The 54027-nt window shown below is 64.6% G+C and carries 64 protein-coding genes and 2 pseudogenes (1 of these 66 only partly in view); 37 read left to right on the top strand and 29 right to left on the bottom strand.

The window, feature by feature from the left end; translation table 11 throughout:
• Both KBY77_RS14705 and KBY77_RS14700 read right to left on the bottom strand, forming a co-directional pair.
• A protein-coding gene (locus KBY77_RS14705; RefSeq protein ID WP_255106034.1) for an MTH1187 family thiamine-binding protein crosses the window boundary here: on the bottom strand, positions 1-71 show its start. The gene continues 226 nt to the left of window position 1, outside the view; only the first 71 of its 297 coding nucleotides appear in the window; its start codon is at positions 69-71; its stop codon lies beyond the left edge, outside the window.
• Positions 68-289, bottom strand: coding sequence for a hypothetical protein (locus tag KBY77_RS14700; RefSeq protein ID WP_255106032.1), 222 nt, complete (start codon positions 287-289; stop codon positions 68-70). Before KBY77_RS14700 ends, KBY77_RS14705 begins: the two co-directional genes overlap by 4 nt.
• Positions 290-440: 151 nt before the next feature.
• Between KBY77_RS14700 and KBY77_RS14695 the strand changes: the two genes are divergently transcribed.
• A complete protein-coding gene (locus KBY77_RS14695) occupies positions 441-1181 on the top strand; it encodes a DUF6781 family protein (protein WP_255106028.1) in 741 nt (246 codons plus the stop codon).
• Between the two features lie 397 nt (positions 1182-1578).
• On the top strand, positions 1579-5853 hold the full coding sequence (locus tag KBY77_RS14690) for a cation-transporting P-type ATPase (RefSeq protein WP_255106026.1): 4275 nt from the start codon (positions 1579-1581) through the stop codon (positions 5851-5853).
• Here the strand turns inward: KBY77_RS14690 and KBY77_RS14685 are convergent.
• From KBY77_RS14685 to KBY77_RS14675, 3 genes are all read right to left on the bottom strand, one after another.
• The gene (locus KBY77_RS14685; RefSeq protein ID WP_255106023.1) at positions 5792-6313 is read right to left on the bottom strand and encodes a magnesium transporter; all 522 of its coding nucleotides are present in this window, start codon (positions 6311-6313) and stop codon (positions 5792-5794) included. The two genes, KBY77_RS14690 and KBY77_RS14685, sit on opposite strands and share 62 nt — an antisense overlap.
• 83 nt (positions 6314-6396) lie before the next feature.
• Positions 6397-6777 carry a CBS domain-containing protein gene (locus KBY77_RS14680; RefSeq protein WP_255106021.1) on the bottom strand — a complete coding sequence of 127 codons (381 nt, stop codon included), beginning with the start codon at positions 6775-6777 and terminating at the stop codon, positions 6397-6399.
• A gap of 5 nt (positions 6778-6782) precedes the next feature.
• Positions 6783-7511: an HD domain-containing protein gene (locus KBY77_RS14675; RefSeq protein WP_255106020.1), complete on the bottom strand. Its 729-nt coding sequence runs from the start codon at positions 7509-7511 to the stop codon at positions 6783-6785.
• A gap of 174 nt (positions 7512-7685) precedes the next feature.
• Here KBY77_RS14675 and KBY77_RS14670 point away from each other — a divergent pair, with 174 nt between their 5' ends.
• Positions 7686-7856, top strand: coding sequence for a hypothetical protein (locus tag KBY77_RS14670; protein ID WP_255106018.1), 171 nt, complete (start codon positions 7686-7688; stop codon positions 7854-7856).
• A 139-nt stretch (positions 7857-7995) separates the two neighbouring features.
• On the top strand, positions 7996-8553 hold the full coding sequence (locus tag KBY77_RS14665; protein ID WP_255106015.1) for a hypothetical protein: 558 nt from the start codon (positions 7996-7998) through the stop codon (positions 8551-8553).
• 214 nt (positions 8554-8767) lie between these two features.
• On the opposite strand, the gene KBY77_RS14660 is transcribed toward KBY77_RS14665, so the two are convergent.
• Positions 8768-8995, bottom strand: a complete 228-nt coding sequence (locus KBY77_RS14660) for a hypothetical protein (protein WP_255106013.1) — start codon at positions 8993-8995, stop codon at positions 8768-8770.
• Positions 8996-9586: 591 nt separating this feature from the next.
• Between KBY77_RS14660 and KBY77_RS14655 the strand changes: the two genes are divergently transcribed.
• From KBY77_RS14655 to KBY77_RS14640, 4 genes are all read left to right on the top strand, one after another.
• Complete coding sequence (locus KBY77_RS14655) at positions 9587-9763, top strand: hypothetical protein (protein WP_255106011.1); 177 nt, start codon at positions 9587-9589, stop codon at positions 9761-9763.
• 125 nt (positions 9764-9888) lie between these two features.
• Positions 9889-12144, top strand: a complete 2256-nt coding sequence (locus KBY77_RS14650) for a glycosyltransferase (RefSeq protein WP_255106009.1) — start codon at positions 9889-9891, stop codon at positions 12142-12144.
• Positions 12145-12240: 96 nt separating this feature from the next.
• A complete protein-coding gene (locus tag KBY77_RS14645; protein ID WP_255106007.1) occupies positions 12241-13641 on the top strand; it encodes an NAD(P)/FAD-dependent oxidoreductase in 1401 nt (466 codons plus the stop codon).
• Between the two features lie 9 nt (positions 13642-13650).
• The gene (locus tag KBY77_RS14640) at positions 13651-13851 is read left to right on the top strand and encodes a hypothetical protein (protein WP_255106006.1); all 201 of its coding nucleotides are present in this window, start codon (positions 13651-13653) and stop codon (positions 13849-13851) included.
• Between the two features lie 94 nt (positions 13852-13945).
• On the opposite strand, the gene KBY77_RS14635 is transcribed toward KBY77_RS14640, so the two are convergent.
• The 6 genes and pseudogenes from KBY77_RS14635 to KBY77_RS14610 form a co-directional block, all read right to left on the bottom strand.
• Positions 13946-14617, bottom strand: coding sequence for an isoprenylcysteine carboxylmethyltransferase family protein (locus KBY77_RS14635; protein WP_255106004.1), 672 nt, complete (start codon positions 14615-14617; stop codon positions 13946-13948).
• A 447-nt stretch (positions 14618-15064) separates the two neighbouring features.
• The gene (locus tag KBY77_RS14630) at positions 15065-16594 is read right to left on the bottom strand and encodes an IS5 family transposase (RefSeq protein WP_255106001.1); all 1530 of its coding nucleotides are present in this window, start codon (positions 16592-16594) and stop codon (positions 15065-15067) included.
• Between the two features lie 1641 nt (positions 16595-18235).
• Positions 18236-19174 (bottom strand): carbon-nitrogen hydrolase family protein, encoded by a 939-nt coding sequence (locus KBY77_RS14625; protein ID WP_255105999.1) that lies wholly within the window; start codon positions 19172-19174, stop codon positions 18236-18238.
• Between the two features lie 1007 nt (positions 19175-20181).
• A pseudogene (locus KBY77_RS16830) lies at positions 20182-20555 on the bottom strand (divalent metal cation transporter).
• Positions 20556-20596: 41 nt separating this feature from the next.
• The gene (locus KBY77_RS16825; RefSeq protein WP_399212978.1) at positions 20597-20704 is read right to left on the bottom strand and encodes a hypothetical protein; all 108 of its coding nucleotides are present in this window, start codon (positions 20702-20704) and stop codon (positions 20597-20599) included.
• Positions 20704-21146: pseudogene (locus tag KBY77_RS14610) on the bottom strand (divalent metal cation transporter). Before KBY77_RS14610 ends, KBY77_RS16825 begins: the two are co-directional and overlap by 1 nt.
• 349 nt (positions 21147-21495) lie before the next feature.
• Here KBY77_RS14610 and cadR point away from each other — a divergent pair.
• A complete protein-coding gene (gene cadR / locus KBY77_RS14605; RefSeq protein ID WP_255105993.1) occupies positions 21496-21912 on the top strand; it encodes a Cd(II)/Pb(II)-responsive transcriptional regulator in 417 nt (138 codons plus the stop codon).
• 16 nt (positions 21913-21928) lie between these two features.
• Here cadR and KBY77_RS14600 read toward each other — a convergent pair whose 3' ends face one another.
• Both KBY77_RS14600 and KBY77_RS14595 read right to left on the bottom strand, forming a co-directional pair.
• The gene (locus KBY77_RS14600) at positions 21929-24142 is read right to left on the bottom strand and encodes a cation-translocating P-type ATPase (protein ID WP_255105991.1); all 2214 of its coding nucleotides are present in this window, start codon (positions 24140-24142) and stop codon (positions 21929-21931) included.
• 86 nt (positions 24143-24228) lie between these two features.
• Positions 24229-24585 (bottom strand): hypothetical protein, encoded by a 357-nt coding sequence (locus tag KBY77_RS14595; RefSeq protein ID WP_255105989.1) that lies wholly within the window; start codon positions 24583-24585, stop codon positions 24229-24231.
• Positions 24586-24725: 140 nt separating this feature from the next.
• Here KBY77_RS14595 and KBY77_RS14590 point away from each other — a divergent pair, with 140 nt between their 5' ends.
• The 3 genes from KBY77_RS14590 to KBY77_RS14580 are packed head-to-tail and all read left to right on the top strand — an operon-like array spanning position 24726 to position 26163.
• Positions 24726-25535, top strand: coding sequence for a DUF305 domain-containing protein (locus tag KBY77_RS14590; protein WP_255105987.1), 810 nt, complete (start codon positions 24726-24728; stop codon positions 25533-25535).
• Positions 25536-25543: 8 nt separating this feature from the next.
• Positions 25544-25930: a DUF302 domain-containing protein gene (locus KBY77_RS14585; protein ID WP_255105985.1), complete on the top strand. Its 387-nt coding sequence runs from the start codon at positions 25544-25546 to the stop codon at positions 25928-25930.
• 53 nt (positions 25931-25983) lie between these two features.
• Positions 25984-26163 (top strand): hypothetical protein, encoded by a 180-nt coding sequence (locus tag KBY77_RS14580; RefSeq protein ID WP_255105983.1) that lies wholly within the window; start codon positions 25984-25986, stop codon positions 26161-26163.
• Positions 26164-26218: 55 nt separating this feature from the next.
• Here KBY77_RS14580 and KBY77_RS14575 read toward each other — a convergent pair whose 3' ends face one another.
• Positions 26219-26875, bottom strand: coding sequence for an SOS response-associated peptidase (locus KBY77_RS14575; protein WP_255105980.1), 657 nt, complete (start codon positions 26873-26875; stop codon positions 26219-26221).
• 346 nt (positions 26876-27221) lie between these two features.
• Between KBY77_RS14575 and KBY77_RS14570 the strand changes: the two genes are divergently transcribed.
• From KBY77_RS14570 to KBY77_RS14550, 5 genes are all read left to right on the top strand, one after another.
• Positions 27222-27509 carry a nucleotidyltransferase domain-containing protein gene (locus tag KBY77_RS14570; protein ID WP_255105978.1) on the top strand — a complete coding sequence of 96 codons (288 nt, stop codon included), beginning with the start codon at positions 27222-27224 and terminating at the stop codon, positions 27507-27509.
• Complete coding sequence (locus tag KBY77_RS14565; protein WP_255105966.1) at positions 27509-27652, top strand: hypothetical protein; 144 nt, start codon at positions 27509-27511, stop codon at positions 27650-27652. The genes KBY77_RS14570 and KBY77_RS14565 overlap by 1 nt, the downstream gene beginning before the upstream one ends.
• 15 nt (positions 27653-27667) lie before the next feature.
• Positions 27668-27841, top strand: a complete 174-nt coding sequence (locus KBY77_RS14560) for a DUF86 domain-containing protein (RefSeq protein WP_255106046.1) — start codon at positions 27668-27670, stop codon at positions 27839-27841.
• Positions 27842-27906: 65 nt separating this feature from the next.
• Positions 27907-28314 carry a thermonuclease family protein gene (locus tag KBY77_RS14555; RefSeq protein WP_255105963.1) on the top strand — a complete coding sequence of 136 codons (408 nt, stop codon included), beginning with the start codon at positions 27907-27909 and terminating at the stop codon, positions 28312-28314.
• A gap of 294 nt (positions 28315-28608) precedes the next feature.
• A complete protein-coding gene (locus tag KBY77_RS14550) occupies positions 28609-28857 on the top strand; it encodes a hypothetical protein (RefSeq protein WP_255105960.1) in 249 nt (82 codons plus the stop codon).
• Positions 28858-28906: 49 nt separating this feature from the next.
• On the opposite strand, the gene KBY77_RS14545 is transcribed toward KBY77_RS14550, so the two are convergent.
• The 3 genes from KBY77_RS14545 to KBY77_RS14535 all read right to left on the bottom strand — a co-directional run bounded on the left by KBY77_RS14545 (position 28907) and on the right by KBY77_RS14535 (position 30539).
• Complete coding sequence (locus KBY77_RS14545; RefSeq protein ID WP_255105957.1) at positions 28907-29146, bottom strand: zincin-like metallopeptidase domain-containing protein; 240 nt, start codon at positions 29144-29146, stop codon at positions 28907-28909.
• A 21-nt stretch (positions 29147-29167) separates the two neighbouring features.
• On the bottom strand, positions 29168-29608 hold the full coding sequence (locus KBY77_RS14540; RefSeq protein WP_255105954.1) for an ArdC family protein: 441 nt from the start codon (positions 29606-29608) through the stop codon (positions 29168-29170).
• 397 nt (positions 29609-30005) lie between these two features.
• On the bottom strand, positions 30006-30539 hold the full coding sequence (locus KBY77_RS14535) for a cupin domain-containing protein (RefSeq protein WP_255105951.1): 534 nt from the start codon (positions 30537-30539) through the stop codon (positions 30006-30008).
• 147 nt (positions 30540-30686) lie between these two features.
• Here KBY77_RS14535 and KBY77_RS14530 point away from each other — a divergent pair, with 147 nt between their 5' ends.
• The gene (locus KBY77_RS14530; protein ID WP_255105948.1) at positions 30687-30875 is read left to right on the top strand and encodes a hypothetical protein; all 189 of its coding nucleotides are present in this window, start codon (positions 30687-30689) and stop codon (positions 30873-30875) included.
• A gap of 61 nt (positions 30876-30936) precedes the next feature.
• Here KBY77_RS14530 and KBY77_RS14525 read toward each other — a convergent pair whose 3' ends face one another.
• On the bottom strand, positions 30937-31248 hold the full coding sequence (locus tag KBY77_RS14525; protein ID WP_255105946.1) for a hypothetical protein: 312 nt from the start codon (positions 31246-31248) through the stop codon (positions 30937-30939).
• Positions 31249-31683: 435 nt separating this feature from the next.
• On the bottom strand, positions 31684-32244 hold the full coding sequence (locus tag KBY77_RS14520; RefSeq protein WP_255105944.1) for a sigma-70 family RNA polymerase sigma factor: 561 nt from the start codon (positions 32242-32244) through the stop codon (positions 31684-31686).
• A gap of 311 nt (positions 32245-32555) precedes the next feature.
• Here KBY77_RS14520 and KBY77_RS14515 point away from each other — a divergent pair, with 311 nt between their 5' ends.
• Together KBY77_RS14515 and KBY77_RS14510 are read left to right on the top strand one after the other, a co-directional pair.
• Positions 32556-32939 carry a hypothetical protein gene (locus tag KBY77_RS14515; RefSeq protein ID WP_255105942.1) on the top strand — a complete coding sequence of 128 codons (384 nt, stop codon included), beginning with the start codon at positions 32556-32558 and terminating at the stop codon, positions 32937-32939.
• Positions 32939-33298 carry a hypothetical protein gene (locus KBY77_RS14510; RefSeq protein ID WP_255105940.1) on the top strand — a complete coding sequence of 120 codons (360 nt, stop codon included), beginning with the start codon at positions 32939-32941 and terminating at the stop codon, positions 33296-33298. The genes KBY77_RS14515 and KBY77_RS14510 overlap by 1 nt, the downstream gene beginning before the upstream one ends.
• A 150-nt stretch (positions 33299-33448) precedes the next feature.
• On the opposite strand, the gene KBY77_RS14505 is transcribed toward KBY77_RS14510, so the two are convergent.
• From KBY77_RS14505 to KBY77_RS14480, 6 genes are all read right to left on the bottom strand, one after another.
• Positions 33449-33733: a hypothetical protein gene (locus KBY77_RS14505; protein ID WP_255105937.1), complete on the bottom strand. Its 285-nt coding sequence runs from the start codon at positions 33731-33733 to the stop codon at positions 33449-33451.
• Positions 33734-33829: 96 nt separating this feature from the next.
• The gene (locus KBY77_RS14500) at positions 33830-34561 is read right to left on the bottom strand and encodes a L,D-transpeptidase (RefSeq protein ID WP_255105935.1); all 732 of its coding nucleotides are present in this window, start codon (positions 34559-34561) and stop codon (positions 33830-33832) included.
• Positions 34562-34663: 102 nt separating this feature from the next.
• Positions 34664-34867, bottom strand: coding sequence for a hypothetical protein (locus KBY77_RS14495; RefSeq protein WP_255105932.1), 204 nt, complete (start codon positions 34865-34867; stop codon positions 34664-34666).
• A 286-nt stretch (positions 34868-35153) separates the two neighbouring features.
• The gene (locus KBY77_RS14490) at positions 35154-35681 is read right to left on the bottom strand and encodes a hypothetical protein (RefSeq protein ID WP_255105930.1); all 528 of its coding nucleotides are present in this window, start codon (positions 35679-35681) and stop codon (positions 35154-35156) included.
• Positions 35682-36138: 457 nt separating this feature from the next.
• Positions 36139-36864 carry a hypothetical protein gene (locus tag KBY77_RS14485; protein ID WP_255105927.1) on the bottom strand — a complete coding sequence of 242 codons (726 nt, stop codon included), beginning with the start codon at positions 36862-36864 and terminating at the stop codon, positions 36139-36141.
• Between the two features lie 869 nt (positions 36865-37733).
• The gene (locus KBY77_RS14480; RefSeq protein ID WP_255105925.1) at positions 37734-38492 is read right to left on the bottom strand and encodes a thermonuclease family protein; all 759 of its coding nucleotides are present in this window, start codon (positions 38490-38492) and stop codon (positions 37734-37736) included.
• A 227-nt stretch (positions 38493-38719) separates the two neighbouring features.
• Here KBY77_RS14480 and KBY77_RS14475 point away from each other — a divergent pair, with 227 nt between their 5' ends.
• From KBY77_RS14475 to KBY77_RS14400, 16 genes are all read left to right on the top strand, one after another.
• The gene (locus KBY77_RS14475; protein WP_255105922.1) at positions 38720-39076 is read left to right on the top strand and encodes a hypothetical protein; all 357 of its coding nucleotides are present in this window, start codon (positions 38720-38722) and stop codon (positions 39074-39076) included.
• Positions 39073-39528, top strand: a complete 456-nt coding sequence (locus tag KBY77_RS14470) for a type II toxin-antitoxin system YhaV family toxin (protein WP_255105919.1) — start codon at positions 39073-39075, stop codon at positions 39526-39528. Before KBY77_RS14475 ends, KBY77_RS14470 begins: the two co-directional genes overlap by 4 nt.
• A 65-nt stretch (positions 39529-39593) precedes the next feature.
• Complete coding sequence (locus tag KBY77_RS14465; protein ID WP_255105916.1) at positions 39594-40493, top strand: major capsid protein; 900 nt, start codon at positions 39594-39596, stop codon at positions 40491-40493.
• 36 nt (positions 40494-40529) lie between these two features.
• Positions 40530-40952, top strand: coding sequence for a hypothetical protein (locus KBY77_RS14460; RefSeq protein ID WP_255105914.1), 423 nt, complete (start codon positions 40530-40532; stop codon positions 40950-40952).
• Between the two features lie 8 nt (positions 40953-40960).
• Positions 40961-41776 (top strand): hypothetical protein, encoded by an 816-nt coding sequence (locus tag KBY77_RS14455; protein ID WP_255105912.1) that lies wholly within the window; start codon positions 40961-40963, stop codon positions 41774-41776.
• Positions 41777-41841: 65 nt separating this feature from the next.
• Positions 41842-42603 carry a hypothetical protein gene (locus tag KBY77_RS14450; RefSeq protein WP_255105910.1) on the top strand — a complete coding sequence of 254 codons (762 nt, stop codon included), beginning with the start codon at positions 41842-41844 and terminating at the stop codon, positions 42601-42603.
• A 4-nt stretch (positions 42604-42607) separates the two neighbouring features.
• Positions 42608-42946: a hypothetical protein gene (locus tag KBY77_RS14445; protein WP_255106049.1), complete on the top strand. Its 339-nt coding sequence runs from the start codon at positions 42608-42610 to the stop codon at positions 42944-42946.
• The gene (locus tag KBY77_RS14440) at positions 42946-43758 is read left to right on the top strand and encodes a hypothetical protein (RefSeq protein ID WP_255105908.1); all 813 of its coding nucleotides are present in this window, start codon (positions 42946-42948) and stop codon (positions 43756-43758) included. Before KBY77_RS14445 ends, KBY77_RS14440 begins: the two co-directional genes overlap by 1 nt.
• Positions 43759-43760: 2 nt before the next feature.
• Entirely contained in the window at positions 43761-44036 is a 276-nt protein-coding gene (locus tag KBY77_RS14435; RefSeq protein WP_255105905.1) for a hypothetical protein, read from the top strand.
• A gap of 323 nt (positions 44037-44359) precedes the next feature.
• Positions 44360-45388, top strand: a complete 1029-nt coding sequence (locus KBY77_RS14430) for a hypothetical protein (protein WP_255105902.1) — start codon at positions 44360-44362, stop codon at positions 45386-45388.
• Entirely contained in the window at positions 45388-45828 is a 441-nt protein-coding gene (locus KBY77_RS14425; RefSeq protein WP_255105900.1) for a hypothetical protein, read from the top strand. The genes KBY77_RS14430 and KBY77_RS14425 overlap by 1 nt, the downstream gene beginning before the upstream one ends.
• Entirely contained in the window at positions 45828-46706 is an 879-nt protein-coding gene (locus KBY77_RS14420; protein WP_255105897.1) for a hypothetical protein, read from the top strand. The genes KBY77_RS14425 and KBY77_RS14420 overlap by 1 nt, the downstream gene beginning before the upstream one ends.
• Positions 46703-47908: a hypothetical protein gene (locus KBY77_RS14415; RefSeq protein ID WP_255105894.1), complete on the top strand. Its 1206-nt coding sequence runs from the start codon at positions 46703-46705 to the stop codon at positions 47906-47908. The genes KBY77_RS14420 and KBY77_RS14415 overlap by 4 nt, the downstream gene beginning before the upstream one ends.
• On the top strand, positions 47905-48216 hold the full coding sequence (locus tag KBY77_RS14410) for a hypothetical protein (RefSeq protein ID WP_255105892.1): 312 nt from the start codon (positions 47905-47907) through the stop codon (positions 48214-48216). The genes KBY77_RS14415 and KBY77_RS14410 overlap by 4 nt, the downstream gene beginning before the upstream one ends.
• The gene (locus KBY77_RS14405) at positions 48216-48416 is read left to right on the top strand and encodes a hypothetical protein (RefSeq protein ID WP_255105889.1); all 201 of its coding nucleotides are present in this window, start codon (positions 48216-48218) and stop codon (positions 48414-48416) included. The genes KBY77_RS14410 and KBY77_RS14405 overlap by 1 nt, the downstream gene beginning before the upstream one ends.
• A 57-nt stretch (positions 48417-48473) precedes the next feature.
• Positions 48474-48761: a hypothetical protein gene (locus tag KBY77_RS14400; protein ID WP_255105887.1), complete on the top strand. Its 288-nt coding sequence runs from the start codon at positions 48474-48476 to the stop codon at positions 48759-48761.
• A gap of 39 nt (positions 48762-48800) precedes the next feature.
• On the opposite strand, the gene KBY77_RS14395 is transcribed toward KBY77_RS14400, so the two are convergent.
• Complete coding sequence (locus KBY77_RS14395) at positions 48801-49760, bottom strand: ArdC family protein (RefSeq protein WP_255105884.1); 960 nt, start codon at positions 49758-49760, stop codon at positions 48801-48803.
• 505 nt (positions 49761-50265) lie between these two features.
• On the opposite strand from KBY77_RS14395, the gene KBY77_RS14390 reads away from it, so the two are divergent.
• On the top strand, positions 50266-51435 hold the full coding sequence (locus KBY77_RS14390; RefSeq protein ID WP_255105882.1) for a hypothetical protein: 1170 nt from the start codon (positions 50266-50268) through the stop codon (positions 51433-51435).
• A gap of 258 nt (positions 51436-51693) precedes the next feature.
• Here the strand turns inward: KBY77_RS14390 and KBY77_RS14385 are convergent, their stop codons facing one another.
• Entirely contained in the window at positions 51694-52971 is a 1278-nt protein-coding gene (locus KBY77_RS14385) for a putative sensor domain DACNV-containing protein (RefSeq protein ID WP_255105881.1), read from the bottom strand.
• Between the two features lie 89 nt (positions 52972-53060).
• Positions 53061-53627 carry a hypothetical protein gene (locus KBY77_RS14380; RefSeq protein WP_255105879.1) on the bottom strand — a complete coding sequence of 189 codons (567 nt, stop codon included), beginning with the start codon at positions 53625-53627 and terminating at the stop codon, positions 53061-53063.
• Positions 53628-54027 lie beyond the last annotated feature (400 nt).

Genomic DNA, 54027 nt, shown 5'->3' with positions numbered 1-54027 from the left:
GCTGCGATGTAGGGCGCCAGGTTGACGCCAACCCCAATCGGAACAACGCAGAGATCGACGATCACCTTCATTGTTTGAGCAGCTCGAGCAACCGCTCCACCCGGCCTGCCGCCACTTGACTGAGGCGTTCGTAGGCCGCCCGTTCCTGCTCCTCGATCTGGACCTGGCTGAGCAGTGAGCGATGGGCTTCCAACTCAGGCCATTGCGCCAGGACCGCTTCAATGCCGCGGGCCTTGAGGACCTTGCGCACCGAGGCGGTGTTCAGCGGCAGGGAGAAGGTGAATCGCATGGGGTGGTCACTGATGAACCAAGCAAAAAACCGCTGGCGGCGAACACCATGGCACGATCAGTAAGCCGCTGTGTGACGCAAGTAGCGCGTCCCATCCCGCCCGGGTAAAGCCTTGACCACAGTGGAAGGCAGAGCCTCCGTGCAAGCGGCCATGACCATCCCGGAACAGACCCCGACCCAGGAGCAACCGCTCGGACAGGAGGAAACCCTCGAGCGGGAAGTCCGCGCCGTGCTGAGCGACAACCCGGCCGCCATCAGCAAGGAGGTCCGCAGCCTCACCCTCCGCGCCCTGACCGAAGGAAAACTGGATCAAGGCGCTGTCCAGAAGGTGGTTCGCGCGGTGGTTGCCGGCGCCACCGGCGGCGCTGATGGAGCCAGTGACGGGCAACTGGCTCTCAGGGAGGCCCTGCAAGGACTCGATGAGGCCCTGGCTGCCGCAGCCCAGGCGACCCGCCTGACCCTGGAAGAGGCCGTCGGAAATGCCGGCGCCTTCTCCCGGCAGACACTTCGGCGGCGTCTGGATGATCTCTCCACCCTGGAATCCCTCTTCATCGAGACCGTCAGCCAGACGGCATCCAGCGCGGCTGGTTTCACCCGCACGACCCTTGTGGATGTGGCGGACCATGCGCGAGCGTCGGGATCGGCAGTCGGCTCAGCCGTGAAGGAGGGGGTGACGAGCCTGGGCCGGGCCCTCGCCGAAACCGTGAGCGATCAGGTGGAAGTCACCACGTCCGTGTTGCAGAAGGAAGCGGCCCTGCTGGCGGGCCTCACCAGCGGTGTGCTGCGGGGGATCGCCGATCGTCTGAGCGGCTCGCAGCCGCCGGTGGCGGCTGAGGAGGAGGGAGAGGGGCAGGGCGGTGCTGGAGCCCAGGAACCTCAGCTGCGCAGCTGAGCCGTGCTTCGCGGCGACACAGATGTGCGATGAGTCCTTCATCGTCGGCAGGGTGTGCATGAGTCCTGAAGCCGTGCACCACGAGGTCAGGACTTCCAACAGTTCCTCTATCAGGTCCCCGTCAAGCTCTCCGATGCCATCGGACGCGGCGATCACGCCCACTCTCCCTAGACAGTCAGCCATCAAGCCGATGCCCCGTAGCAGTCGATCGATGAGCTGGAGCGGCCCGCTGCAGGGCAGGCACCGGATCGGCATCAGCAGCCAGTTGGGCGCCAACAAGGAGAGGATCGGTCCTGGTATCAATCGGAGCGCCTCAGAACGGGGTTCCCGGCTTGTGCAGGACAGCACGGGAATGGACTCTGGACGGCCCACGGACCGGCGCTTCTAGCCTGCGGTGATGGCAGAGCCCCACGGGCCGGAGACCTACCGGCAGGCCACCGCCGAGGGTCTGCTGATGGATTGGTTCGCCTTCCTTCGGCAGCGCAATCGCCACGTCTGGGCCGGGCCGGAGCGTGCCCACGTCCAGGTCCGCTCTCCGGACCCTGGCAGTGACGTTGAGGAGCTTTTTGCCGAGGCGGTGCGCTCCCTGTTCGAGCGGCAGGAGGACGTGAACTGGGCCCGCTACAACGCCGAGGCCCGGCGCGTCGTCATCGACGGCCCCGCCGCGGCAAGCGATCCCCAGAGGCTGGTCCGGCGTCTGGAGGAACTGGAAGCACGGCTCGGTCTGCTGGATCAGGAACTCGGGGTGCCCGGTGGCCCCTGCGGCGAGCACCCGGCCGACCTGGAGCCCATCCTGCGCGGCCTCGTCGACCTGGCGGCGCAGCTTGTCGGCGGCGGTGTCGGAGTCGCCCTGCGCGGCACCGGAGTGGGCGAGCGGCTGGGCATCGACCTGGCGGCTGTGCTCCGCTCGGTGGAATCGGTGCCCGGGTTGCGGGAGGCCATCGAGCGGGTGCTGGGCAGCGGCGTGGCCGATCTGATCCTCTCCCTGGCCGATGGGGTGGACCATGCCCTGCTGCGGGGCCTGGCCGGGCCTTTGGTGGCCCTGCTCGAGCACTCCCTGCAGTTGCGGGCGCGGTTGCGGCAACGACGCCAGTGGGAGGAGATCGAAGCACAGCTGAGCGCCGAGCCAGGCGATCACCCCGAATGCAGTCCGGAGATCGGAGAGCGCCCTTGCCCTCTACGGGAGGGTGCGATCGAGATCTACGCCGAGAAGGCGGGGATGCTTGCGCTGGGCGCATTCGGCTTCGGGTTGGCGTCCAGCGGGGACCTGGAGGGCTCGGCGGGGGCGGTGCTGGCGTCGCTACCACGACCAGCCGTGCTGGGACGCAGCGCCTTCACCCTCGAGCTATCCCACCGCCTGGCGGAGAGCGGCGCATTGCTGCTCGACCCGGAAGCCCTCGAGCGGCTCGATCGGATTGACTGCCTGGTGATCGAGAGCGCCCTCCTCGATGCGGTCTGGGGGCAGGCACTGCTGACAGCGGCCCGGGAGGCGGGCCTGATGCGGGTGGTGGTGGCGGAAGCGGAGGAGCGGCTTCCGGGCGATGCCGATCGGCGCTGCCCCCCCGGTGAGGCCGCCACGGCGGCGGTGCGCGCCCTGCAGGCCGAAGGCCGCGGGGTGATGGTGTTCGCTGGGCCGCACCTGCAAGCTCTGGCCGCAGCGGATCTGGGGGTGGGTTTCCGGCAGGAGCAGGGCCCTCCCCCCTGGGGCGCGCATGTGATCGCAGGGCCCGACCTCACCGCCGCCTGGCTGCTGCTGCCTGCCTGCCGAACGGCACGTCGCTGTGCCAGGCAGAGCGTGCAGGCCTCCCTGATCGAGGTGGTGGTGGGGCTGGCCCTCTGCCTGGACGGGGTTGACCGCCGCACCACCCTGGGGGTGAACCAGGCCACCCATCTGCTGGCGGTGATCGCCATCGCCAACGGCGTCCGCCTGGCCCGCAGCATTGAGGCCCATCCACCGGAGCCGGCGGCCGACACCACCCCCTGGCACGCGATGGAGGTGGAGGAGGTGCTGGAGCGCCTGGGCGTCGACCATCGAGGCCGCGACGGAACGGTGGAGGAGTCGGAAGGGGATTCGGCGCAGGAACGGCGGGGCCCGCCGGGGAGCGATCTGATGCGGCTTGTCCTGGAGGAACTGGACAGCCCACTGGTGCCGGTGCTCACCGCTGGTGCGGCCCTCTCGGCTCTCGTGGCCTCGCCGGTGGATGCGGGCCTGATCCTCGCGGTCCTTGCCGGCAACGCGCTGATGGGAGCCTTCCAGCGACAGCGGGTGGAGCGGGCGGTCGCGGCCCTCCAGTGCCGCCATGCCGCGCCCGTCTGGGTGCGGCATGGCGGCGAACTGCGCCGCATCGATGCCGCTGGCCTGCGGGTCGGGGACGTGATCGGCCTGGAGGCCGGCGAGGTGGTGCCGGCCGACTGCCGCATCCTTTCGTCGACGGGCCTGCAGGTGGATGAGGCCGTCCTCACCGGCGAGTCGTTCCCCGTCGCCAAGGACCCGCATGCCACCGCTGCTCTGGCGCTGGCGGAGCGGCGATCGATGCTCTACGCGGGCACCACGGTCGTGGCCGGTGAGGTGGAGGCGGTCGTGATCGCCGTGGGTGACGCCACGGAAGCCCGGCGGGGGCTGGCGGCCGTGAGGGATGCCGCCCTCGCTGGTGGCGTGGAGGGGCGGCTGGAATCGCTCACCGAGATCACCACGCCGATCGCGACAATGAGCGGTCTTGCGGTGCTGCTCTCCGCGCTGGCCCGCGGCCGGGATCCGCGCGGAGCGCTAGGCGAGGGCGTGGCGCTGGCGGTGGCGGCAGTGCCGGAGGGGCTGCCGGTGCTCGCCAGCCTGGCTCAGTTCGCCGCAGCCGAACGGCTCTCGGGCGAGAAGGTGCTGGTGCGCAATCCTCGCGCCATCGAGTCCCTCGGTCGCGTCGACGTGATCTGCCTCGACAAGACCGGCACGCTCACCTCCGGTCACATCCGGCTGGTGGAGGTGTCCGATGGCATCCGTTCCATGGCCCCCGAGCAGCTGGATGCGGCGGGAACGCTGGTGCTGCGTCTGGCGCTATGGGCCACACCGGTGCCCGAACCCGGCAAGCGGCTGGCCCATCCCACCGATCGCGGCCTGCTGGAGGGCGCGGAGAAGGCTGGTTTGATCCGGGCGGAGTGTCCAGCGGAGGCCTCGCTGCCGTTTGAGCCTTCTCGCGGTTACCACGCCAGCCTCTGCCGCCAGGACGGTCGGCGGCTCCTCTGCGTGAAGGGTTCACCGGAGATCGTGCTTGCCGCCAGCGTGCAGGAGCGCACCGCCATCGGGCCGGTGCTGATGGACGGTGCGGCCCGGGAACGTCTGATGGGGGTGGCCAGGGATCTGGCCAAGAGGGGGCTGCGGGTGCTGGCGGTGGCTTCCCGGAGTCCCGACGAGGCCGGGGCGCTGTCCGACTCCTGCTGCGGCCAACTCGCCGATGTCGACGTGAGGGATCTGGAGTTCGTTGGCTTCGTGGCGCTGGAGGACCCCATCCGCGAGACGGCGCGGGAGGCGCTGGCCGATCTGCGCCGGGCGGGAGTGGCCGCGAAGATCATCACCGGCGACCATCCGGCCACCGCCGCCGCCATCGCGCGGGAGCTGGATCTGCCCACCGACGGGAGCGTGCTCACCGGTCCGATGCTCGAGGACATGAACGACGCCGAACTGCAGGAAGCGGTGCTGTCGGCGTCGGTCTTCGCGCGGATCACCTCGATGCAGAAGATGCAGATCGTCAGGACCCTGCGGCAGGCCGGGCGGGTGGTGGCCATGACCGGCGACGGGGCGAACGACGCAGCCGCGATCCGCCTGGCGGATGTGGGCATCGCCCTGGGCTCCCGGGCCACAGAAGCCGCCCGTTCCGCCGCCGACATCGTGGTGACCGACGGCCGGATCGAGACGATCGTGCGGGCGGTGCTGGAGGGCCGGGCGCTGTGGCGGTCGGTGCGGGACGCGGTGGGACTGCTGGTTGGGGGCAACCTCGGTGAGATCGGCTTCACCCTGTTCACCGGACTGGGGGAGGGGCGGCCGGCGCTGACCACGCGCCAGCTGCTGCTGCTGAACCTGCTCACCGACGTTGCCCCGGCGCTCGCGATCGCCTTGCGGCCCCCTGCGGATCTGAAGCCCGAGGACCTGCTTGAGGAAGGCCCCGAGGCGAGTCTGGGGAAGGCATTGGATCAGGACATCCTGCGGACGGCCACGATCACGGCCCTCAGCGCCGGCATCGCCCGCTCGGTGGCAGGGATGGCCGGCGATCGGCAGGCCGCCAACACCGTCGGCCTGCTGGCGCTGGTGGGCACCCAGCTGGGTCAGGCGATGGCCACGCGCCGCACGGACGGTCTGAACCTGCTTACCGGCATGGGCTCCTTCGGCGCGCTGCTCGCCACGGTCCAGACTCCCGTGCTCAGCCAGGCCTTCGGCTGCCGGCCCCTGGGGCCTCTGGGACTGCTGCAGGCGGGCACAGCCACGGCGGTCGGCACCGGGGTGGGTGTGGTGCTTCCCTGGCTGCAGAGTTGGCTGACCCCGCCGCGGGCAGTTCCTGGCTCCACGCCACGGTCTGCAAGGGGCGGCAGCTCTCCCTCGGCGAGAACCGCGGCAGAGGCAGTCACACCCCCAGAAACTGCACCATCAGGAAGTAGATCACCAGGCTCAGAACGTCCTGGATGATGGTGGCCACGGGCCCGGAGCCGAAGGCTGGGTCCCGTCCGAGCCGCTCCAGCCCCCAGGGAAGCAGGATGCCGATGCTGGTGGCCATCCCGCCGGCGGCGAAGATCGAGAGCGCCACCGCCAGGGCCAGGCGCTGGCTGCCGAATCCGATCACCACGAGGGGAACGCTGAGCAGGCCAAGGACTGAGCCGATCAGAAAGCCGGTCTGGATCTCCCCCACGATCGAACGGCGCAGTGGCACGTGGTTCATCGAGAAGCCGCGCACCGCGATCGCTTCCGACTGGGTGCCGATGGCATCGGCCAGATAGACGATGGCTGGCATGAAGAACGCCACCATCACATTCCGGCTCAGGGTCTCCTCGTAGCGGGAGACCACCCAGGTGGCCAGGAAGCTGCCCGCCAGGCCCACCAGCAGCCACGGCAGCCGCTCCCTGGCTCTCTGGACCGGTGCTTCGGTCATCGCTCGGAGGGAGCGCAGGTGATCGTGCTGCAGACCGGCCAGGAGGTTCAGATCCTCGATGTGCTCCCGGCGCAGGATCGTGATCAGCGCCGTAGGGGGGGGACCACCCCGAGGAAGCGGCCCTCGCGGTCCGCCACCGGAACGGCGGCCAGCTGGTGCTCCACTGCCAGCCCGGCCACCTGCTCCTGGTCGTCGAGGGGATGGACGCACACCCGTACGGGCCGGAACAGCTCAAGCATCGAGGTCTCCGCAGGCGCCGCCAGCAGATCCACCAGCGCGACGAGCCCCTGCAGCCTCCCGGCTTCGTCGAGCACGTACAGCGACTCGACCACTTTGAAATCCCCGCGCGCCAGACGGGTGCGCACATCGTCTGCTTGCTCGGTCGCCAGCGCACGTGGAACCAGCTCCGTGAGATGGGCGCCGGCCGTCTTGGAGCGGATGGGAAAGGGCGGGGAGAGGGCCACGCGAATCAGCCGCTCCGGGAAGGCGTTTCCCTGGAGGGTCCGCCTTCACCTTCCCGGGCGTGGGGCCGAGAATCGCCTTGAATGGTCGCCAGTCGCCGTTCGTAGGCCAGGGCCCACTCCATGGGATCACCGCCGCGAGGAACCACGCGGAGGAATTCCGGCAACGCGAGAATCCCTTCCACCGCCCCGCCCAGTCGTTCAACCGACCGGCTATCCGGCAGCCGTCTCTTCAGCTCCTGTTCCAACCGCTGGAAGTACCAGGCCGAGGCTTCCAGACCCGCCCTGGCCCGCTGCCAGCAGGTGGGATCGCGGTGGCTGTCGAGCAGGTGATCCCAGGCGTTGTGCGCTTTGTCCGCCGCGGTCACCAGCAGGGAAGCCTCTGGTTTTCGGGCCAGGCTGTCGAGATAGAGGCGTTTCCAGTGGAACCAGGCGGCGGCATTGCCGTCGGCGTCATGCTTGCCGGGGTCGGTGCAATCCTGCACGATGTCCGCTATTGGGCTGCCGAAGCGATGGGCGATCGAACTGTGGCTCTGGCCGGCATCCTCGATCGCATCATGCAGGAGGCCGGCGATGGCCTGGTCCTCATTGCCTCCGTCTTCCCAAACCAGGGAGCTTACGGCGATGACGTGCGACAGGTAGGGAACCTCCTTGCCGTCACGCCGCTGTTCGCGATGCAGATCCGCCGCCCACTGCAGGGCCTCGCTGTAGCGGGGGGTGATGAGAACCGAAGCCAACCCCTGGGGCACTCGATGGAATCGTTTTCCCATGATGCCCGAACTGCCTCTTGGCGCCGCCTCCGGCACTCCCCTGGACTTTCAATCCCCCGGGCTTCCGGTTGAAGTGCCCATGAGGCGGCGGGGAAGACGGGGCTGGCTGGGCTAACCAGGATGATCCCGTCAGGCTTGCCTGTGAAGTTCGACACCACCTCAAGCAAGCTGCTGCTGCGGGAGGCCATCGATCGAGTCTGTCAGGCGGCGGATGATCCTCAGCTGCCGCTGGATGATCTGGCGCAGGGTGTGGTTGCCCTTCTGACCCCAACGCCGTCCCCTGAGCTGTTCAGCGATGCGGCCAAGGGCTGATGCCTGGTCGACCATCCCGCCAGGACTCCTGCATCTCGATTCCTACCGTTGCAGGTCAGCCTGCTGCAGCCCCAAGCGGGCCATCGCTTTCCTGGAAACCAAGGCCCGCTTGCTGTTTGCTGCGCTTGAGGCTCTCGATATGAGCGTCGATGTGGACGGTACGGCGGTGACCGCGATCACGGCCCACTTCGAATCGAAGTTGATCAGCTATACCCGCCAGCGCGAGCTGGTGAGCGATAGTCAGTTCGCTCCCAATGACGAGGATGAGCGCTACTGCTGTGCCGCCTATGCCCTGTACCGCCGCACGGGAGCGGCGCTGACCATCCGGGACCGGCTCAATACCCTGCTCGCCGTGAACAGCGGCGAACCGGATCCTGCGCAAGGACTGGGCCCCGAGCAGGCCGTGGTGTTCTGCGACGATCTGAATGATCAGCTTGATGCCGCCATCCACCTCAGCCCTCGCCATTCAGCCGCAGGCAGCCCAGCCCAAGGGCGTTGCGGTTTTGCTCGTCCTTTTCAAGGAGGCTTAGGGGTTCCTTGTCGCCGCCTTCCACGCATTGCTGCCCTCCATCATCGGCAGCAGGGTCAGCGAACGGAAAGGCTGCCAGACCTTGGCGACATCACGCTCATGGCGGAATCCATCCAGCAAATCCATCAGGACCATATCGCCGATCGCCATTGGCTACTCCCCGAGTAGCCCATCCAGACTATCCACCTCAGACATGCTGAGCCCATTGAAGAAGTCGATCCAGACCGAGGAATCAACGATGATCACGCCGGAGCATCGGGCTCATCAAGCCGCTGGACCTCCAGCTCACCGTCCCACTGGAGCCGGCCACGGAACGAACGGATCTCACTCTGCCGGTGCAACTGCACCAGGGTGCGGACTTCTTTGCTGACAGTGGGGGGCTTCAGTGGATGCCAGGCGTCGAGCCGTCACTCTTGTTGAGCTGAATGCCCAGGTAGGTGGCTTCGTGGTTGAGGGCCTTTTTTGTTTCGATGTTGCCAGCTGCTGCTGCTGCGGCGAAGCGCACGAGCAGCGAGTCCCGAAGGGCTTGTTCGCGGGCAGGGTTGCTGGAGGCGTTGGACATTGGGCTGGACTGGGAGAAGCGGAAAAAACAGATCCGCAGTTCAACCATAAGCCTCTTCGAGCAGGAGGAGACGCTGCTTTGTCTGTGGCTAACTACACCAAACTGTGTTTTGAGTCACCGTCCTGGCCCTTGGCATGGGAAAGGCGCTCTCCTGCTGCCTCAGCAGGGTGAGCTCTGGTGATGGAGCCCTGCTCAGAGCCGTTCAGGCCTCCAGTCGGTTTTCCACAGGTCTGCAACCGCTGGGTGATCGGGAGCATCACTCGGGGGGGCGAGCAGACGGCTCGTGTCCTGCCAACACGGGTCTTCATCAAAAGCCTTTTGCGATCCTTGAAAATCAGACACCTGGCCCTGGTTCTCGTGCGTCCCCATGCGTCAGCACTTTGCTCCGCCATCGTTCCGGTGACCCTCCTGCAGCGCTGGCAGATTCCGAGGCCCTGAAGGCTGTTCTCTGGACGTCTCTGGACTGGTTTGCCGTGCTGGCTCTGACGGCTGGTGGTTTCCTGGGCGTGCTGACCGAGCAGGGCCCCTAGCTCGAGCTTGTGGTAAAGCGCCTGCCAGCACAGGCTGCCAATCGCTGATGAACACCCAGCCCCATGTCCATAGCCCGCTCTACATCGATGCCCTGATCGCCGTGATGACGTGATCCTCGTCTGTGAAGCGACTGGTGTGGAAGACGTCAGGGATCCCTGGACCCTTCGCAAGAAGCTCTGCGGAGCCTCGCTTGTGCACAAGCCGCCCGATCCGGTGGAGCTCCGCGTCACGCCTGAGCGGCAGGAGCCGACCTTGGGGACGCGCTCCACCGGATCGTTGATCTAACGTCAGATTTGAACTTGACCATGTGGTGACAGCGGTTCAGACGTTGACGCCCTACGCAGGCCATGCAGTCACACCATCCGTTTGGTGTGTTCGCCGGTACACGATCCAATAGCCCACTCCCCCTCGTGATCGTCCGTTCCGCCTCCCCGACGGCCTGCACCAGTTCGCCGACCCAGATCGCCCTCTCGGCCAGCCTGCCGCTGCTGGCCGCCGCTCTGGTGGGCCCAACCGCCATGCTCCCCAGCTGGACCGTGCCGCTGCCGGCCATGCTTGTCGCGCTGTGGGCCAGCTGGCTGGCGAGCCGACCAGAGCAGACCCTGCCCCTGGCCGCTCGGCGCTCGGCCGTGCTGGTGATCACCTTGTTGGGGGGGCGTTACCTGTTCTGGCGGATCGGGGAGACCCTCAACCTGGCCACGCCCATCAGCACCGTCCTGAGCCTGCTGATGCTGGTGGCGGAGCTCACCCTGCTGGCCAATGGCCTGCTGCAGCTCTGGCTCACCTGGGCACGGCAGCCGCCGGTACCCCAGGAGGCCGCGGTCGCAGAGCGGACCCTCCAGCAGCGAATCGCCAGGGAACCCTGGCACGTACCGGCTGTTGACGTGCTGGTGCCCAGCTGTGGTGAACCGGCCGACCTGATCGAGCGCTGCCTGCGCGGCTGCCTGGCGATGGACTACCCGCGCCACCAGGTCTGGTTGCTTGATGACAGCGCTCGCCCGGAGCTGAGCCAGCTCTGCCGTCGCCTTGGCTGCCACTACCTGAGCCGCGACAGCAACACCCATGCCAAGGCGGGCAACCTCAACCACGCCCTGCCCCATCTGAAGGGCGAGCTGCTGGCGGTCTTCGATGCCGATGTGGTGCCGCGAGCGGCCTTTCTGGCCCGAAGCGTGGGCCTGTTCACAGATCCGCGGGTGGGGTTCGTGCAGACTCCCCAGACCTATATGAACGCCGATCCGGTGATGCGCAACCTGCGGCTGGAGCGCTGGCTCATGCCCGATGAGGAGAGCTTCTACCGCTGGATCGAGCCCACCCGCCAGGCGGTCGGAGCGGTGGTCTGTGCCGGCACTTCGTTCGTGATGCGTCGTTCGGCCCTGGAGCGGGTGGGTGGCTTCGAGACTGGTACCCCCTCCGAAGACCTGGCCACCGGCATCCGGTTGGCGGCGGCGGGCTACCGCAACCTCTACCTCAACGCGAAGCTGAGCGCCGGTCTGGCGCCATTCACGATCGGTGCCATGGCACGCCAGCGCAGCCGCTGGGCCAGTGGCACCCTGCAGACCCTGCGCACGGGCGCCAATCCGTTCACTATCGCCGGGCTCACCCCTCTGCAGCGGATCGCCTATCTGGAGGGGATCCTGCACTGGTTCAACGTGGTGCCCCAGCTGGTTCTGCTGCTGATGCCGCTCTCCCTGGGGCTGCTGGGTGTGGCCCCGATCCTGGTGCAGGGACAGGGCCTGGTGACCATGGCCTTGCCGTTTTATCTCTCTCAATTGCTGCTGGTGAGCTGGTTCAGCCGCGGCTCCCGCAACGCCCTGCTGCCGGAGCTGTACCGCTGGATCTTTCTGCTGCCGCTCGTGGGGGCCGTGCTCAGCACAGTGGCGGGCCGGCCCCAGCGCTTCCGGGTCACCCCCAAGGCGGTCGCCGACAGGGCCCGGCCCGGCCCAGAGCAGCGCCTGCTGGTGCCGTTGCTGGGTCTGTTGGGGCTGCAGCTGCTCAATCTCACCCTGCTGATCGTCGGCCGCGGCATGAATGGAGCGATCGGGGCGGCAGCCTCCAGCCTCGTTCCGGCCAACCAGGCGCTTGGTCTCACCTGGTCGCTGCTGGGCTGCACAAGTCTGTTGCTGGCGCTGCGCACCTGCTGGGACCGACCTCAGGACAGCCCGGTGCCGTGGCTGCGGATCGACGGGCTGACGCTGCAGATGCGTACAGCCCTTGGGTTCCGGCCCGCCCGGATCCTGGCCATCAGCGAGCAGGGCGTGGAACTCGCCCTGGCCCATGCCGATCCCGCTGGCCAACTGCCTGGCGCCGGACTAGATGGCGATGCTGGCAGCTGGAGCCTGGCCTGGCCCGGCGGCATTGTGGACGCCCTGCCCCTGCGGGTGGAGCAGCGTCGCTCCGAGCTAGGTGTGCTGAGGATCGGTTGCCGCTGGGGGCCTCTCAGCGATTCCCAGACCGAAGCTCTGCAGGCTCTGCTCTACCGGGGACCCGGTGAGTGGCCCAGCCATCAGGCCCCCTTTGAGGCCCTGGCCCTGCTGGCGGTGCTGGCTCTGCTGCTCCAGCCGGTGCCGCCCCAGGGTTGGTTCGATCGCAGCGTGCTCTCAGCCGCCGGTCCTCAGGTAGGGGATCGGAGCCGTGATGCGCAGGCGCGGCTCATCGAAGCACGCTGAAATGAGACGGCCCTGTCGAGGTCGGCAGCCGTTGCGACAACGATCAGTGCTGCTTGCTGCATAGGGTCAGGTTGTTCTGTGTGTCACGCCTCCCAGATGGCACCGGAGCGCTTCTTCCTCGAACTCGATCCGCCCGAAACCCAGTGGCAGGACCTCCCCCATGTGGTGATCGTGGGCGGTGGCTTCGCCGGTCTCAAGGTTTGCCACGCCCTGGCCCGCAAGCCTGTGCGCGTCACCCTGATCGACAAGCGCAACTTCAACCTCTTCCAGCCGCTCCTGTATCAGGTGGCATCCGGTCTGGTTTCGGAAGCCGACGTGGCCTCGCCCCTGCGCCAGATGGTGGGCCAGGCCCCCAACATCCAGATCCTGCTGGGTGAGGTGGTGGACATCGACCCCAAAGCAAAGGAGGTGGTGTTCAACGACCACCGCTACGGCTACGACCATCTGATCCTGGCCAGCGGATCTGGCAGCACCTACTTCGGCCATGAGGAATGGCGTCCCCTGGCGCCGCCGATGAAGATCCTCGAGCACGCCGATGAGATCCGCCGTCGCCTGCTGATGGCCCTGGAGGAAGCGGAGCAGACGAAAGATCCCGAGCGCCTCCGCTTCCTGCAGACCGCCGTGGTGGTGGGCGCCGGACCAGCTGGCTGCGAACTTGCAGGCTCCCTGATCGAGCTGATGCACCGCGCCATCCGGTACGACTTCAAGCAGCTCGATCAAGACCGCTGCCGAGTGATCCTGGTGGATGTGGTGGAGAGGGTGTTGCCCGCCATGCACCCCAGCCTGTCGGAGGCGGCCGGCACTTATCTGGGCCGGGCGGGAGTGGAGCTCAAACTGGGAGCGAAGGTGGAGTCGATCGCTCCTGGACGGGTCAGCCTCGTCACCACCGGCGAAGCCGGGGACCCCGAGCAGCTGGAAGCGGCCACCATCTGCTGGACCGCCGGCGTGCGCGCCTCCCGCCTCGGCAAGCTGCTGGCCGACCGCACCGGTTGCGAGGTCGACCGGGGTGGGCGTCTGCTTGTGGAGCCCGATTTCTCCATCCCCGGCCATCCCGAGATCCGGGCTGTGGGGGATCTCTGTTGCTACAGCCACACGGGTGATGGCAAGCCCCTGCCCGGGATGGCGGGCCCGGCGGTGCAGATGGGAGGCTGGGTGGCCCGCGACATCCTGGCCAGTCTGGAGGAGCGCCGCCTGCCTCCCTTCCGCTGGACGGATCTCGGCAGCATGGCCGTGATCGGCCCCTTCCATGCCGTGGCCGACCTGCGCGGCCTGCATGTGACCGGCCTGCCGGGCTGGGTGCTCTGGGCCCTGGCCCACCTGGCCTTCATCCCCGACACGGAGAACCGCATCGCCCTGTTCAGCAAGTGGATGTGGCAGATCGCCACCCGCCAGCGCACCGCCCTGCTGATCACCGGCCGCCCCGACCAGCACCTGGGTGTGGATGTGGGCCTGCAACGTGCCGTCCGGCAAGACCAGGCTTCACGCGCGTCCGCCTGAGCAGCAGCCGTGACGAATGCCCTGCTGCACTGCAGTCGACTACCGCAGATCCCATTGTTTGCCGCCGAATACGAGAAGGCTCTCGGCGCCATGCTCGCCCTGGGCGATGAGCTGACTGCCTGCGGCACTGGAGGTATCGGCATTGACAGCGGGAAGTACCTGCTTGAGCAAACCCAATGCCAGCACGCCCTTTATGGACGCATTGGATAGCCCCGGCTACCGGGTTACGGGGGAATCCTCATCACCCGCACCCGCACCCCGGCGAGTACAAAGGTCGTGACTGCTGAGTGCGGCTGCGTGGGCCTCACCAGAGGCCTGGCAGGAGCCGCGCGCTGCGCTGCTGCCAGGTGCTGAACTCCGGGTACTTCGCCGCCATCTGCACTTCCTTCTGGCCAATGCGCTGGAGGTAGATCAGCAGCACCAGAGCCGGCACCAGGTAGGCCCAGCCGTTGCCGGCCACCACCGCAAAGCTCAGGTAGCGCAGCAGATCGCCGAGGTAGTTCACATGGCGCACGCGCCGCCAGATGCCGTCGCTCACCAGGCCGGCACCCATTGCCTTGGCGGTGGTTTTCTGTGCATCGGCGCTGGCGTTGATCAGGCTGCCGAAGCTGAACAGCCCCAGCGCCACGGCCACGGCGGCCTGGGAGATCGGCATGGGATTGAGAAAGGCCAGCAGCCCCGGCAGGCTGTAGAGCACCCCGATGAACAGCAGGGCGAAGCCAAACCCCACCACTCCCACACGCTCGCTGAACAGCTGGCGAGCCCGCTCGGGAAACAGCCACTGCTCCAGCAGCCACCAGAGGCAGTAGCTGATGTGCAGGCTGAGATAGACCACCTGGCGCATGTCCTTCACACCGACCACGGCCGCGAGCACCAGCAGCAGCACGATCGTGAGCATTTTGGCGGTGTTGATCGCCGTGAGTTGGCTCCAGCCCGCCGGCGGGGCCTGGCCCTCGTCCCGTGCTGATTCAGCCATCCGCGCACCCTCGCTGACGGCACCCTATCGACCCTGGCGGGCGTTGCGATCGTGCACAACATTCATCTGATCCCCCTGGGCCGGGGTGGGGCCTGTGGATCGACCATGTTGAGCAGTACCAGCCAAGCCGCCACCGCCACGATGCCGCCGTGTTGAAGAGTGCGGGGTAGGGGGTCGACCATGGCGTCGCCTCAGGATTACCCGCTCAATGGATAGCTCACAATTGGCTTGCTCTTTGAGCCCCAATCCCTGTGATTGCTGAGGGAAGCGGGAGTTGATGGGCTTGAAGGGCGCTCAGATGTAGATGGCTCCTGTGACTGCGCAAAGGCTCCGTAGCCAACTTGCATCCAATCCTCGGCGCGGAAGGTTGCGTAGGGCCTCCTGAGAAAGTGAGATCCAGCCCCATTCCAACAAAGTGGAGCCGCCAGGCTGATCTCTGAGTGATCTTCAGGCTGCAGCCGGTTGATTGCTGAGGAGCCGCTCTTCGACTTCTCCATTGGCTTCATTGCCGATCAGCATCTGTAACAAGAAAGCAAAAAGGACAAAAAGAAGCTCCAGCAGCTTCTCGAGGTTCATTACCAGGACACTCAACGCAATGGCCGATCCTTGGGTGACAGCCAGCTTCTCACGAATCAGGCCCATTCCGAACCGCCGCTTCCCCTGTCCGATTTTTCCCTCGACAGCATTTCGTTGGCGTTGATCAGCAAGAAACTGCTGCTTCTCTGCAGCCACCAACTCCGGATCATTCTTGGGTCGACCAAGACGAGGTCCACTCAGCCGGATACCATGACGCTGGCAGAATGCGCGGTTTGCTCGAGTCCGATAAATCTGATCGGCACAGATCACCTCTGGATAATGACCGTGGCGACGCCAGTAGGCTCGTGCTTGGACCTTCAGGTCTTCTCCTTCGTTGTAGGGATTGAAGTTCAGCCGGTCCAGATAGGTGAAGCCATCACCCGTGACCGCAATGGAGATCTTGGCTCCGAATTCGACATTGCACCTGGCCTTGCCGCGAACAATCGGCCTGATGTGAGCCTGGAAGAGGCTCACGATTCGATCGGGGATGCTTCTGCTGTCTGAGTGGTAAAGAATTCTCTGCTGGCGCACCAGTTCGCTGACCACCAGGATCTTGTGGTACCAGTGCTTTCCAGCGGCCAGAAGGCTTCCACCACAAGCGATCAGGGCATCAATGCTGACAAGATTCCGCTGTAGATGACCGAGCTGGTGCTTGATCGCCTTTCGAATCCTGCTGATGCTAGGGCGCTTCTGTTTGGCCACTGCAAGAAACTGCTGCCGGGCTTTCTTGCGATGCGTGCGTGGCTTCTGGCCAAAAGCATCTCTGATTGGGGGATGCATAGCGTCAATCAGCATCTCGGTGACTTCTCTGGCTTCGTTGAGCAGGGATAGATCAGTCGGGTAACGGATATCTACGGGTGCGCAGGTGGCGTCAATCAAGAGTGTGCCCTGGTTGACCGATGGGCTAAGCCCCTGCTCATTGCTGCCATGCCCTGTGGCGGAACCACCATCCTTGCCGGCATCCTGATCATCGTCGGAACCTTCGGACTGGATCACGTTCAGACCATGGCGAACGATCCGTTCGTTGCAGTCGTTGATCACCGACTCCGGCAGGCGCTTCCGGAAATAGACCATCATCGATGGATCGAATGCTGCGGATAATTGGAACGCTTCCAATCCAATGAAGTACTGAAGATATGGATTTTCCTTGATTTGCTCTACCAGCTCCTCGTCTGTGATTGCCAGGCGGGCCTTGATGATCAGGGCACCCAGTGCCATTCGAAATGACTTGGCAGGTGCCCCAAAGCCTTTGCAGAACTGCGACGCGTAGTCGTCCTCCAGCTCGTCCCAGGGAATGAGCTCCGCAAGCTTGATCCACCGATTATTGCCAGAGAGCTTGCCACCAAACGGCAGGAAGAAATCCTCAAACGAGAGCTGATGGCGATGCTCGCGTCGATACATGTGGAAAACTCTGGACTGCTTCTCGGCAATATCGAGCCGAAATGCGTACATTCTACAGCTATAAACTGCTCAAGTCCATTGCGGCACAGCTGGTCTGGCCTTTCTCAGGAAGCCCTGCGTAGGGAGAGGAAACAGATCTCATGGCAGCAGGGCGAGTACAACCGTACTAGCCGCTCTGGCTGCTGGTGTCAACAGGTATGAGGCGGGAGGTCAGGGAGGCGGGTTATCTGGATCAGGCCTATGGAGAATCTCCTTGGTAGGTTCATCCCACCAGATCTGGTGTTTTAGGCGATACCCAAGGGCAGAAGCCACCATCCGGAGTACATGGCTCATTTAGCATTCCCCCTGCCCAGATCACAACGAGGTGTCTGCAATCACATCGGGGAGTCGACATGACGAACGGTGGAAGCATTGAGCTAACGGACAGAAGAACAGACCAAGTCTCGGAAGTGCATAAGCATTTGTGCTTACCGGGTTGAGACCGTCTCGTTCGTTACTCCCCTTCGCAGGGCTGGGTTTCTAGAAATAAAGATGTTGGTCTGTCGGGAGCATCCTTGCCGCTGGAGGGGCAAGGCAAACGCAACTGTTCCAAGTCGGGAGATCTCTTCCGCGGTTAGGGAGTCTCCATAAGCTCAGATGGAAGTGATGATGAACTATTCATCTTTGCTATCAATCTCGCTTCTGGATCTAGGGAGACTCTGGAAAACTGAGCCCCATCGCGGGATAATGGACACATGGCCTTTGGCCAGGACTGGGTTAATGGGTGGCAAGCAGCTCGGCTACCGCTTCGCGGAGGGCTTCGCCTAGGGTGATTACGAGCAGACTTCTTTCCTGACGCAGGGGGGAACAACCACATCTTAAAAAAGGGGGGGGGTAATACCACCGAAAATGAGAATCGCGCGGGGACCGCTTCGGAAATGTCGCAAAACCTGGAAATAAAAAATCCTCTCCACAGACGGAGCATGTCGGGGCCTCCACGAGCCGCGGAGCGAAGCCCGAGCAGGCGCGAGCGGGTGGAGCGGTGGGCTTCCTCATCATGGCGATGGCGCCAGCATCGTTGATCCTTGTTCCCTAGCTGATATGCCCCGGCTCGAACATCTCCCGGTTTTAGGACCCGCGCAGTCGGCCAGGTCTGGCGGTGATAAGTCGCCGGGTGATGTAGGTCCCGAAGCCTCGGCGGGGTGCAATGAACGTGATCAGCCGTCGGCCCCTCCAGTATCCAATAGCTGAAAGAGCAGAAGACCCGCCACTGATCACGCTCCTTGGCCGCGGTGAACCGTTCCAGACGTCGCTGTTCACTTTCGAGGACCTCCGACAAGATGGATTCCACCAGCTGAGATCCCTTGGCCGTGAGTCGCACATAGATGCTGCTTCAATTCGCGGACTCACGGTGACGCTCCACCAGACCTTGGCTCTCGAGACGATTGATGCGGTTGGTCATGGTCCCTGACGATGGCATCAGTACCCCGTAGAGCTCGGTAGAGGTGAGCTGGTAAGGGGGGCCTGGCGAAGAAGAGCGACACCGGGTGTATCAGGCTGCTCAGCGAGGGCCGTGATGTCATCAGCGAGTCCCAGACTGTACGGGCAGAGCTGGGAGCGCTGGTCGGGCCTCAGCGAGCCGAGCATCATGCCGTGCTCGGATCAATCCAAGAACTCCACTGGCTGGAGCGGCTTGCGGTTCACACAAAGCGAGAAGATATCTGGTCGTGAGTAATGGCCACAGACGTCCAATGACCGACGCGCTCTCCTTGCGTCTTCAATATCGATTTCGGCATAGAGAATACCTTTCTCCCGGTGCAATGGCCCGGCGGTGACTTTTCCGGCTGGATTGACCACAACAGCATCACCGTCGTTGATCCATTCGTCCGGCTTGTACAGTCTGTCACGCTCCGGAAAGTCATCGGATAAGTCACAGCCCTGCAGCGCTGTGGCGGTTCCTATCACCCAGCAGCCAGCTTCTCTGGCAATGTGGCGCAAGGTCACTAGACAAGTTTCGCCATTATCCCAGGTTGGATTAACCAGGATTTCCAGATCCTGCGCGTAGAGGGCATACCGTGCGAGCGGCATGTAGCTTTCCCAGCAAATGAGTGCACCCAGCCGACCGGCGGGTGTATCGACTACTCGCAGTCCACTGGCATCTCCCACTCCCCAGACCATTCGCTCTGGGTTAGTTGGCATCAATTTGCGATGCCGGTTGAGAAGCGTCCCATCTGAACCGATAACGACAACGGTATTAAACAGCGTTGTTCCTGAATAGCAGCTATCGATCTCGTTCATTCCCATGACAACGGTCACCGCATGCTTGCTTGCCGCATCCTGCAGCGGGCGCAGGTCTTGTCGATTCAGGTCAACAGCGCTCTGGCGCAGCCTGGCATGAAGCTCGCTCGACAGCGCAATGTCACCCCCTGGCTTCAGCCGCCAGATCCAGGCCGGGTAGCCTGAGATATGGGCTTCTGGAAACACCAGCAGGGTTGCACCAGCGCCGGCGGCCTCATTGATCGATTCAACCACCCGAGCAATCGTCCTCTCCCGGTCGAGCACTACCGGGGGCTTTTGTATGACAGCAACTTTCGTGGACATGGAAAGCCTCTTGTCAATCAACCATTTCTAATTGGCTGCCCATGACGCAAGCTTCGTTCGGCCCTAGATCGAGACCTATCTGAACATCCAGGCGAAACCGGACCCGCTCAATCCTTGGCACTGAGCCTGTGTTGGCATCAGCTGAGAGAAGGTGCACCCAACTTTTCATTCCAGGCCCTGGCCCATGGCATCCCGATCTGAGCAGCGCATGGTGTCCTGACCGAACGCTTCTACCTCACCCAGATGTGGGAGCGCGCCACCGAATTCGTGGACAAACTGCTCAATGGTCGTCTGCCCCGACAGCCCTGTCTGGTTGTGGTGGCTGACGCAGCACGCCTGCTAGCCAGAGATCATGGCTTTCGCTGTATGCCTGAACTCAAGCAGTGGTGGCGCCGAAGCATCGAAGCGAGAAGCCTGCTCTCCCCTTCCAGGCCAAGAAGGCTGAGGAAGTGTGACTAAGCGGCAACGAAGACTGGGCAGAAGTCTCTGCTGTGTACGCTTCGGTCTTGTGAGGGCTCGTTCGGAATCTGTGCCTTATCGGATAGCTTGAAAGCGAAGCATTGGAGTCGCGGCAAATATCAAGATAAAAGGCGATACAAACCGATCCTTGTCTCTACTTCTGATAAACTCTGAAACGGACTATTATCATTGGATTGTGGCAGGGCTAAGTTCTGCGTCAACTGAAAGAACAAGTGCCTAGGACGCCGCCATGTTCGGCAGTTCGGGGACTTCTTTCTCCTCCGCACTTATCCAATGTGTGGAACGAGAAATGCGACTCGGAACATGCCCAGGTGAAATTCTGCACCCAATATGGACTGTAAAATAGAAGAATGGACAGCCTGCTGCAATGGACCGCCTTCGCAGCTGGAGGATCAGTGGCCAATGGGCTCCATATACGAATCAGAGGCCACGACCAAGGATTCTCTCGGGTGACAGAGAGCGCCGTAAGGAGCCTCCGCTCCATGGATGGAAGCTTCGTTGGCTGGTTCAAGCAGGCTGTCCATGGCTCAGGCGCCCCGCAGGACAGCACGCAGTAGCGACAGGTTGATCAGGACGATCACGCTGGCGCTGAGCCAGCCCGCGGCCTGCAGAGCGAGCGGCGCTCTGAGCTCGCCCATCAGACCGCGCCGCCCGCAGAACCACACCAGCGGGATCACCGCGAACGGCAACTGCAGCGACTGCACCACCTGGCTCAGCACCAGCAGATTCGTGGTGGCCCGCTCCCCGAACAGGATCACCGTGGCCATCGCCGGAATCAGGGCCAGGGCGATGGTGCCGGCCTGACGGTGGTGCCCAGCATCGGCGTCAGCAGCCGGTAGGCCTCGCTCAGGTCCGTGACCGGCTGCGGCAGTCGTCCGTAGAAGCTGCCGGCGGCCAGCACCAGGATCGAGACATTGATCAGAAAGGCCAGGCTGAGGGCGATCAGGGTGTCCCAGTGCTGCAGGCCAGGGCCCTGGCCTGGGCCCGCACCCCGCCCATCCAACAGCGGGATTGCACCAGCGAGGATTGGAGATTGAGGTTGTGGGGCATCACCGTGGCCCCGAGAGTCCCGGCGGCCAGAAACAGCTGCTGCCCGTCCCTGAGCTCGCGGCCTGGGGAAGGAAGCCCTGGCCCACCTGGCTCCAATTGGGCTGGAGCAGCAGCTTCTCCACCGCGAAGCAACCGCCCACCAAGGCCACCAGGGCGATCACCAGGGCCTCCAGCCGGCGGATCCCGAAGCGCTGCCCACCAGCTCAGCCAGGTCGCAGGCAATGATGCCCACCTCGGCCAGCAGCCACAGGGGAATCCGGCAAAACCGCGTCAGCAGCCGGGTGCACGCCTGGGCCAGATCCAGCCGCGTGGCGATGCCCAGCCGGCAGCAGAGCGACTGGAGCACCATCGCCATCAGGCTGGAGAGCCCGATCACCCAGAGCAGGCGGTAGCCGAACTGGGTACCGGCCGCCAGATCGGTGGCCCAGTTGCCCGGATCCATGTAGCCGACGGCCACCAGGTACCCGGGACCGACCACCCGCAGGAAGGTGCGCAGCATGCCCAGGCCGGCGGGCACCTCCACGGCCTGCGCGTCATTCCGCCTGGCAGGGGCAAGAGGGGCTCGGGCATGGAGCGACGCAGCGGAGCTGGACGCTAAGGCGAGGGTGGCTGAGATCCTGCTGGGGCATGGCTGGCCTGAGCCCACCCTGGGGAAGGGATCACCGCCAGTTCAGAAGTCGCGAGGAGGAGATGCACCCATCGAACAGCCTGAAGTGGCTTCATGGTCAAGGGCCTAGCGTTGCGGTATGGAGTCTTGCCCGCCCGACCTGCCAACCCAAGAGAATGAATCCATGCAGATCGGCGAGTTGGCACGGTCTACGGGGGTGAAGATCGAAACCATCCGCTATTACGAACGCGAGCACTTGCTGCCGGTGCCGCAGCGCACGGATGGCAATTACCGCCTCTATACGCCGCGGCATGTGGAGCAGTTGCGCTTCATCCGCTACTGCCGCAGCCTTGACATGAGCCTGGAGGAGGTGCGCCTCCTGATCGAGGCGCGGGACGCCCTAGCCGGGAGCTGCCGGACAGTGAACGCCTTGCTGGACGAGAAGATGGCCGAGGTTGATGCGCGGGTCGATGAACTGCGCCAGCTTCAGGATCAGCTACGGCAGCTCAGAGGGCTTTGTCAGCAACCGGATGAGGTGAAGACCTGCGGCATCCTCATGGAATTGAACCGTTCGGCTGGAATCGACAAGGCTCAGATCTGATCATTTCCGACCAGGCTCAGCCCTTGATCTTGCCAAGCGTGGGAGTGCGGAGCAGCCGCAGGCCATTGGCGATCACGATCAAGCTGGTGCCCATGTCCGCGAAGACCGCCATCCACATGGTGGCATTTCCGGCCACGGTTAGCACCAGAAACAGGGCCTTGATTCCCAGTGCCAGGCCAATGTTCTGGCGCAGGATGGAGAAGGTGCGGCGAGAGAGGGCGATCGTTTCCGGTACACGCATCAGATCGTCGTTCATGATCACCACATCGGCCGCTTCGATGGCGATTTGGGTGCCCGCGGCCCCCATCGCAAAACCGATGTCAGCCTGGGCCAGGGCCGGGGCGTCGTTGATGCCATCGCCGGCCATGGCCGCGAATCCATAGCGGGCCTGCAGAGCGGCCACCGCCTCGAGCTTCTCCTGGGGCAGCAGGTTGCTCTTCACCTCATCGATGCCGGCCTGGGCTGCGATCGCACCGGCGGTGGCTGCGTTGTCACCCGTGAGCATCACCGGTTTGACGCCCAGGGCTCTCAGGGCCGCCATGGTGGCCGTCGAGCTGGGCCGAACGGTGTCGGCAACAGCGATCAAGGCGAGTACGCCGCTGTCATCCGCGAGCAGGCTGAGCGAGCGACCTTGGCGCTCGTGGACCTGCATCGATGCTTCCAGTGAGCTGGAGCAGAGTCCCAGCTCCTCGATCCAGCGGTGGTTGGCCAGCATCAGCGGCCGCCCCGCAATCACGCCGCGCACCCCTCGCCCCGGCAGGGCCTCGAAGGCCTCCACGGCCAGCCGCTCGCCATCAAGGCCTGCGGCGATGGCCCGTGACACCGGATGGTCGGAGCGCTCCGCCAGGCTGTTGGCCAGCTGTTTCAGAGCGCCAGCGTCTGCCCCTTCTTGCTGAGGGGAGAAGGCCACCAGCTGGGGCTGGCCCAGGGTGATTGTGCCGGTCTTGTCGAGGGCCAGCACCTTGATCTTGCGGGCCTCCTCGATATAAAGGCCGCCTTTGATGATGATGCCGCGACGGGCGGCGGTGGCCAGGCCGCTCACCACCGTGACCGGTGTAGCGATCACCAGCGCACAAGGGCAGGCGATCACCAGCAGCACCAGCGCCTTGTAGATCGCCTGCAGAGGGGTGAACCCCAGCAAGGGCGGCGCCAGCAGGGCAACAGCCAGTGCCACCACGAACACCGCCGGGGTGTAGCGGGCCGCGAAGCGATCGACGAAGCGCTGGATCGGAGCACGGGAGACCTGGGCTTCCTCCACGGCCTGGATGATGCGCGCCAGGGTGCTGAGCGAAGCCGGCGCCGTCACCTGGATTTCCAGGGCGCCGCCCTGGTTGATCGTGCCCGCAAACACCTCATCCCCTGGGCCTTTGTCGACCGGCAGGCTTTCCCCGGTGATCGGCGCCTGATCGATCGCGCTCTCACCACTGAGCACCGTGCCATCGAGCGGCAGGCGTTCGCCCGGGCGAACGCGCACCACATCTCCGATGGCCACAGCACTTGCGGCCACGCGTTGCCAGCGGCCATCGCTCTGGCGGATCTCCGCCTCGTCGGGAGCCAGGGCCATCAGGCTGGTGATCGCCTGGCGGGCCCGTTGCACGGCCCGCGCTTCGATCGCCTCAGCCACGGCATAGAGCGCCATCACCATGGCGGCTTCCGGGAAGCGGCCGATCAGGAAGGCGCCCGTGACCGCCACGCTCATCAGCGCATTGATGTTGAGTCGGCCCTGGCGGAGGGCCGCAAGGCCCTTGCGAAACACGGAGAAGCCCGCCAGGGCGATCGCGGCGATGGCGAGGGCGATCTCCACCAGTTCATGGCCCAGGTAGGCGGGAACGACCAGATGCAGCAGTTCCGCCGTGATCGCAAGCGCAAGGGAGCCACCCAGGCGGAGCCGTTCATGTCGCCGTTCGGCGCGGGTTTGGGCCGCGGATGGCCGCTGATCGGGGCTGATCGGCTCCGGGCTGAATCCCAGCCGGCGGATCGCAGCAAGGGCGGAGTTGAGCGCTGCTGCTTCGGCATCGATCGCCAGAACGCGCTCGGCCAGCAGGAACCTCAGGCCGCGGATGCCGTCGAGACCTGAGAGGACATGGCGGATCTCGGTTTCCTCGGTGGCGCAATCCATCGCGCTGATCCGAAACAGCGTTTCTCTGGCGCTTGCAGGCTCCGGCTGCGGCGCTGTGCTGTCTCCGGCCTTCTGCCCGCTGGTTCCGCTGCTGCAGCAAGGTTCCGCCATGGCCGTGTCATCCAGGCCCCATCAAACAGCCTGTAGTCACTACAGGGTCAAGGATCCGGCGGCACCGTGTGGCTGCAGGTTGCTGATCAACGCAGCTGGGAGCACCTCCGATCCCGCAACTCCTGATCCAGTCCATCGGCTTGCCGGGCCAGTTCGGCTCCAGCCGCCGTGTAGAACCTGAACCGCTGGCGGTTGACGTAGTGAACCCGCTGGCTGCGCAGCAGCTGTTCTTCCGCCTTGTGGCGGCAGACGAGCAGGGCCTGGTAGTCGATGGTCAGCTCGTTGCGGTCGTTGGCATTGGCCCGATCGGCCTGCTGGCTGAGTACCGGGCAGATCCGTTCACGGATGGTGCGGACCAAGGCGATTTCGGCCTTCATGGCCTGCTCGGCCAGTGCATTGCGTTGCTCCAGCAGGTTCCGACACGCCTCCACTTCAGTCGCCATCGCCGGAGCTGCCAGCCACCCACAGGTCAGCAAGAGAGTCAGGACGTGGCGCATCCACGGATCGGTTCGTGGCCTGCGCCTGTGGCTGCTATCGCCGTGACCCTTCTGAAACTGTTGCATCAGAAGATTTTCCCGAGGGTGTGATCCGACTGCAGTGCGGTGGATCCGTGAAGCAATGCCTCGAAGGACCCTCGGACCATGTCGGCGTGGCCAGGGTGGAGATCAAGACACCCGCAGCCTTGGAGGCCGGATCCATGGCCCAGGTCCACCATCGCTCCACAGGGAAGCGATCCATCGTGGTTCTTCAGCTGGCGGCCGGAGGAGCCTGCGCCCTGGCGTTGCTCGTCAACAGCCCCTGCCTTGCCCAGGGCTGGGGCGGAGGGCAGCAGCCTGGTCCCGGCATGGGGTGGGACGGGGCCGGACGAATGGGCCCGAACGATCAGCGCTTCATCGTGATGATGATTCCCCACCATGAGGGGGCGATCGCCATGGCGGATCTCGCCGTCACCCGCGCGAAGCGGCCCGAGATCAAGGAGCTGGCCAAGAGCATCAAGGCCAGCCAGACCCAGGAAAACGCCCAGATGCGGATCTGGTACCGGCAGTGGTTCGGCGGTGATGTGCCTGCATGGGGGGGAAGTTATGGCCGTGGGGTCTATTCCGGCTGGGGGGGCTGGATGGGCGGCAGGGGCGGAATGATGGGCGGGCCTGGAAGGGGCATGGGGATGATGGGCACCGATATCGAGTGGCTGAAGAACGCCGCTGATTTCGATCGCGCTTTCATCGAGCAGATGATTCCCCACCACCGCATGGGCGTGATGATGGCCTCGATGGCTCAGGCCAACAGCCAGCATCCGCAGCTGCGGGAGCTGCAGCAGGCCATGGTGAAGGTCCAGAGCCAGGAGATCGAGCAGATGACCCAGTGGTACCGCAGCTGGTACGGCACACCCTGATGCCAGCCATGGATCCGTTCTTCATCCTCGACACGCCGAAATCCTTCGAGGAGGCGAGCGACTCCCTGCAGAAGGCGGTGGAGGAGCATGGCTTCGGTGTGCTGGCCGTGCATGATCTGGGCCACACCCTGCGCAGCAATGGCCTGCCGTTCCTGGAGCAGTGCCGCATCTTCGAGGTGTGCAACCCCCAGCAGGCCGCCACAGTGCTCAGCACCTCGATGGCGCTCAACATGGCCCTGCCCTGCCGGATCTCCGTCTACACAGAAAATGGCCAGACCCGCATCGGCATGATCCGCCCCAAGGCGATGCTCGCCATCCTCTCTGCCGATCCCTCCCTGAAGGATGTGGCCCGAGCGGTGGAGGCCTCCACAACGGCGATCATCGAGGCCGCGTAGGGGTCAATAGTTCTGCTTCAGATATCATAGAAAGAGCCACTATTTCACCTCACTTGAAGAAGCTTGTTGGGCCACTGCGTAGAACATTGATCTATGGCCTGATTAGTTATGGCGGGCTTGTTCTGATCAACAACTCAGAGCTGGACCTCCCCAACATGTGGATCGCGTATCTGCCGATGTTCATCGGTGTCTATGTGGTGACGCAGTGGCTAGACAAGAAGCTTGGGGATTGAGTACCTCAAGCTTGGGCGCCTGTTCATCAATCGATGACCAGAGCAAGTTTGCAGATCACAACCAGTCCACCGGAATCACTTCCCAACCGGCGGGATCCCAGGGGGCCATCAGCGCCTCCATGGCCCTCAATTCGGCTGCTGCTTCCGGCATCAACCAGGCCTCTTCCCATCCATCATTGATCACCACAGGCATGCGGTCGTGGATAGGACGCAGCAGGGCGTTGGGGGTGGTGGTGAGGATGCAGCAGGTCTGGAGCTCGCTGCCATCGGGACCGATCCAGTGGTCCCACAGCCCGCCCAGCCAGAAGGGGGCGCCGTCCTGGCGGCGGATCCAGTAGGGCTGCTTCTTCCCTTTGGGGCCATGGCCTTCCCCTTCCTGGGGCGGCCGCCATTCGTAGAAGCCATCGGCCGGCAGCAGGCAGCGGTGATGGCGCCAGGGACCACGAAAGAACGGCTTCTGGCTCACCGTCTCGCTGCGGGCATTGATTGGCCGGCTCTTGCCGCGGGTGTCCTTCAGCCAGCTCGGCACGAGGCCCCACTGCGCATAGCCCACCTCCAGCCGGCCTTGCTGCTGCCGCTGGATCAGCAGCGGTTCGCCAGGCCTTACCTGCTGCCGGGGCTGGTAGTGCTCCAGGAAACCCTCCGGCAGAGGACCCTTGAGCCTTGGCAGCAACTGATCGATTGTGCTGGTGAGCGAATAGCGGCCACACATCAGCGACGCCTGTGGATCCTGTTGGGCTGCTCCCAATCTGCGTGGCCTGACTCCTGGCTGAAAGGTCTCGGAGGGAGCGAATCTGAGGGGACCGTGCCAAACCCACACTGGAGACGGCCGCGCTTCGGTGGATCGGTTTGCCGTACCGACGCCACGGCCAATCGGATCTATCAATGAATCAGAGGCCTCGACCAGGGCAGCGCGAGCCCAAGCCCTGCAACCGGCCCAAGGGCGCCCGACACGGGGCGCCCTTCTCATTGGAACTGAGTCCGGCGGTGAGCATGAACCGGGGAAGCCAGCCGAGCAGAACCGCTTCTCTTAGGCTGCCCGTGGCTTCTGGGCTGCTATGCGCCTCGACGAACTGCTGGCTCAGGCTCCAAGGATCCAGGAGATCGCCACTGAGCACGGCGCCACCAATCTGGCGGCGCCGTGCTCAGTGGCCCGTGATCAGGCCGGACCCGATAGTGATCTGGACCTCCTGGTGGATCTGCCCCCCCGTACCGGCCTGCTGGAGCGCATCGCCCTGAAGCTGGCCCTGGAGGACACGCTGCATTGCCGCGTGGATCTGATTCGCCGCCGTAATCTCAAGCCAAGCGCCCTGGCCTCTGCTGAGCGCGATGCGATTCCCCTGTGATGGATCCTAGGGACCGTGATGCCCTGGGCGACATCCTGACCGCGATCCGACGGGTTCAAGGCTTTCCCATCCCCGATCGCGAGACGTTCCGGGCCAGCGACGTTTTGCAGGACGCGGTGGTGCGCAATCTCATGATCATTTGAGAAGCCACCAAGCGGCTGAGCGACAACTGCCGCCAGCAACATCCGCAGATTCCCTGGCGGGAGATGGCCGGGATGCGGGACGTGCTTATCCATGCCTATGACCGTGTGGATCTCGAGGAGGTGTGGATCACCTTGAGCGAGCAACTGCCCGCTCTCCTGATGGAGATCGAGCCTCTGCTCAGGGTGTGATCAGGTGGACCCTGATCGGCGCCGTTGCCCTCATCGCCTGGTGGGGCAACGGCTTCTCTGAGGCCATGGCGCAGTCCCAAGGGCCGACTTCCGCCACTGTGCTCTCGATCGGTGATGGCGACACGATCCGCTTGGCCTGCATCGACGCCCCCGAGATGGCGCAGCCCCCTGATGGCGCCAACGCCCGCAGCTATCTGCAGAGCCGGCTGCGGCTGGGCTCCAGCGTGACGCTGAGGCCCCAGAGGGTGGATCGCTTTGGCCGCACGGGGGCGGAGGTGATCGGGGAGGTGAATCTCAACCTGGCGCTGGTGGAAGACGGCATGGCCTTTGCCTACCGCCAACACCTGGGCCAATGCAACGCCAATGAGTATCTCGATGCTGAGTTCCGGGCGTCCCGCAGCCGCTTCGGGGTTTGGAAGATGCCGGGCGGGATTACCCGCCCCTGGGACTTTCGGCCGGTTCGGCTGCGCTGATCGTTGCCCGACGCTTCATGGCTCTGCGAAGGAACGCTCAGAGCCAGGGAGTTCAGCCGTGCGCCCTGTTAGGAGGAAGGGACTCCACGGAACCATGGGTCATGCGAAAGCTCAACGCACTCGCAGTTCTGGCTTTGGCTGGTGTGGCCTTGTCCCTTGCTTCCGGCGGAGCCGGCTTGGCACGTCCGAACCCGGGGGGGATCGGGGGCCCGGCATCCGGGGCGGGTGTGGCTCCCGGGGCAGGGTTCGGTGCGGCAGGGCTGGGCCTCGATCGGGAACCAGGGGTGGGCGCAGGTGGTTTCGGCGGCCCCGCCTCAGGTGCAGGGGTCCTGCCCGGCGCCGGTGTGGGAGAAGCAGGTGTCGGTGTGGAGGCACGACCCGTGGAGAATCCAGGTGGTCTCGGTGGGCCTGCCTCCGGAGCCGGGGTTCGCCCTGGAGCGGGCTTCGGAGCACCAGGCGCGGGGATGTACCGGCGCTGATGTAATCATGCGTATCGATCCGGGCCTCAACGGTGACAGGCAAGCCTGCGAAAGCCTCCACTGAAGGGGCGGACACCCGCACCTTCTTGCTCTGGCCGCCAACAGCCTGATCGTTATTGTCCGACTGTATCCCGCTTGAGGCGGGACTCATGGCCGGTTGAGTGGATCTGCTCATGTGCCCATGTGGCACAGAGGCCGGCGGGTGAGTGATAGCTGGCGCGATCGGGCAGCTGGATCCGATCGATCGCGGGCAGATAGCAGGCCCGATCCCCGCCAAAGCTGACCGGCACCGGCCAGGCACACAGCACGGCTTCTGCCGCTTCCAGGCGCTGGGGCTCCGGCTTGGCCTCCACACCTTCGGCCGCCTTGCGGGCTTAGATCAGGGCGGGAAGGGCCTCGCCTTCGAGATCGGCGGGATTGAAGGCCGCCACCGGCCGGTAGCTGGCCCAGCTGCGCAGGGTGACTTCACCACCAACGCCAGACTCCTCGCGGCTGTGGAGCTGGGGCCGCAGGATGTGAACCGCCTTGCTGCCCTTGCGGTGGAAGATGCCGAGCTTCCTGGCCTCGGCAAAGCCGCACCAGAACGGCAGAGCAGAACCCCGGATGTGCATGCCGAGGGTGAGCAGGATCGGATTGGCGCCGCGGTAGCGATGACCCGAGAGCAGATTCACGTGGTGGCCACCGCCGCTGCCATCCCAGGGCCGCCGCCAGGGGGCAGATACTGCCTCCAGCAGCTCGATCAAGGAGGCAACGATCTTCTCTTCTGCTGTGGGGCCATCGAAGGATTTGCGTGAGCGGGACTGGGACGCGGCCATGGTCGGCAAAACGCAGGACCCCGAGTGGTGACTGCGGCGAGGGCAAGGGTTCGCGCAGCTCCGCTGTGCGAACTCGCGTCAGCCCTTGCGCCGCCGCAGACCATGAGGACTCCTGCGCGACACCCCCCTCGGATCCGTTTCTTGATCTTCTCCAGCGCTCGTATGTCCTCGTTGGCGATCTGCACCGCCACCTTGGGCCTGGAGGGTTGAGAGCGGATCTCCTCAGCGCGGCGCAGCCTGCGCAGGTCGGCTTCTGCCTGGTAGCGAGCCTGCTCCTTGCGCGTCCGCCGTGTACATGGAGGCAGCCGAGAGAGGCATCAGCTCAGGGCCGCTGCTGCTGACGGGCTTTGCTGTTACTGGCCCATGGTCTTTCTCAACCCGCTGGCAGCCGATCGGTTCAGGGATGGGCGGGACCGTGCTGGTGGTGAGCTGGCAGGGGCTGACCGGCATCGTCAAGCAGCTCCACGCTTTCCTGCTCGTTGGGGTCGGAGCGGGTGACGATCGCGATCGCTGGTTCCGTGGCGCTGAGATTCACCGGTTGATGGGGCAGATCGGCGGGAATGAAGATGAAATCGCCAGCGCGGTTCACCACCCGCTGGAGCAGACCGGCGCCATATCGGGTTTCCACCATTCCCTGCAGCAGGTAGATCGCCGTCTCGTAGTTGCGGTGGCGATGAGCCCGGGCCTTGGCACCGGCCGGGATGACGATGCGGTTGAGCGAGAGCGTGCGGGCCCCGCTGTTGGCACCGGAGATGCCCACGAATCGACCCAGACCCTGGCGGCTGTCGTGCTGCTTGGCCGGCCGCACCGTGATGATCCCGCCGTCGCCAGGACGGCCGATCACCTCGTCAGTGCGAGCAGGCGAGGCCTGCGCCAGCAGTCCCAGTCCACAGACCAGAGCGAGTACACGGCCATCAGTCAGCACACCCACCTCCGCAATCGCTCCAATCTGTTCCAGATCAGGCGCAGATGGCCCTTTTGGTGGCGGTGACCATCCAGCGAGATCCGTGCCACGGGCCCGTGCTGGTGGGGTCCCGTTTTCATCAATGGCAAGAGGTGTGGAGAGGCAAGAGGTTCGATGGTTGGAGTACGAGACGCGCTGGCAGCCGTACTGGGCGAAGCCCCGGCGGGGCCTGCTGAACCCGGCCCCTGGCGCGTCACCGCCTCCATCACCGGTGGCCTGGTGCAGATCAGCAACAACCACGAGTCGCGGGTGATCCGCAAGGCGGAAGTGGAGGCCTACCTGCGCAAGGGCAAACCCTGGTGACAGGCGGGGCCTGAGGGGGCACAGCCCCGAAAGGGCTGGCGGCTGCCAGCCCCAGAAGGCCTCAGGCCGCCGCGAGCGGCTCTGCGGCCAGGGCACCATCGCGACTGGCCTCCGCCTGGCACATTTCCATGAGCTCCTGCTGGGCCAGCAGGAGCTCATCGATCTCCTTGAGGCGGGCAAGGAACTGCTCCATGGCGGGCAGCAGCTCCTCCTCCAGGAGGGTGATTTCCTCCTCGCCATAGGGATGATCGATCCAGAAGCGGGGGATCGGCGTGCCCTGGTGCCTGCGGAGAATCCAGGTGAGAGCGCTGTGGCAGGACTCGACCAGGGCGACGGGATCTTCCTGGGTTATTGCAGCGAGGCTGGGTGACATGGGACCAGGCGCCCTGCGGACGCCGTGACGGGACGCCCGCAAAGCCGCCGGGAAGGCAAGGGCGGCGGAACGCAGTGGAGCCGCTCGCGCAGCCCTTGCCCCGGCGGAGACTGCGGCAACCCGGCACGGCCCGGTCCAACCAACTCCGCCGCGCAGCGACCATGGGGGGAGGCAACGGGGTGGCCATGAACGATCGAAGCGCGGGCTATCTGCCCTGAGCTCCCCGAAAATCGGGGAGAAAATCGGGGAGCTCCTGCCCGGTGGCCGAATTTGGCCTGAGCCGGCTTGTTTAAGGCTGTCCTGTCCGTTGCTGCTTGCCTGACCTGTCGCTGCCTTGTGTAAGCAGGTGGGCCAAGGCTTTAACAGGTACCGCCGTTGTTTAAGGCTTTCTTGGCCGCCCGGAGGCGGCCCTGCTGGCCTCGGCCCTCTGGGCCCTCAGGCCAGCTCCTGGCGGAGCCGCGCCAGGCCGGCTTTCTCCCGCCGCTGCACGCTCATGGTGCTCATGCCGAGATCCTGGCCGATGGCCCGCAGGGACCGGCCTTCCAGCAGGTGGAGGCGAATGATGGCCGCTTCTGAGGCGGGCAAGCGATCGAGCAGGGCTTCCAGCTGGTTGTGATCCTCGCCACTGGCTTCAGGCTCCGGTGCGGCGATGGAATCGAGCCAGGGAGTGCCGCAGGGGCTGAGCAGATCGAGGCTGCTGTGGGAGAAGGGGCAGGTGCCTTTCTCGTGCTCACGGCGAGGGACACGCACGAGGCGGCCGTGATCGCGGAGGTGATGGCGCAGGGCACCTTCGATACGCACCTTGAGGAAGGGAACGGGCGGGAGATTGGGCTTGAGGCAACGGGCAGCGCGCACCAGCTCCAGCCGTGCCACCTGCTTGGCATCATCCCGATCGATCAGATCAGGAAAGCGGCGGTGAAAGCGGCAGGCGAGGACATCAGCGAGGGAGAGGAACTGGTGGATGACGGCATCGCTGGGGGATGAGGTGCGGGCCATGGCCTGATGGCAAAGGACGCGCGACCCCAGGCCCCGACGCAGGAGGTGGCCAAGCTGAGCAAGGACGAGCGGCAGGCAGGCCCGCCCCATCCCAGAGAGCCTCACCACCTGCTGTTTCCGCTGTGTTGCCTGCCTGCGCCGCCGATCACTGATGGAGGGGTGATGCGGCTGTTGGTGCCTGGCAGGTACGGGCGCTGGGTGCCCCCCTGTCTGTCGATCTCGATCGTCTGCCGCTCGGCGCGGATCGTTGCCCCCCAGCCTTTGGGCGCTGACCGTGGCAACAGGAGGTAGGCACTGCTGACGCCCCACTGATGGGTTCGACACCTTCCGTCACCACCGGCCCGATCCTTGCGCTGGTCGGCGCCGAAATCCTGGCGCTGATGACCTACGTGGGGGTGTGTGAGCTGCGAGCGGTGGATCAGACCTACTGCGAGAACCGCTGGGCGCTGGCCCTGCCTGCGATTGCCCTGGTCGGCCAGTCGGCTGCGACGTACTTCATGGACCCTGGCCGCAGCGGCAGTGCCAGTTCTTCTGTCCCTTCCGCTTCCATCTCGCCGCCACAGGCACCGCAGGCGAGGGTTCGCACGGCGAGGTCGCCCAGTCCTGCTCCTGATCCGCCGCCTACCCCAGGGCGGCGTACCCCAGCGAAGAAAGCCACAGGAACAACCCGTACGAGCAAGCGGGGGGAAGGCTGATGCGCTGGCTGCTTGATCTGGGGATCGCCTTTCTGGTGCTGGGTCTGATCGAGGCCTTGGTGAAACCGATCGCCAAGCGGTTTGTGCAACGCCGCATCCTGAAGGTGGCGCCGCTGGTGTTCGCGCAGCTCGATCCCTACCTGCCGGCCCTGCTGCAGGAGTGCAACGGCGCGCAGCTGGAGCAGGTGGTGCGCACCAAGCTCGAGGTCGTCACAGGTGAAAGTTGGGCAGGGGAGGACCTGAGCCTGTTCTTTCGCCTGTTCGATCCGCGTGCTGCTGCTGATCATGCGCTCCCTGCCTTTGCGGCTGGCGGCGCAGCAGCCGATCAACCCGGAGACGCTGCCGCCAGCACCGGCTGAGTTCAGCGGCGGCCCCTTTCCTGCTTCTGCCTCTCTCGCCAGTCCGCCGCCGGTGCATAGCGCCGCGGCTAACCACTCGACTGTGGTGATGGCCGGGTTTGATCTCTGCGCGGATGGCTCACCAGCCGCTCAGGGCTGAAGTGCTGCTGTTCACTTGCTGCCGCGATTCAGTGCGGCGCCGCCAAGCAGGGCGACGAGGAGCTTCAAGGTGGAATCGAAGCTCGCCGCCACCTGATCCAGTGCGCGCGGGCAGACCTCAGCGAGCTGCCGGCGATCGTTGAGGGCCACCCGATGGCAGACCATGGTGGCCACGCTGTAAAGGCTGAGCTGGGTGAGGATCACCACTGCCAGCAGCTTGAAGACGAAGCGTTCACGATCGAAGGGTGGCTTGCCGCTGTTGCTGAACAGGACATCAAACAAGCCGCGACGTTTCACCCGCCGATGTGGCGTGGATGGCGTTGATCTTGGTGGTGCGCCGGGCTGCTGGTCATCAGCGGCCGGCTGTGTTCTGCCTGCCACGGTTCCTCAATTTCAGGCCTCCTGGAAGACGCCGACATAGACGGTGCCCTGCCTGTAGAGGGGCAGTACTTTGTCGCGCAGGTCGATGTTGCGGAGCCGGACGCAGCCGTGCGTCGGCAGCAGGTGTTGCTTTGCGGCCCAGGCACCGGGCCAGCCGCAGCCTGATCCGCCGCCGTGGAGCATGACCCCGGCGCGGCCGACTTTGGCCTCCTGGTTCTCCAGCTCGACCATGTCGAAACTGAACCAGCCGAATGACAGGGCGGTGCTGCTGCAGGGCGGATTGGGGTTCTGCTCGTAGTCGGGGTAGTGCTCACCGAGCTTGTAGAGGCCGGGTGGGGTGTCGGTGCTCTTGCGCCTCCACTCGTTCTCGGCCCCAAGGCCACGGGCGAGACAGGGAACTTTCCAGAGCAGCTTGCCGCTGTGGTCATAGGCCTCCATGTCCTCGTCGCGGTCATTGACGAGGAGGTAGGAATCACCTGGTTTGACCGGTGCCTTCTGCCTGGGGCCGATCAGCCCGGCTTCCTCGGAGCCCCGTGGATCGAGCCCACTGCTTGGCGCGGGCGTTGCGGCTGGCTTTTCGCTGAACTGCAGCGCCCATGGGGCGTCCTCACGCAGGATCAGCCCCTTGCCATCGACTGCCGTGATCGCGTCGTAGAGCTGCTCAACGCCGGAAACCTGCTGCTTCTGGCCTTTGAACGCCTCCCAGCGGTCCTGGAAGCGATCGGGGCTCATCAGCTTGGCCATGGCAGCAGGACGCAGGGCGCCGGCGGGGTGGATGCTTCCCTTTGCCAGGTCCGGCGGAGCCAGAAAAAAAGCGGGGCCAATGCCCCGCAAGAAACTCCCGGTTCAGAAGGGCAGCTCCTCGGGCCGGATCCAGACCGGACAGCTGGCGGGAGTGGCCAATTGCCGCTCGAAGAGCAGATCAGCCACCAGCCCTGCGACGCGGCGGCAGGGTGCTGATTCGCCCTCAGCGATCCAGAGCAGATCCTCGAGGGCCTCGGAGCTGCAAGCGGAGAAGCGGGCGCGTGTGGAGCGGTGCGTGGTGGCCATCGGAGGCGCAGCGCAGGACACGGAAGCAGGCGGGGGGTGGGTCAAGGGGACGGCACCACGACGAAGCGGCGCGACAGCGGCGCCACACAGCCGCGCAGCGGCGGAACAGGTCCGGACTCGCGCAGCCCTTGAGGCACCCCCCGACCATGCAGTGGCCTGTGCGTAGCCCTTTCCTTGTCGCCCCCGATCAGGGGGTTCTGCTGGTAGGGCGGCTGTTGCTCTTGCTTGGACCTGTGAGCAAAAAAGGGCCGTCACAGCGGCCCGGTGTGGCCTGAGTGATCTGGCCTCAGGCCGCCAGGCCCATGGCCACCCTCAATTCACGGCGCTCCCTGGCCACCTTGCGGCGAAACTCGAGCTTGCCGGCCTCATCCGCCGCTCGATAGGCCACCAGCTGGTGATGGCTGAGGGTGACCGTGAAGCTGTGATCGGCGGGTGCAGAGGACTGCGTGAGCCCTCCCATGAACCGCCAGAGCACCATCAGCGCCCGATCGGCCTCACCTTCTGTGAGAGCACGCCAGCCACCGGTGTGCTGATCGGGCATGACACCGATGGCCTTGCCGTAGATGACGGTGCCACCGAGATGGGGCCAGCGAAAGCTCTCCAGCTCCTGGCGCTCCGCCCACTCCCCGCCATGGGCGATCCAGATGGGGCCGACACGCCAGGCGGTGATGGCATCGAGCGGGCACTGGCAGAACCAGGCCAGCAGCGCCGCCGGCATCACCTCATCGTGAATGAGGTGGGATTTGATGGAGCAATAGGCGTGATCACTGCAGGGCAGCGTGGTGCGCTGGATCATCAGGATGTGCGGTGCCATGGGGCGCCATCGAAGGACGCCTGAGTGACTGCAGCGAGGGCAAGGGCCGGCCACCACGGCACGGGCGGCTGAGCACCGTCAGGGGCGATCCGCCCAGCGCAATAACGGGCCGGCATGTCTTGACCCTTGCCCCGCTGCGGACCATGAAGAAGGCCGAGCCGTATCCATCAGCCCCTTGGAGCTCGCCGACGCCTGGCCAGTTCGCCCTGCCGATGCCATGGGCAGATCGGGCGGCGTGCGGCTCGCACGACCCTGATCTCTTCGGTATGGCCGATTCGCCTTGCGCCTAAGGCGATAGCCCGCCTGGCCTCAGGGATGCTCTCTCTCCCCGTTCACACATGCAGCCAGGAGCGGAACGAGGCGGAGGATCAATAGCACCGCGAACTCTGCGCAGGTGCCGATGGTCTTGCTCACGGCGACGGCGACGCTCTGGTAACGACCCGGGCTGATTGGGGGATCAGCACCGTGTGATCGGGAACAGCATCGGCCCCGGCGGCAACACCTCGAAACGGGCTTCGATCACGTCACCGCCACCACCGAAGCCAACGCGGCGGGCGGCAGCGAGGGATGGCACCAGGCGGGTTGATCCATCAGCAGCAACAACCCGCCACCAGACCGGAGCACCGGGCCGGGGCTGCTGCCGTTCCAGGCGATACCCCGGACGTGGTGAATGCCCATCCCCCAATCGGGTGATCGTGCTGGGGCTCATCCCCAGCAACTGAGCCAGTTCCGCTCCGCTCAGCCATGCCCCCATGGCGGCGGCCTCCTGCAGCAACCGGGCCACTCGCAGCGGATCAGCCGGTGGGAGCGGTGGCGCAATGCGGGCCAGGGCAGCCGCCAGCGCCTCCATCGAAGAACCATCCGGGATGATCCGGGACAGTCCTGCCCTGTCCGGTTCTGTCCTGGATGATCCGGGACTGTCCTTGATCATCCGCTCTACGTCCCGCAGGGTCACGCCGTCCCGCAACTGCTGGGCCAACGGCTCGATCCGCTCCAGATGCTCGGTGGTCAGGAATGACACCGGCTTGCGGCTACCCGGTACGCGGCGTGGCTCGGGTTCGATCGCCAGCAGTTTCACCAGCGCGTAGGCGGTGGAGCGGCTGATCCCAGCGGCCTCGATCCAGTCGGAGAGGCGCTGGCCATCGAGGAGGGCATCGGGCCCTGAGGGGTCGGCGCTGAGCATGGCGGCTATTCGTCCCGGATGATCCGGGACTGTCCGGGATGGTTCCCCAGATCGTGCCAGATAGTCCGGGACTGTGCAAGACGGTCCAGGATGATCCGGAACACTCACCCGAATGGGGGAGGGTCGATCACCCGGATGGGTGGTCTCGCCCTGTCTTGGACAGCGACTAGCCGTGGTCAGCCCCGCTGCAGGCCTCGATCGCCAGTGGGTGAGATAGCCACCAGGGGGCAGATCCCAGGCGGGGCGGTGGCGCAGTCTCACCGGCAGGGGCGGGAGGGCTGGCGTACCTGTGGCATGAGCAGGGCAGCCATCTACCAGACACGTGGTCAGACCTCCCCCATGGCATGGGCCAGCCCGGTGTTGGCGGCAGCCAACTGGTCCTCGCTAAACCCAACTCTCCGCGCCGATGACTCGCGCACCTTCAGCTGCGACCCTTCAAAGAAAGAGCGTTGAAATGATTGGGGATGTATACCCAGACTTCTGTTGGGCAATCTTCGATGTGTCCTGAATCGTACTTTTCAGCGTTGGAAAGCTTGGTAAAGCATCAAGCATGCAATGAAAGCATTCCAAGCTCTTCTTATCCTGATCACGAAGCTCTCTGAGCTTCCTCTTCTGAATCTGCTCGCCATCGCGCTGATCCTTTGGCTCGTAACGAAGCTCATTGGTCAGGGCTGACCGGGGAACCTGTTCAGTGATGGGGCAGCGGATCACCCGAATGGGGGAGGCCAGAGCGGCGCTGGCTGCTGGCTGCTGAGCGTCGGCGGAGCCGGGGCGGTGGCGGACACGACAGCAGGGGCTGGCGCACCTGCTCAGGTGACGGGTACGCGGCAGATCACCCGTTTGGGGGAGGCCTGCCTATCAGCACAGCCTCAGCGGGACTTACGAAAGTCCCAGGGGCGTTGCTCATTCCCCCCTGAGCGCCACACCCCCCGCCGCCACATCTCAGCCTCTCGCTCGGCGCCCAGATAAGCCCCCTGATCGCAGCCGGCAAGGTATTGCCGGTAGACATAGGCGGCACCACTTTTCACCAGCTCCAGGTTCACGTTCCGGCCGCTGGAGTACACCTCGGCCACGGTGCGTCCGTAGCGGTCCACCGTCTGGGGCCTGATCTCCAAAGCACCCCCAGCCAGCAGCTGGCGCAGAGCAGCCGTGGCCTGAGCTCCGCTCTCTCCCTGGGCTGTCTCCGGGGCGTCGATGCAGGCCAGGCGGATTGTCACCTTCTCTCCGCTGGTGGTGGCAACGCGGATTGTGTCGCCATCACCCACAGAGATCAGCGATGCAGGGCCACTGGCCAGGGGGCGATCCGGAAGGCTCTGACGCGGCTTTGGTGCCGGTGTGGATCGAGGGGCGACGTAGAAGGTTGGAGATACGAAAGGGCCTGCACTGCCTCCGCTGCTGCCACCACTGGGCTGGTCTCCACGAGAACCACCGCAGAGCTGCTTCTCGCAGGGGATGCCATCCCCATCTCCGTCGATCTGCCTGTTACCACCCCTGAGGGAGCGCATGGCCTCCTCGCAGCTCCTGAAGCTGGAGCACCTCTGGGCCGCAGCTGGGGGCTGCAGGCCAATCACGAGCACGACGAACACCAGCGCTGCGGTGCATTTCAACAGATCCCCGGAGATCGGCATGGCTGCATCGAGGCGGCGCAATGCACAGCATGCACAGCGAGGGAGCATCACCAAGGGGGATCGGGCAGCTCCAGCGTGCGCTCAAGGTCCTGCCGCTGGGGGACCGGTATTGGCCAACGGCGGTTGCCAGCCAATACCCCCCGTGCAGGCCATGGCCACGACGGCCAGAAGGACCTAGGGTTTGGACTAACAAGATGTAAGTCCACTGCGCTGGGGGCGCTTCTGCCATGGCTTCTTCCCGCTACCGCGTCACCCCGGCCCAGATCGGCAACTCCTCCGGTCTGCGGCTTCCTGCCGCTTTCTACCGCGATCACCCCCAGTTCACAGGCGCCCCAGGGCAAGTGGAGGTGCTGAGCAACGACACCATGCTCCTGCGCTTCGAGCCAAGCGAGCGCCAGGGCGTTGAGCCTGAGGACGAGAGCCTCATGCTGGGCCTTTTCCTTGATCTGCTCACCCGTGAGGCGTTGACGGCAGAAGCCGGACCTGTGCCCTACACCGAGGCCATGGCGGCAGAAGACGATGAGCTGCTTGCCGGTGTCACGGTGGACACGATGGAGACAGCGGGCGCGCCTGCACAGGAATGAGCCCGGCCCTGGTGCGCCATGGCTGGGAGATCGTCTTCCAGCCCCAGCTGTTCGCGCGCCAGTACGAGCAGCTCAAAGCTGAGGTCAAACGTCTCAAGAAGGAACTCGACCAGCAGAGCTTCCTGCAACATCCCCAGGTCAAGCTGCTCGCCGCGGTGATGGAGGGGATCAAGGAGCGGATCGCCGCAGATCCCTATGCCGCTCGCTTTGCCCTGACGGGTCCGCTGCGGCGCTATGGACGGCTCAAGGGGCTGGGTTTGCCCGATCGCTACCGCCTCTTCTTTCGGGTCTTCGAGGCCGAGGGCCGCAAGGTGTTGCTGATCCTCTGGCTGGGCTTCCCCCGCAAGGACGGCGATCGCAACGACTGCTACGCCGTCTTCCAGCAGATGGTGCGCCGCGGTGACCTGCCGGCGGACTGGCAGAGCCTGCAGGCCGAGCTCGACGGGCCCTGAACGCTCCTTTCAGGATCAGTGGCAATAGATGGTGACGTTGCTGGGGCCAGGCCCCGGGAGTGACCATGGGCCTCACGTTGATCGAGGCGATGAAGCATGAAACCCGAGTCGATCGGCTCGCGGTGTCCAAGACCTTCGTGGAAGGTCAGCTGCTTCGTCGTCTGCCCTTCCGCAACCTTTCGGGTGGGGCTCTGCAGTTCGCCAAGGAGAAGAAGATGCCCCGTGTCGGCTTTCGGGCCGTGAACGAGGGCTACCGGCGCGACTACGGCGCGGTGGCCCAGGAGAGCGAATTCGTCCACCTGTTCGGTGGTGATCTCGACGTGGACCGCTCGATCGTCGATCTCAACGGCCCCGAGGCCCGTGCTTCCCAGACGGAGCAGAAGGTGCGCTCGATGCGGTTGACGCTGGAGGCGGCGATCATCAACGGTGACGCCAGCTTCGATCCGCGGGCGTTCAACGGTCTCAGCAAGCGGCTGATCCCCGGCCAGATGCAGACCGTGGACAACATCAGCGGCACCGTGAAGCTCACCAAGCTGGAGGCGCTGGTCGATGCGGTCAACGCCCTCGGCGGGGAGAAGGTGATCATCACCAGCAAGGCGGGCCGGCGCCAGATCAGCCATGTCTGCCGTGAGGCTGGCGGCGACCTGTATCAGGTGATCGACGGCCGCCACTGGTTCGAGGACACCGAGATCCTGGTGCTGGATCAGGACGCTCAGGGCTATGAGGTGCTGGGCTTTGGAGAGGCCGGTAACACCACCTCGATCTACTGCGTGGCGTTCGGCGATGAGCTGATGACGGGCATCCAGGGTCCGTTCGAGGGCCGTTACGGGATCTCCGTGCGGGACTTCGGCGAAGTGCAGGACGCCCCGGTTTTCCGCACCCGCGTCGATTGGTACGTGGGTTTTGCGGTGTGCCACGACAAGGCGATCTGTCGCCTCTACAACGTCGGCCCTGCTGTGGCCTGATCAACCCTCCCCATTCACTTCTGAGAGGACAAGACCATGGCCCACCAGGGCAACAAGCTGATCGACGCCGCCACCACGCTGGTGGGGTGGGTCAATTACAACGCCACCGACCCGTTTGAGCGCACGCGCGTCAGCGCGGAGGTGGTGCGGCTGACCACGCCGCTCGATGCGGCGGATGACTTCACGCTGCTGGCCAGCCATCCCGGTGCTGCCGGGGCGGTGACGGTGGTGCTGCAACTGGCGCCGCTGCTCAAGGACGGCACAGTCGGCACCTGGGTGACGGCGGCCACCGTGGCGATCCCCGCCGCTGGTGGCCAGGTGGAGGCACCGATCGCAGGCGGCAGCCTGTCGGTGGCTCCAGCTGATGCCGCCAACGTGGAGCTGCCGGCCTTCTTCTATGCCCGAGCCACGTTGACGCCTTCCACTCCGAACGGCGCCCACGTCAGCCTCACCTACTGAGCGCGGCCATGGATGACGTTGAGGTCAAGGCGCCCGGCGGAGTGCCGGGCTCGCCGCCCAAGCCGGTGATCAAGCCGACCAAGCCCGGCAGGCCATGGGCGCCACCGCAGGAGGGAACGGAGGGGAGTGATCCCACGGTGCCGACTGCACCTGCGCCCAATGGGCCGCCTGAGGAGCCCACTGATCCGCTCACCCCTGCTGATCCGACCATGCCTGTTGAGCTGACGACCGCCAATCCTGTGCTGGAGCTGCCGCCGGAGGGGATGCTGCGCATCTCCAAGGCGAGCGAGGACGATCAGTTCGTCTTTCCTGTCCATGCTGAGCGCTGGGCGGAGAACGGCTGGACGGTCCACCCGCCGGTGTCAATCGATGAGGGTCAGGCACAAATGACTCCTGAAGAGCTTCCGCCAGAGGCCCTGCAGGGTGATCTGACCGGCGGAGCGGTGACCCTGCCCGGAACCATTCCGGATCAGGGCACCCACCCGGCGACTGCGGAGCCGAAACCAGCAGTGCCGGAACCGGCAGGGCCGGTACCTGTCGGGTCTGAGCCGGTCGGCCTGGAACCGGAGCCTGCCCCCAGCCTTGATGCTGAGGTGGCCGGGCCTGATTTCGCGTCGATGACCAAGACGCAGATCGTTCAGAGCTGCGAGGAGGACTACGGCGTGTTGCTCGATGGCAGCCAGACCAAGGCCGTGCTGGTTGATGAAGCCACCAGGCTCTGGGAGGAGTCGGTGACGGCTCCTCCCGAGCAGCCGCAGGCGGCTGCTGAACCTGGCCTCGTCCCTGAGCCGGATCTGTCGATCCCTGGCGATCTGCTCGGCTGACACTGCCCACCCTGGCTTCCTGGCAAAGGGAGGTAGCGCCAATCCAGAGGAGGCAGAGCCCTTCCATGCCCTACCCGCTCCCCAGCGCCCCTGATGAGCGCGTGCGCGTGCTTCCTCCGATGGGATGCCCGGGCCTCGAGGTGTGGGTGGTCCCCCATGAGGTGCCGCGCTGGTTGCGGATGGGCTACCGGCTGGGGCCTGTGCCCGCTGATCAGCTGGAGCTGTACTGGAATCCGGCTGATCGGTTCTGGGATGAGCCGATCACGAGTGCAGCGATCGAGCTTCATATCGACCCGTTGGTGAAGGCACCGCAGCCGATTGCGGTGAGCTGGGGTGATGGCAGCACCGAGACGATCGGCTGGGACGCCCTGGCCCGTGATGTGCCGCGCCCGCGGCACATGTACCTGAACCGGGAGGATCTGACCGTCACCGTCACCATCGGCATTTCGATCGCCAGCCTGCAGGTGGCCCTAGTGGGCTGCCCGGTGCGGCCCTACTCGGTGCCGACTGCTGGCAGCTCCACGGGCGGTCTGATTGGCGTCGAGCCCCTGGTGCCGGGTGCTGGCCTGCAGGGCAATGCCTACAACGGCTCGGTGGCACAGCAGTGGCAACTGCGGCTGCACCCCTCCGGTGGCCTGGGCTTCCTGCCGAGCCCGGTGGATGGGGAGCCGGCGCTGGCGGCGATGAACAGCGAGGCGGGCGGCCGTGCCACTCGCTGGTATTCGGGCGATGGCCCGCCGGTGACGGAGCTGCTGCAACCGCCACCGGCCCTGGGTGATCTGTACCTGGATCGCATCGGCGGGCAGGTGTACGAGCTGATGGTCTGAGCCGATGCCTGAGACCTGGAACCCCACGGGGCTGAATCTCAAGGGACCGGACGGCGCGGATGGTGCGGCCGGGACTGCTGGGGCGACGGGCGCAACCGGACCGCAGGGGCCTGCTGGGCCGACGGGTGCGACTGGAGCCACCGGAGCGACCGGAGGCACCGGGCCAACCGGTCCACAGGGACCTGCGGGTCCTTCGGTGTGGGGTGGCATCACAGGAACCCTGAGCACGCAGGCGGACCTGCAGGCGGCCCTCAACCAAAAACTCAATGCCTCACGGCTGACGGTGGGGACCACGGCACCGCCGAGCCCTGCGCTCAATGACCTCTGGGTGGACACCAACTGATGGCAATCACGACACGGGACCAACTGATTGCGGCTCTCAGCCAGTCGCGCCATGTGCTGTTCGATAAGGCCTCGATCGCCAACGCGGTGGCCGGCCGCTTCTATTCGCTCTGGCGTGCCACGGGCCAGCCGGGTCAGGGTGCGGTGCCGGTGGCGCAGCAGATCTGCAACAACAGCCTGCTAGGCGCCTTGGGTTATGCCCCGTTCTCGGCGCCGGGCACGAATTACCTTGCCTGGGTGGATGTGGCGACGAGCCTTTCGACCTCGACGCTGGAGATCCACGATCGCCTCTGCCACCAGGGCGGCCTCTCGGGCACCGTGGCGACGGCGCAGACGACGAACCTGCCGCTGAACGTGGTTGGCATTCCGCTGGAGCGGCTGGGCCTGGTGGATTTCAGCCAGCTCCAGTGGTGGCTCGAGTGGTACACCGACACAGGCTCCACGGGCGTGAACGCCACGGTGAACGTGACGTGTGACGACGACACGACTCAGAACGTGGTGATTGCTCTGGCGGCCACCAGTCGCGCCTCGGGTCTCTATCAGATACTGCCGCCGCAGGGCAAGAAGGGAATCAAGGCGGTCAACAGCGTCACGCTCTCCGCGACGACGGGCACAGCTGGGAACTTCGGTGTGACCTGCACGCGGTATCGGGCTGGCTTCTTCACGGTGCTGGCGAGCAAGGCGGAGGTGTTCGACTGGGCGGCGCTTTCCCTGCCTGAGCTCCACATCGACTCCTGCTTGAGCCTGATTCAGCTCTGCACCACCACCACCACGGGTAACGCCAAGGGTGTGTGCCGGATGGTTGGTGGCTGATCGTGCCCAGGGACATCCGCGATTCGGCCGATCCTCCCTACCGAGCTGGTGCTGAGCGCTGGGACGTGGGGGCTGGCGGTCTGAACGCCACCCTGGAGTTCTTTGGCCCGGCGCTGCCGGCACCAACACCGCTGTCTGGCGGTGCCTTCCGGGTGTGGACGGGCAGCGCCTGGATGGATCGGCTGGCAAAGGTGTGGATCAACGGTGAGTGGCGCCAGCGCATCACCCGGCGCTGGACGGGCAGCGCCTGGGTGCCGATCAACCCTGAGCAGGACTGAGCAGCGGCCCGGGCTGGTGGGGTCTCGGAATCATCAGTGGCAATAGGTGCTTGAGACCCCCCAGAACGCGGCGGCCCATGTCCTGGACCAGCACCGGCAACATTCGCGGCCCCCAAGGCCCGCAGGGTCCGGGTGGGCCTGCAGGCGCGAGCGGGCCTGCGGGTGCAACGGGAGTAGCGGGGCCACAGGGTTCAGCCGGTGCCGTTGGAGCCCAGGGACCGGCGGGCAGCACCGGCCCGGCTGGTGCGACGGGTCCCGCTGGCCCAACCGGCCCCACTGGCCCGCAGGGTGCGGCGGGCACGGGCATCAACCTGAAGGGCAATGTGGCCACTCAGGCCCAGTTGCCGAGCAGCGGTCAGCTCGACGGCGACGCCTATGTGGTGGCGACGGTGCCGCCCGATCGCACCAACGTCCTCTTTGTCTGGGACACCGAGACCACGCAATGGGTGGATGCGGGCTCGATCTCCGGCCCGGTCGGCCCTGCTGGCCCGGCTGGCGCTGCTGGCCCCACAGGGCCTGCGGGCGGCACGGGACCGGCTGGCGCCACGGGACCAATGGGACCGGAGGGCATCCAGGGACCGATTGGCCCGACCGGCGCGGCAGGGCCTGAGGGACCACGCGGCACGGGCTGGTTCGTGGGCAGCGGCCCGCCGCCGACCAACATCCCCGGCTCGATCGTCGGCGACATGTACCTCGACACGTTGACGGGGGATGTGTACCTGCTGGGCAGTGGGCCGACGGGCATCCCGGTGGGCAGCCTGCCTGCCATCGGTGCGGCCTTCCAGGGCGGCTTCTACGGCGGCCTGATCTCCCAGAGCGCGAACGGGGTGGCCACACACGCCCTGGTGATCGCCCCGAAAGCCGGCGGCGAGGACCTGAAGGCATGCAAGACCGCGAACACCGCGACAGTCGGCACGGCCAGCACGTTCGACGGCTACGCCAATTCCGAGGCGGCCAAAGATGCAACCCATCCGGCTAACCAGTGGGCGCGTGCCCTGCCAATCGGTGGCTACAGCGATTGGTACATCCCGGCGCAGTTCGAGCTGGAGATCCTGTTCCGGCGCTTCAAGCCTGATAACAGCGAGGGCAACACGCCTGGATTCGGCGCCAATGCCTATGCGGTGCCACCGACCACGGCGAACTACTCGGGATCGATCCCTGGCACGACCACGGTGACGGCGTTCCAGGCGGGTAATGCTGAGGCGTTCGAGGCCATCAACTACGGCAGCTCGACGCAGGACGGGGCCACCACCCATGTGATCCAGGACTGGTTCTACGGCCCGCCGGAGCCGAACTCCAAGACGTTCCAGCAGCAGGTGCGGGCCATCCGCAAGGTGGCGGTCGTGCCCTGATGCCCAGTTGGATTCCTCGGATCGACACGCCGCGGCGCGTGCTCGAGGAGCGCACCACAGCGATGGTGAGTGCTCCATCGGCGCTGGATCTGACCTATCTGAACCTGGGAGTGGATGGACGGTTTCTCTCGGTGAGCTGCTCGATCGCCGCCTGGGTGACGTTCTATGCCTCGCTGGCAGCGCGGGCGGCGGATGCGCTGCGGCCCATCACCGATGACCCGCCGCTGTCGGCTGGTGTGCTGCTGGACCTGATGTTCGACGGGACCACAACGGTGCTGGAGCCAGCGCCGGGCTCGACGTATTCCAACGCCGATCAGCCGGTGCAGCAGCGTGTCTGGGCGCGTGTGCGCACAGAGCTGGCGGTGCCCCACTCGGCCACGGTGGGCATCCTGGCCCTGGTGGAATACGACACCGTGCCGTCTGGGCCGGGTGGCGCCTGATGGTGGCCACGATCACGGACCTCAGCCGCCGTGGTGACACCGGCGGGTTTGTGGTGCCGCAGGTCTTCGCCGCTGCGGATGCCCTGCTGCGCACCTGGATGGCGGCAGCCAATGCGCAGAACCCGTTGCAGCAGCTGAGCATCGTGAAGGCCCCTGGGGAGGTGCATGGCTTCACGGGCTGGGTGATCAAGGCCCGGCTGGCGGTGCTCGACGCCGGGCAGCCGGTGGAGCTGATGAGCCAGTGGGTGGCGAACCTGACGACGGGTGCGATCACCACGCACTGCGGCCTGGCGAGCGGGTACGTGCCAGGCGCGGCGCTGGGCGGCTATGGCGCCCTCACGGGCGGGATTGGCACCACCAACACGCTGATCGAACCGCTGCCGGAGCCGCTGCCGATCGGCGCCCTGGTGGCCAGCTCATTGGAGCCGGGGCAGGAATACTTCTGCTTCGCGCATTCGCAGCACACCTTCAGCAACCGCCAGGCGGTGGTGGTGCTGATTGCCAAGGACGTCTATTCCGGGCAGTGGCATCTGTCGCTGACGGATAACGCCTCGGTGATCGGTGTGGTGGGCTGGCGTGCGAACCGCTCGCTGCCGTTCCTGTCGAATGCGCTGCGGCTGGATTATGCGTCCTCGACGCTGCCGCTGATGCTCACGGTGCCGGTGCAGTGGGTGCCGATCACACCGGGCATTACCTCTCTGGCGCCGAATCCGCAGCCGCCGGTGCAGTGGTTTGATCCGGTGGTGCTACCTGCTGATTTCGGGTTGTATAATCGGACGGCTGGAATGTTCGGATACTTCATTGGCTCCGATGGCTCGCATTGGCTGCAGATGGGCGGCGCCCGCCTGGCCCTGCGACTGGTGGAGGCGACGCCATGACTCTGACGATTTCAACGGCGGACTGGACGCCTGCGATTGACTGGCTCAGCAAGGCGCCTGGATCGGTGGGCCTGCGGCTCAGTGAGGCCATTGCGGCGTTCGTGCTGGCTGTCAATGCGAACGCCGGCAACAGTGGCATTCAGCTGACGCAGCTGAAGGACCACACGGCTGCGAGCACAACGACGTTCTTCGGGTATGTGCTGCGGCTGGGCCATCCGGTCAATCCGATGGTGCTGAGGTACTACAACCTGAGCAAGAGCCAGGGATCGAGCGCAACGTCAACGTCAGCAAACTTCGCGCTGGGTCTTGCCAGCAGCTGGACGGATGATGGGCTGAATGGTGGTTACGGCACCTTCAGTACGACGGTGGCGAGCCTCAGTTCCGGCATGTCGTATTACGGGCCGACCGGCACCCCGGCGTTCAGCGCCGATGGGCGGTTGATCGTGATGATGGACACGACGCCGGGCGGTAAAGAGTTCTTCGCATACAACATCGCGACGACAAGTGGCGACACCTACGCGCAGAACCATACCTTCATTCTGTTCCGCAGTCCTGCAAGTAGCGGCTGGAGTGTGGCGCTACTGCGGTCGCAGGCGCTGGCTGGAATGTTCGAGAGCCGCAACTTCTACACCTGGAGCAATAACGTGATGGTGGCGGCGCCATCCTGGCCGAATGTGCCATCAGGGCTGGAGCAACTGCTGACGACTGGTCTGGGCCTGATCCCTGGCGGGAATGGCCCTGGCCAGCTCTTTGAGTACCGCACGAAGCAGGAGCGGGTGAGCCTGCCGTCGCTGTTCTGGTTCGGCAGCAACCAGATCACGGACCCGCGAAGGCTGAGCCGGGTGACAAACCCCGGCGGGCCGGGCGTCTTCTACCAGCTGGGTGCAGCCATGAGCAGCGGCGGCATGGACTGCTGGATCCTGGTGCCGCCGAGCACGGCGGCGATGGCCGGGTGGAACACGATCGGGTCGCTGAGCAGCTGGCAGACGTTCCCTGACCGGCTGTATTTCGGCCCGGAGGTGCCGCGTGGCGCGGTGCTGATGGGGCCTGATGCCGGGCCTGATTTCCTGATGGATTGGAGCTCGGTTGCGATGGGTGGGCCAGGAGTGGCGCAGCATCCGATCTACTCGCTGCAGCAGGGCACAGGCGGCGGCAGCCAGCGGCCGACGACGGGTGTGCTGTGGCCAAGAGGGACGGCATGAGCGAGCCTTTGCTCAAGCTGATCGAGGGCGAGATGTATCTCGCTGGGTCGGTGGAATATGTGATCCGGGAGGACGACTCGCTGGACGATGTGCTGGCCCACCTGGTCGAGGAGGCGGGCAACGACCCGGAGCACCTGATCGATCTGATCCGGCTGCGCTGCGAACGTCGCTACGAGGTGGAGGTGGACAAGAAGCCGGATTGGCAGTGGCCTGATTACCGCCTGTTCGATGTGCAGCCTGGGATGGCGAATCAGATCGCCCGCTTGTATTGGGAGACTGGCTGGGACGTGCTCGAGGAGGCGATCTGATGGAAACGCCAGAGCTGATCCCGGCTGAGCTGCGGGAGCACCAGCTGGTGCTGCTGAGTGAGGCGAGGGAGGCCGCAGCTGGTCGTATGCCCCAGCTGCAGGAGCGTGAGTTCCTGAGGCAGCTGCATGAGCTGCTGAAGGACTTCGGCGCCGAGCTGTCGTACACCACGGCCGACGATGGAATCCACGTGTCGATCTAGGGCCGACCGCTGCTGGGTGGCGGCGGCTTCTTCGATCGCGCCACGCTCCGCTCGTGGTTGGAATCGGCTGGGGTTGCTCTGACCATGAAGGCCGAGCAGTACAAAGTGGCGCTCGACGCGGCGCTCCAGGCCGCAGGCCAAGGCGGGCCGAACTGGAATGTCCTGTTCTGGGCGTCCCTGGCGGCGCACGGCCTGGCCCTGCAGGCAGCGCCGCCGTCGGATGAGCGAAGCGACCTCTACCCCGACGGAAGGCCCCTGGTGGCGCCGCGGCCTTATGAGGACTGCCATCCGCAGTGGCCGGAGGGCACGGTGGTGGTCTGGGCACCGCCGGCCGCCCATGCGTGAGCGCCGGGATTGAGGGCTCCCGGCTGGCCCGGCTGAGCCTCAGGCGCTGAGCGCGGCGGGCTCGGCCTCGGCGGCTAGCTCTGCAGTTGCCAGGGCCTCTGGTGCCTCGGGCTCTGGGCAGATCAGATCTACGGCTTGGCGGGCCTCGCTTACGACCTGCAGCAGCACCTTGGGCGACTCGCGCAGGACGGAGATCCAGCTCTCCAGATAGGCCGCGTGGCTCATGAGCTCACAGCCGATCTGCAGCCGCTGCCCCAGCAGCACGCTGCCAAGCTCCGCGATCAGCTCCTCCCGGGCATAGGACCTGGATCCGAAGGCGCCGGAGAGATCGCGCTTGAGGCGGGATTCGTGGCCGGTGGAGTGGATGGCCTCGTGGCCCCAGGTGGCATAGAGCGCCGCAGCGCCGTGGAAGCTCTCGCGCCCCGGCAGCTGGATCCGATCGATGGCTGGGGCATAGAAGGCCCGCTCACCGCCCCAGCCGGCCGGGACCGACCAGGCTCCCAGGATCTGCTCGGCCTGGCTGATTGGCTCGATCGCCGGCCGCTCCGTGGCCTCTGGCATCCGGGCGGCGATCAGCCCGGCCAGGGCCTCGCCCTGCAGATCGGAGACATTGAACACCGGCACCGGGCGATAGCTGGCCCAGCTGTGGAGCACCTTTTCGCCGCCCTGCTCATCCTCGCGGGAGTGCAGCTGGGGCCTGAGGATGCGGACCGACTTGCTGCCCTTGACCGGGAAGATGCCGAGCTTCCTGGCCTCGGCGAAGCCGCACCAGAAGGGCAGCGACGAGCCGCGCATGGCCATCCCCAGCTCCAGGAGGATTGGATTGCCGCCTCGATAGGCGCGGCCGGTGAGCAGATTGATGTGGACGCCGCCGCCATGGCAATCCCAGGGCTTACGCCAGGGCGTGGTGCCGGCCTCGAGGAGCTCGATGAGATCGCGCACCATCGCTTCCTCGGGTGAGGGGCCTGAAAACTTGCGACGGGACTTGGATGCGGCCATGGCAGAGGGCGCAAAGGACGCCGAAGTGACCGCGCGGACAGCGCCAGGGCCGAGCGCTTGCGTAGCCCTTGCGCTGTCCGCGCACGCTGAGGCAACCTGCGCGCCCCCCTTTTTGGCGTCGTTTGGCGTGTTTGCGCTCAATTTGCGCTCAGCCGGCCCGAAACGGGCAAGAAAAAGGGCTCCCGGAATCCCCGAGAGCCCTTGGTATAACTGGAATCGGGGCGACAGGATTCGAACCTGCGACCTAGTGCTCCCAAACCTCTGTGGAACCGATCTGGGAGGTCGTTGTCGCTGACTGGGATCTTGGCTGAAAAGCATTGTGCTCACTGTGTTTAGGGGTGCCGCCGGGTGCCTCATGTTGCCTCGCTGTGCCACGGCTTGAGCTAGTTTCTCTTGCACTTTCTCTTGCAAGGGGGGTCTTTTGCCCCGTGAGCACTGGGTCGCTGCCCTGCGTTCAGCTCTCCAATGCGACCTCGGCTCGAGGAGCGGCTGGAGCCTGGCGGAAATGCGCGGCCGTGCCCTGCTCAATCTCTCGGAGCGGGTCACTGGGGGCAAGCGCATCCAGCGGGTGCTCCCCTTGCCCTGGGAAGCGGCTGCTCGGCAGGATATCCACACGGCAGTGCTGGCGATCCATGCCTCCTTCGCGCGTGGGATTCCTCTGGATCAATGCATCGCACTGGCCACAGGATCGGCCTCTCCAGAGGAAGACGACAGCACGCCAGAGGACGTGGTCGAACCCATTCAGGGCACGGACTGGCAGGGTTTGGTCGCGCAATACCGGGACCACAAGATCAGCAGCGGTCTGATCAAGCAGACGACCTGGGAGAGGACCTACGCCGCTCGTATGCAGCGGTTGGTGGAGGCCACCAAAGGGAAGACCAAGCCCTCGACCCCGCGTCAACTGCTGGAGCTGCTGACCCAGCGACTCAAGGATCAGCCCGGTTCCCGGGGGCGCCAGGTGGTGGTGCAGCAGGCAGCCGCCTTGCTGCGCTGGGCTGTGGACAATGAGCGGCTGCCGCAGGAGTGGGCGCCCCCGCTGGTGCTCTCGAGCTACACCGGCCGCCGCCGGGAGCCCAAATCAGTCACCACACCGATTGGTGTGGACGACATTCTCCTGCTGGTGGAATCGATTCCCGATACGCGCTGGCGCTATGCCGTCCAGCTGCTGGCCAGTTTTGGTCTGAGGCCAGAAGAGCTGCAGCATCTTGAGCTGCGGGAAGGGCGCCTGTGGTGCAACTACGCCAAGGTGTCTTCCCGCGGCAGCACCAGACCCCGGCCACTGCGGGTTCTTCCCTGCGATGCATGGGCCCAGCAGTGGAGGCTGGAGGAGACGTTCAGCTCCACCCGGATGCCACCGATGAGGCCCGGCTTCGGGTCGCAGGACCTCAAGAACTACCTTCGCCGTCGCCCCCTCTGGGATCAGCTCCGCCATCGCTATGCGCTGGAGGGGGAGAAGCTGGTGCTCTACTCCTGCCGGCATGGCTATGCGCACCGTGCTCATGTGATCTGCGAGCTGCCGCCCAAGGTGGTGGCGGCCGCGATGGGCCACACCGTCGAAACCCACCTGGCGGCCTACAGCAAGTGGTGTGGTGATGAGGTGGTGGATGACGCCTTCGACAAGGCGGCCCGTCTTCTGGGTGAGCGTCAGGCCCAGGCCCCAGGGCCTGCTACTTGATCGCCTCGATGCGATCGAGGTATACATTCACCAGTTTGTTATGAGGCAGCAACGCCTCGATTCGCGTCCATATCCTGGCCAGAAAGGCGTGAAACTCGCTGCGACGCATATTCCCGAAGCGCAGGCTCCGAAGAAGCGCGTCACGCTTCTCTCGTAACGCTCAAGATCAGCGACCGCCAAGAGATTGGCGTCAAGAATAGCCATCCATCACCGGTCCGCAACATCTTAATGTTTGACGGGAAATCTGTCGTAATCCATTTACAGAATTAGCTCAAAGAATTCAACATCATTTTCAGGGCTATTATGGAAGCAAACCGCATTCCCGTCCTGTGAAACTACTACGCCTATTGAGCTTGGCACTGTGGCGATAGCCCTAGCCATCGAGTTGTGACGATTGCCTCTTGAGCCGAGAAATAACGCCAGTTCGGCGGGAAGATTATTCGTTTCACACTTAAGCTTCGCACTAAATGCCTCCAGGCCAAACATTGTGTTTAGCACAACTGCACCGTCAGCGTTGGCAAGGTGTGCTATCCGCTGGCATTGACTTCTAAGATCAATAAATGAGTTTGTAAGCTGCGGGTAGACAATGCGATCCACCCAATATCGCAAGTCATCCGGCTGAGTTGGGAGTACACCCTCGGGATATATCCACTTTCCTTGTGATGCCAGAATATAGATTGTGTTGAGAGCAAGTGATTTATGGATCGCTTCACTTAACTCTTGCCTAATTCCTGAATACCAGCGCCTTTCCTGAAAGAGGTTGTTGTCACTTCGCACCGGAGATGGCAGCAGCATGAATGCACCACCATGATCAGCCCTTTGAATCTCTCTGACAATTACTTCAATAACCCCGCCAAGCAATGTAGGACAATATTCTTGTGCATAATTGGCATAATCACTCTTGTAGGACTCCCATGAGTTGACATCAAGACTAGGATGCCCATACAGGCCATAAGTTAAGCCGTTACTAAAATTGCACGGGGTTGAGACCTTGCCAACAAAAGCCGGAGCTATCTCCTTCCAAAGACTTTCAACCCGACTACGACTGCAATCCGTCCAATCACCTCTATCATAGGCAATCTTCACATCGCCAATCTCGAGGTATATCCTTCCTGGACCATTTACTGACACTACAAGAGGCCGAAGATACATCGAAGAAGGAAGCAGCTGGGCCTGTGGCAGGGCAGCAGTGCCTACGATCATCAACGTATTGCCGTGTCTTGCGCCTTCTTCAACAATAAAACAGTCAACATTCTCAGAGAGAGCAGGGCTCAGAGATTGGAGATACCTTGCCTCCAGCGGTATAGGGGGATCAAACCGATCTACTCGGGTCGTTTTCAAGACGCTGTCTTCTATCGCTATCGCAAACCTGAGCTGTCGTCCTTCGTTTAAATGCAACCCTGCAATAAACGAGATTCTAAGGACTTCCTTCAACAGCTCTCTTCTTGCTGAATAACTTGAATCGTTAAGCAAAGTGGCAACTCTTTCGTCATTTAGCACTGAAACCGGATCTAGCTTTTCCATAGATTGAATCATTTATCTACATCAGTATACAAGTGACTACAGGCGCTGGCGGACTCATGCAATCCGTCAAACGCTCCAGATCAGAAGCGGGCGGGAAAATCCTAGATTGGAAGGCTATTCTCAATCCCGCCTTCTGGATCTGGATGTTTGATGCCGTTATAGTCAGCACTGCTTATGAGCAATGTATCAGGATCCAAGATCCCATAACGGCATTTCTCATATGGCAGAAGATAACGGCCAAACAATGCAATATTTGCTTCTCGTTCTGTTGGCCAGTTGACGCCAACAGGAGCATAGTTTAGATAACGGTAGACCTTAACCATTTGCGGGGCGCCGCCGATTGTGTGATCAAGGTTCTCTCTAATGATGTCTCTCAAGGCTTCGAACGGCTCCATGTCAAATCCACCAGCTTCCAAGACACCCTTTTCGCGTAGCCTCGCTACAATTCTTTGCTTGGCATCCTCAGTTCTGTCGCCCACGATTGCAATCATTCGCAGTCCGTCGGTTCCATTCCACGGACGCGATGGGCGGAAGGTAAACTCTTTGGTCTGCGCATCTAGATGTAACGTCCAAATCAGGAACTTCTGCTGTTTCCAACAATACCCTGCCAACAACAAAAATGTTTCCTTTTCGGCGCTGGGGCCATCTTTCAAGGCAAAGTCGGACATGTTGTTACGCATGTCATTAATTATTCTAAGAGCATGGCCCTTGTAATCACTCAGGGGCTGGCCACGATCTAGTGACTTTCCAAAGAGCTTGAGCGCAGTGTTAATCTGAATGATAAGTGGGTACGCAATAGCCGTATCGCCAGCAAATGCAAGTGCACAGTCAGTTCTGTTTAGTGGGAAGATCTTCGGACAGGAGTCCCATGTAAACTCCCCACGAAGCCTACTATCAGAAGCGATCACTAGGGAAGCTCTGGAAAACCCGAGCCATCCGCACGAAAATACCCCTGTAATCGCAAGCGCGGACTGGGTTCATGGGCAGCAAGCAGCTCGGATTCGGTGATTACGAGCAAGCCACGGCCAAGAAGCGCACAAGGCGCGAGCGATTTCTGGCCGAGATGGA

This window comes from Synechococcus sp. Cruz-7E5, from assembly GCF_024345995.1.
Lineage (GTDB): Bacteria > Cyanobacteriota > Cyanobacteriia > PCC-6307 > Cyanobiaceae > Regnicoccus_A.
This window is presented reverse-complemented; position numbering and strand designations above follow the sequence as displayed.

Coding starts and splice junctions, on each gene's coding strand:
- KBY77_RS14660 (WP_255106013.1), bottom strand. CDS start 8,995: ATGGTTGAACTGCGGATCTGTTTTTTCCGCTTCTCCCAGTCCAGCCCA.
- KBY77_RS14415 (WP_255105894.1), top strand. CDS start 46,703: ATGACTCTGACGATTTCAACGGCGGACTGGACGCCTGCGATTGACTGG.
- KBY77_RS14695 (WP_255106028.1), top strand. CDS start 441: ATGACCATCCCGGAACAGACCCCGACCCAGGAGCAACCGCTCGGACAG.
- KBY77_RS14575 (WP_255105980.1), bottom strand. CDS start 26,875: ATGTGTGGCCGCTATTCGCTCACCAGCACAATCGATCAGTTGCTGCCA.
- KBY77_RS14555 (WP_255105963.1), top strand. CDS start 27,907: ATGGCGCAGTCCCAAGGGCCGACTTCCGCCACTGTGCTCTCGATCGGT.
- KBY77_RS14490 (WP_255105930.1), bottom strand. CDS start 35,681: ATGGCACCGCACATCCTGATGATCCAGCGCACCACGCTGCCCTGCAGT.
- KBY77_RS14405 (WP_255105889.1), top strand. CDS start 48,216: ATGGAAACGCCAGAGCTGATCCCGGCTGAGCTGCGGGAGCACCAGCTG.
- cadR (WP_255105993.1), top strand. CDS start 21,496: ATGCAGATCGGCGAGTTGGCACGGTCTACGGGGGTGAAGATCGAAACC.
- KBY77_RS14445 (WP_255106049.1), top strand. CDS start 42,608: ATGCCTGAGACCTGGAACCCCACGGGGCTGAATCTCAAGGGACCGGAC.
- KBY77_RS14510 (WP_255105940.1), top strand. CDS start 32,939: ATGCGCTGGCTGCTTGATCTGGGGATCGCCTTTCTGGTGCTGGGTCTG.
- KBY77_RS14500 (WP_255105935.1), bottom strand. CDS start 34,561: ATGGCCAAGCTGATGAGCCCCGATCGCTTCCAGGACCGCTGGGAGGCG.
- KBY77_RS14395 (WP_255105884.1), bottom strand. CDS start 49,760: ATGGCCGCATCCAAGTCCCGTCGCAAGTTTTCAGGCCCCTCACCCGAG.
- KBY77_RS14665 (WP_255106015.1), top strand. CDS start 7,996: ATGAGCGTCGATGTGGACGGTACGGCGGTGACCGCGATCACGGCCCAC.
- KBY77_RS14410 (WP_255105892.1), top strand. CDS start 47,905: ATGAGCGAGCCTTTGCTCAAGCTGATCGAGGGCGAGATGTATCTCGCT.
- KBY77_RS14530 (WP_255105948.1), top strand. CDS start 30,687: ATGGTTGGAGTACGAGACGCGCTGGCAGCCGTACTGGGCGAAGCCCCG.
- KBY77_RS14540 (WP_255105954.1), bottom strand. CDS start 29,608: ATGGCCGCGTCCCAGTCCCGCTCACGCAAATCCTTCGATGGCCCCACA.
- KBY77_RS14420 (WP_255105897.1), top strand. CDS start 45,828: ATGGTGGCCACGATCACGGACCTCAGCCGCCGTGGTGACACCGGCGGG.
- KBY77_RS14480 (WP_255105925.1), bottom strand. CDS start 38,492: ATGCCGATCTCCGGGGATCTGTTGAAATGCACCGCAGCGCTGGTGTTC.
- KBY77_RS14450 (WP_255105910.1), top strand. CDS start 41,842: ATGCCCTACCCGCTCCCCAGCGCCCCTGATGAGCGCGTGCGCGTGCTT.
- KBY77_RS14495 (WP_255105932.1), bottom strand. CDS start 34,867: ATGGCCACCACGCACCGCTCCACACGCGCCCGCTTCTCCGCTTGCAGC.
- KBY77_RS16825 (WP_399212978.1), bottom strand. CDS start 20,704: ATGCCCCACAACCTCAATCTCCAATCCTCGCTGGTGCAATCCCGCTGT.
- KBY77_RS14475 (WP_255105922.1), top strand. CDS start 38,720: ATGGCTTCTTCCCGCTACCGCGTCACCCCGGCCCAGATCGGCAACTCC.
- KBY77_RS14390 (WP_255105882.1), top strand. CDS start 50,266: ATGCGCGGCCGTGCCCTGCTCAATCTCTCGGAGCGGGTCACTGGGGGC.
- KBY77_RS14635 (WP_255106004.1), bottom strand. CDS start 14,617: ATGGCTGAATCAGCACGGGACGAGGGCCAGGCCCCGCCGGCGGGCTGG.
- KBY77_RS14700 (WP_255106032.1), bottom strand. CDS start 289: ATGCGATTCACCTTCTCCCTGCCGCTGAACACCGCCTCGGTGCGCAAG.
- KBY77_RS14520 (WP_255105944.1), bottom strand. CDS start 32,244: ATGGCCCGCACCTCATCCCCCAGCGATGCCGTCATCCACCAGTTCCTC.
- KBY77_RS14645 (WP_255106007.1), top strand. CDS start 12,241: ATGGCACCGGAGCGCTTCTTCCTCGAACTCGATCCGCCCGAAACCCAG.
- KBY77_RS14465 (WP_255105916.1), top strand. CDS start 39,594: ATGGGCCTCACGTTGATCGAGGCGATGAAGCATGAAACCCGAGTCGAT.
- KBY77_RS14440 (WP_255105908.1), top strand. CDS start 42,946: ATGGCAATCACGACACGGGACCAACTGATTGCGGCTCTCAGCCAGTCG.
- KBY77_RS14525 (WP_255105946.1), bottom strand. CDS start 31,248: ATGTCACCCAGCCTCGCTGCAATAACCCAGGAAGATCCCGTCGCCCTG.
- KBY77_RS14625 (WP_255105999.1), bottom strand. CDS start 19,174: ATGTCCACGAAAGTTGCTGTCATACAAAAGCCCCCGGTAGTGCTCGAC.
- KBY77_RS14515 (WP_255105942.1), top strand. CDS start 32,556: ATGGGTTCGACACCTTCCGTCACCACCGGCCCGATCCTTGCGCTGGTC.
- KBY77_RS14485 (WP_255105927.1), bottom strand. CDS start 36,864: ATGCTCAGCGCCGACCCCTCAGGGCCCGATGCCCTCCTCGATGGCCAG.
- KBY77_RS14585 (WP_255105985.1), top strand. CDS start 25,544: ATGGATCCGTTCTTCATCCTCGACACGCCGAAATCCTTCGAGGAGGCG.
- KBY77_RS14380 (WP_255105879.1), bottom strand. CDS start 53,627: ATGTCCGACTTTGCCTTGAAAGATGGCCCCAGCGCCGAAAAGGAAACA.
- KBY77_RS14470 (WP_255105919.1), top strand. CDS start 39,073: ATGAGCCCGGCCCTGGTGCGCCATGGCTGGGAGATCGTCTTCCAGCCC.
- KBY77_RS14600 (WP_255105991.1), bottom strand. CDS start 24,142: ATGGCGGAACCTTGCTGCAGCAGCGGAACCAGCGGGCAGAAGGCCGGA.
- KBY77_RS14385 (WP_255105881.1), bottom strand. CDS start 52,971: ATGATTCAATCTATGGAAAAGCTAGATCCGGTTTCAGTGCTAAATGAC.
- KBY77_RS14690 (WP_255106026.1), top strand. CDS start 1,579: ATGGCAGAGCCCCACGGGCCGGAGACCTACCGGCAGGCCACCGCCGAG.
- KBY77_RS14570 (WP_255105978.1), top strand. CDS start 27,222: ATGCGCCTCGACGAACTGCTGGCTCAGGCTCCAAGGATCCAGGAGATC.
- KBY77_RS14595 (WP_255105989.1), bottom strand. CDS start 24,585: ATGGCGACTGAAGTGGAGGCGTGTCGGAACCTGCTGGAGCAACGCAAT.
- KBY77_RS14565 (WP_255105966.1), top strand. CDS start 27,509: ATGGATCCTAGGGACCGTGATGCCCTGGGCGACATCCTGACCGCGATC.
- KBY77_RS14425 (WP_255105900.1), top strand. CDS start 45,388: ATGCCCAGTTGGATTCCTCGGATCGACACGCCGCGGCGCGTGCTCGAG.
- KBY77_RS14630 (WP_255106001.1), bottom strand. CDS start 16,594: ATGTATCGACGCGAGCATCGCCATCAGCTCTCGTTTGAGGATTTCTTC.
- KBY77_RS14460 (WP_255105914.1), top strand. CDS start 40,530: ATGGCCCACCAGGGCAACAAGCTGATCGACGCCGCCACCACGCTGGTG.
- KBY77_RS14685 (WP_255106023.1), bottom strand. CDS start 6,313: ATGACCGAAGCACCGGTCCAGAGAGCCAGGGAGCGGCTGCCGTGGCTG.
- KBY77_RS14455 (WP_255105912.1), top strand. CDS start 40,961: ATGGATGACGTTGAGGTCAAGGCGCCCGGCGGAGTGCCGGGCTCGCCG.